Below are 57,671 nucleotides of genomic sequence, written 5' to 3' on the forward strand. Positions count from 1 at the left end.
ACAATCCATTTGCCAGTGAGGCGGATAAAGCCAAAGGCTATACCCGTCTGTATAGAACCGGTGACATCGTTCGATGGTTGCCTTGTGGAGAATTGGTTTATATCAGTCGTAATGATGACCAAGTTAAGATCCGCGGACACCGTATCGAGCTTGGGGAAGTGGAAAGCGCCGTGAGTGCGTTGGCCGGGGTACAACAAGCCGCGGTTATCGTACGAACTCAAGCACAGAGCCAGTACCTTGCAGCTTATGTGGTAGCGCAAGCAGGGCAGAGCCTGTGTGTCGCTGAACTACATGAGCAGTTACGCCAGCAACTCCCTGATTATATGCTGCCAAGCAGTATCATGGAGATTGAAGGGATCCCACTGACGGTGAACGGTAAGTTGGACAAAGCAGCCCTACCTGAACCCGAATTGGTGGATAAATCGCAGTATGTTGCCCCAAGAAATGACTTAGAAGCAGGTTTGTGTGAAGTATGGCAAACGGTCTTAGAGTTAGAGCAAGTGGGTATATACGACAACTTCTTCCGAATTGGTGGGAATTCCATCTCAGCGATACGCATAGTGAGTGCATGTAAGAAATCGTTGGGAATAGAATTTTCGGTTTCTGTACTATTTGAATATCAAACTATTGAGCAGTTACACAACTATGTAACTCTGCACAATGGGCAAGAAGTACCTCAGGAATCGCTCAGCGAACACTTTTTGTTAGTGGACCGTGGACTATTAGATCAAAGAGACCGCTATTTAATCGAAGCGCTAGGTATCAAAGAGCAGGAACAAATATTTCCTGTAACAGCTACGCAAAAGGATTGGTTGCTACACACATATACTCATCCTGGGGACGAAGCTTGGTGGGTAAATACCTTATTCAAGGTTAAGCCTGTAATAGCTCAAAAGTCTGTTAACGGTGGACTGTTAGATGCTTGGAAGAACACTGCAAAATCAACCCCAGCACTACGTTCTAAATTCCATATTGAAAATGATCGGATATATCAGATAGTTACAGATGAGCCGAATATAGAGCATCATGAAGTAAGCGCACGTGATCTTGATGATGTTAATGAGATAATCAAACAAAGGATGTCAGATGTGATAAACGTATCTACGTCTCCTTTGCTTCGTATATTTATTTTCAATACATCAAACAATGAGCAGTATCACGCGTTTGTTGTCCATCATGCTTTAGTAGATGGATGGAATTTATCTAACATCATTCTAGACACCTATAACACTTTACTTGGCTTCTCTAAACCAGAAGAACATGAGGTGAGTTCCGGTATCGATTATGTAAGGTGGCAATTAAGTCAGGACCAAGAAATGGCGCAGGACTTTTGGCAACAGGAATTGAAGTCACTTGAGGACTCCACGCCATTCTATAGCGGACAAGGCTATATCAACCGAAGAAGAAATAATGTTTGCCAGCCAGCTTACTCATTGGGAATAAAACACTCTCAAATGATTTATAGCGCTGCAAAGAGCTTATCAATTACACCGTATATTTTGATCGAGGCAGCATGGGCCAAAACATTATCTCTGCTTATTAATCAGCAGACGGTGTATTTTTCAACAATTGATTCAGGGAGAAGTATAAACCTTAGTGATTTAGATACATTAACTTTCAATACCATTGCTGTTCTTCCGGTGAAAGTTGACTTAGTTCAAGAAGAAAAAACTGAAGATCTTGTTCGGTCGCTTCATAAAAATATGATCAAACGACAGCAGCATGGATATGTAGATGTATCAAAAATAAACAAAAATTATAAAAGCTCAGGGTTCAGTTCACTTATTATTTATCAAAATAATGAACTAGTGACCGCACCAAATCAGGGGGATGCCTCTGAGCAAGAGGACTTAATTGAGTGCATAGATAAATACGATCCTTGTCCGTACAAAATTAGTTTGGTGGTTAACCCAAATGAAAACTTATCAGGCTTCTTTGAGTACTTTAATACAGACATTAAGGAAGACGATTTTAATAGAATAAAAACAACGTTTGAAAACGAATTGAAACAATTAGCTGAACGCTTATCAGAAGTTAAAAATAAGGATTAATGATGAAAAATTTAATAATGAAGTTTGGTTTGATCCAGGCTGGTGTTGCCGCAATAGGTGGTGTTATCGCACCTATTATGTATTTGATGTTCATGGATAAAGGCCTTGGCTTACTTGAAATGGGCTTACTATTAGCAGCGAGTACTCTATTTGTTGTTATATTTGAAATTCCATTTGGCTCGTTAGCTGATAGTTACGGAAGAAAAAAGACCTTCCTAATCGGTGAGTTTCTCTTATTGCTCGTTATTATAGGTTTTACTGTCGTAGATAGTTTTGAAGGGCTGTTGTTAATAATGGCTTTAAATGGTATTTCATCAGCCTTATTTTCTGGAACATTAGATGCGCTTTTTGTTGAAAGGTTTAATGCTGAAAAGGAATCTGGTTCGCCAAATATCATGGAAGCACAAGCCCAAGTAACATCATTTCAAATGCTAGGCTTGGCTTTAGGCGCTGTAGTTGCAGGTTTTCTACCTATATGGTTTGAGTTTATGAGTGCAGGGAATGACTTCATTGATTTCTATGAAGTTAACTTTGTCCTATTAATACCGATAGTTATCTTCCATATCTTTATGACAATTAAATTTATTGATGAATCTAATGTAAAAAGAACTAATAAATCTATCTTTGATGGAATAAGTGAAGTTCTTGGTGAAGCTGGTAAACAGGTGGCATCGAGCCCGATTTTGAAGATATTATTTATTCTAGATTTCATGGGAGGAGCAGCGTTTATATCTTTAGAACAGTTGTGGCAACCAATGCTAAGCGAGATTATTGATGACAAAGGTTCGTCATGGATATTTGGATTGATTTTCGCAGCAAACTTTATTTGTTTGGCAATTGGCCAGGTTCTTTCTATCCCACTATCTAAATTATTCAAAAATAACTACGTTCCCCTGTTAGTTATATGTGGTTTTATTATTGGCGGTTTATTTGTTGTGTTTTCTATCCAAGAAAGCTTAACCGGCTTTATCTGTATTTATTTATTACTCTTCATGTTCTCTGGGGTCACAGTTGCTCCTGTTTTAGCTATGTTCCACGAAAATGTTGAAGAAGAAAGCCGCTCTACCATGTTGTCTGTGAAATCTTTAGTGGCTCAAGCTGGAGCATTTTCAGGAGCGCTTACAGCCGGCTTTGTAGCCGATAAGTTCGGTATGCCTACAGCTTGGCTCATAGCAGGTGGGGTAGTTATAGCTTCAACATTCTTATACTTTGCGCCATCAATCATTAGCTTCTCTAAGCAGCATGCTAAAAAGCAATTAGATGAACAGAATGAATTAAACGATGAGGCACCGGTGAATCAGCAAGCTGGATAAAAACAAAACGTGTCCATTAGCTTTTACTCAATGGACATTTATTATCAGGTTTTACATGTAACTTGTAAAACCTGATTAGCTCAAAATTTATTATAAAAATAAATATAAGTGATTGGTGGGTTAAATGGACAATGCTACGCAATTAAAAAAGAAAGTTAATCAGCTAATTAATAACAATGAAATATCGACACCCTGCCTTGTAATGGGACTGGGGTTAATTGATAAGCAGTTTTCTTTGTTGAAAAAGGTTCTTCCCAATGTAGAAGTTTACTATTCGGTAAAATCGAATCCAGACCCGTTGGTGCTTTCACATTTGAGACACCTAGGCTCTAGCTTTGAGGCGGCAAGCTTAGGTGAAATACAACGATGTATTGAAATCGGTGGGTTATCTACACAAGTTCACTTTGGAAACTCTATCAAGAAGCGCGAGGAGATAGCACGTGCCTACGAATTGGGAATTCGCTCATTTAGCGTAGACTCTGAGCAAGAAGTGATAAAAGTGGCAGAAATGGCACCTGGCGCGCAAGTTATGGTGCGACTGTCAACAAATGGCAAAGGAGCCGTATGGGGGCTTTCTAAAAAGTTTGGAACTTCAGTAGCCCGAGCAACAGAATTATTGAGGTTAGCAAACAGCCTTGATCTTGTTCCTTATGGATTATCATTTCATGTAGGTTCACAACAGCAGAGCGCAGATGCTTGGGCTGTGGCACTTAAAAATTGCGAATTGGTCGTTTCAGAACTTAAAAAAGATGGTATTAAGTTGAATGCGATTAACTTAGGCGGTGGCCTTCCGGCCAATGGCTATATTAACCGCGATAAAGTTATGGATTTCGACCTAGTTAGTTATTTGAAGACATTAAAAGCTCATATAGATAAATTTGAAGAAAACTGCGCAAGTAAATTTAAGTTTATGCTAGAACCCGGTCGATTTGTCGTCGCAAATACTGGTGTTGTGGTAAGTAAGGTGCTATTAACGGCACAAAGGGAGTTTGAAGGTAGAGTCGAAAATTGGGTGTATATGGATGTTGGAAAGTTTAATGGCTTATATGAAGCTAGTGACATCCAATTGCCTATTCATTTACTAGATGATGTTAATCTTCACACTATGGAAGACACGGTCCCTACTGTATTATCAGGCCCAAGCTGCGATAGCGATGATATGTTGTTACCACCAAATACAACAATAGTACTTCCATCTTCACTCAAAGAGGGAGACCATTTATTATTTGCTTCTACTGGTGCTTATTCTAACAGTTACGCAACCCAAAGTTTCAACGGTTTTAATCCGATAAGTGTTGTATGTATAGATAGCAATGGCGAGCTTATCACAAAGGAAAATACTGTAACCTATGGTGTTCATAAAATAGCCATTTAACTTACGTGTTATTTTATTACTAATTTTTAATGGATTTATTGAAGAGATTTTTATGAGTTATACAAATAGCCCCGTTGCTCTTTTGGATATATTTCTTGCCCCAAGAAATGTTTTTGAGCATCTTTATAATGTTAAGAAATGGAGCTGGCTTGGGTTCTTAACGCTAATCGTTCTAACGATTTTTAGTGTGGCTTCATTTTATTCTGGCATGTCGCAAGATTGGCTAATCGAACAACAATTGTTGCACGCTGGCGAAATTTCACCATCAGAAATGGATGCTGTTGTTGATTTAATGAGACAAACCGCTGAACACATAGCGCTTATTAGTAGTGTAACTTCGGCGATTTTTATCTTCATTCTCTGCCTTATAATGGCAAGCTATATAAAACTAATAGCGAGTATTTCACAAGAAGGAAAAGATAGTACTTTTGGTGACTGTTTCAGCCTAGCTGTTTGGACCTATATGCCATTAGTAATCCATGCTATAGGTTTTATTTTCTTATTTTCTACAGCCAATGATGTTGATTTACCAATCGTACTTCAAAATTATTCTTCTTTAAATCAGATATTTTTCAACTTTTCACCTGGTGAACAATTTTACAATATTGCTGATAATTTCAACTTATTCTATTTATGGTCGATTGGTTTGATGACCATTGGTTTGAAGGTTTGCTTTAAAATATCAGTAATGAAAGCTCTGCTGATTTCTCTTTTACCATACGGTCTTGTATTTGGATCTTGGTTTCTCATTGTAATGTAGTAGGTGAGTTAGAATATGAAAAAAATAATTGTTTTTTTAGTGATATTAGCAGGATTTTTCATTCTGATTAATTTCACAGCTGGGGCGGGTAGTAACTCGAAGTTAACTGTTAACAGTGAAAAAGTGGAGCGCCAGGTTCTAGCCGATACTATTTTGGCGTCTGGTAATTTAATTTTTGATTCAAAGGTTAAAGTAAGTTCCGAAGTGACTGGTTTGGTAACAGAAATATTGGTCGATGAAGGGGATTTTGTAGAAAAGGACGATGTACTTTTACAGCTTGATAAAACGGCCTACGCAGCAGATGTATCCAATTATCAGTCAGCCGTTAATGCGCAAGAAATTGAAATTGACTATACCAAAGAAGTTACTAAGGACATTAAAAGACGCTTGGATTTGAAAAGCAGACTCTACGAGCAAAGTAGTGTTGGTTTAGAAAGCGTAGAAAGCCTTAAAAGTGAATATAGAATCGCAAAAATTAAGGAAGAAGCGGCTGTTGAAAGCCTTAACCAAAAGAGAGCCTTATTGCTCTATGCTAAGGATAAGTTAAGTAAAACGACATTTAAGGCTAGTATGTCAGGTTTAATTTCTTCGGTTGACGTCAAGATTGGAGAAACAGTTATCGCCAGCGCTATGAACTTTGCTGGAACATCCTTACTTACACTCGCAGACCCTCATACTCTGATAGCAGAACTAAGGGTGGATGAAGCTGATATCGCTAATGTACATATTGGGCAAGTTGCACATATTTACACTGCTGCAAACCCAAGACAATTCATTTTAGGAAAAGTAAGCAGTATTGGTACGTCAGCTAGAAGTTCAAAGGTAGGACATGGGCTGTACTATGCTGTCAAAGTAGCTCTGGATAACCCAACTGAGCTACATCCAGGAATGAGCTGTCGAGCAGAAATTATTACACAAGAGACAACCCCCTCTTTAAGTGTATCTATTTCAGCCGTACGAAAAGATAAAGATAATGATCAGTACTATGTATGGGTATTGAATAACGGGAAAGTTGAAAAGCGACTAGTCGAAGTCGGAATGGCTACAGATACTCATCAATCGATTCTTTCTGGGCTGAATATAGAGGATGAAGTTGTAACAGGCCCTAGTCGTTTATTTAATAAGTTTAAGGATGGTACTCGAGTTTTACTAAAAGAGAGTAAATCATGAGTTTGCCAATCATTCAGTTAAACAATGCATACAAGCGTTACATGATGGCTGATGAAGAGTTTTGTGCTTTGAACAATGTTAGTTTATCCATCAAAAAGAATGAGTATGTCGCTATTACTGGCCCTTCTGGTTCAGGTAAATCCACATTGATGAATATACTTGGGTGCTTAGATACACTCAGTTCTGGAGAATATATTTTAGACAACCAGAACACAGCAAATATGAAAGAAGATTCATTGGCTAAAGTTAGAAATCAATCTATTGGATTTATTTTTCAAAGCTTCAATCTTTTACCTAAGTCATCAGTACTCAACAATGTCATTCAGCCGTTAGTTTACAGAACGATGAGTGGGGCAGAAAGAAAAAGCCGCGCATTGAAAGCGTTGAATGAAGTAGGTTTAGCTGAAAAAATTAATCATTTGCCAAATCAACTTTCCGGGGGGCAACGACAACGCGTTGCAATAGCAAGAGCATTAGTGACGGAACCTGCGATATTACTGGGGGATGAACCAACAGGAAACCTTGATAGCAAAACGACCTCTGACATTATGTCCTTGTTCGATAGGCTCTATGAAAAAGGTCATACCATCGTAATCGTGACGCATGAGAATGAAATCGCAAATCACTGTAAGCGTGTTATCCGTCTTGTGGATGGTCAAATAGAGTTTGATAAATACAATCAACAACGTATTAGCGTAGTTGATAATGCTATGGAGGCTAATTGTGAGTGATTTTATCAATACAGCTTATCAAGGCTTGCGCGCTGCTCTTCAAGCTATTTACTCTAATGCTATGCGTAGCATTCTAACAACCTTGGGGATCATCATTGGCGTAACTGCGGTTATCTCGGTGGTCGCCGTGATGAATGGTTTAAGTTCTAACATTAGTAGGCAGTTTAATGATCTTGGTAGCGATATGGTAACGCTTAGAGCATTTACAAGTGCCAACCAAGAGATGTTGGGGTTTATAAATAAACTAACCTACGACGACTTCTTAGTGCTAAAAGGCAAAGTAAAAGGCGTTGAAGATATGACCGTTACAATGAGGGCATATAGTCTGGGAGCAAGCATTCAATATGGCAGAGATACGATTCAAACTCATATTTTAGGTACTGACAGTAGTTACCAAAAAGTTGTTAACGTATATCCCGTTGAAGGCCGCTTTTTATCTGAAAGTGATGATCTAAGGCGTCGCAGGGTAGCATTTGTTGGTAGTTCAGTTATCAAAAAGTTGAATATGCCAGAAAACCCGACTGGCGAGTTTATTAAACTCAGTGGGGATTACTTTAGAGTCATAGGTGTTGCAGAAACATTAGGTAGTATTCTTGGTTATGATCAGGATAACTATATTATCGCGCCTTTTAGTACAATTAGATCATTAAATGGCAGCCAGGTTACGGAAAATATCGAAATCATGTTTCGTCCCAAAGCCGGCATTGCGCTAGAAACAATCAAGTCTCAAATGCGCCAGATATTACGTAGCCGCTATAAAATTGAAGAGGGTGAAGAAGATTACTTTGAATTCGTCACCGCTGAAAAAACAAAAGAGCAGTTTGATAGTATTTTAAGGTCTGTAACACTCGTTGCATCGGGTGTTGTTGCAATCAGCTTGCTTGTTGGCGGTATTGGCATAATGAATATAATGCTTGTATCTGTGACAGAGAGAACCAAAGAGATAGGAATAGCGAAAGCCCTGGGAGCTTCTTCAAACATCATTCTCTACCAATTCCTAGTAGAAGCATTGGTTTTGTCTTTGATTGGGGGTGTAATAGGTATTGCTCTTGGATATGGAATAGCAGGTTTGATTATTTTATTTTTACCAGGATCACCTGATTTAGTTGTACCAATGTGGGCTGTTTTGCTTTCCTTTGGTTTTACTACATTTATAGGTGTAGTGTTTGGCTTAGCGCCAGCAATAAAAGCCTCAAAATTAGTGCCAGTTGAAGCGCTTCGCTACGAATAGCACATTCTAGCTTAGACTTAACCTGACAGTTATCCGCATTGTAATCGGAAACTGTCAGTCGCTTCATTCCTAAATGCTAAAATGCCGGAGCCGACCTTTATGGCAAGCTCCCATTTTTGAACTATTTTACCTTTTACAAGCATGGTCCAAACAGCAAAGATTAGTCATCGCTTTTGCTTTATAACCCATCTCATCAAGGGTGAACAATAAAATATCTTCTTTCAATTGCGATTCCACTGTCATTCGTTTTGTGTTCAAATCAATTTGCACAAGACACTGTTCACAAATGTTTTTTATAGCTACTTTGATCTTTTCTGCACATAAGCTACAAGACATATTGCTAATTTCAAACTCTAACATGAAAACTCCTATTAAATTGGAGTTTAAATGTTCAGGGTTATCCCTGTGACAAGGTCAATTATTTTTTTGAATAATATTGACCTTACCCTTTGGTAAAGGTTGAGAATGCGCTGAGTTTGCCAAATACTATCTATTATCGGAGGAAATATATGACAAGCTTCAACCTAATTATTGAAGGTATGACCTGTGCATCATGCGCTGATCGTGTTGAAAAAGCGCTTATGAGCTTAAGCTCAGTAAAATCCGCTCATGTAAATTTTGCTAGTGAGCAAGTATTCATAGAGGGTGACACCTCCCGTAAAGATGCAATAAAAGCAATTAAAGCAACAGGTTATAACGTACCAACCCATTCGCTTAGCTATGCAATTGAAGGTATGAGCTGTAGCTCTTGCGCCAATCACATCGAAAAAGTCGCGCTAGGCCAAAATGATATCTTGGCCGCGAATGTTAACTTTGCCACTGAGACATTAACGATTGAAATCGCGGGGGATTTTGACGATTCAGCGCTGATCTACGAGCTTAAAAATATTGGCTACGATGTCAAAAAGAGCAAAAGTAAAAAGCCCCAGAGCCTGCCTTGGTACAAAACTCAAATTTGGCCCGTCATCGGCTCGCTCACTTTAACGGTTCCTTTAGTTATACCCATGATTGGCATGTTATTTAGTCAAGATTGGATGTTACCGGCACTATGGCAATGGCTTTTAGCCACTCCCATTCAATTTTACTTTGGCGCTAGGTTTTACAAGTCAGGTTGGCAAGCGATTAAAGCGCGCTCAGGAAACATGGACCTACTGGTCGCAATCGGCACCTCGGCGGCGTATGGCCTATCTATCTACACTTGGCTATTTTCAGAGGTTCATCAAGGCGCTGCACACCTATATTTTGAAAGTAGTAGTGCCGTACTTTCCCTCGTTTTATTGGGTAAATATCTAGAACACAAAGCTAAAAAGAAAACCATGGACGCGCTGCAAGCACTTGAAAACCTGCGCCCATCGCAAGCGCGAGTTAACAAAGATGGTGAATGGGTTTTGCTACCCGCAGGGTCTGTGTCAGTAGATGATCTAGTGAGAATTAAACCCGGTGAACGAGTCGCAGTAGATGGCGTTATTGAAAAAGGGCAAAGCCAAGTAGACGAGGCGCTTATCACTGGTGAGCCCATGCCCATTGATAAAAATGTTGGTGATAAAGTAACAGGCGGCTCAATCAATATTGATGGCGTAATTGAAGTGCGTACAACACGTGTAGGCACCGAGTCCACATTGTCAAAAATTATTAAGTTGGTCGAACAAGCACAAGGGGCGAAGGCACCCGTTCAGGCACTGGTTGACAAAGTAAGCGCCTATTTCGTGCCAACTGTGCTAGTTATCTCATTCATTACGCTGTTAGTGTGGGGGATTGCATTAGGGAGCTGGACAAGCGGTATTCTCAATGCGGTTGCGGTACTAGTGATTGCCTGCCCATGTGCGTTAGGTTTGGCTACACCGACCTCTATTATGACGGGAACAGGCACCGCAGCAAGGCTCGGCGTTTTGGTTAAAGACGCCATAGCCTTAGAACAAGCGACAAAAATTGACCTAGTCGTGTTTGACAAAACGGGCACCCTAACCGAAGGTAAGCCCATTTTGTCACAGCTCACCGCCATCAAATCTGATGAAAACACGGTATTAACCACAGCAGCAAGTGTGATGCAATATAGCGAGCATCCATTGGCACAAGCCGTGCTCAATGCCGCGGAGAAAAAGTCACTAGAGTTACAAACGACAGAAGCGTTCAAAGTTGTGACAGGTAAAGGTGTTACAGCAAAAATAGGGCAAGACACCGTCTACGTTGGTAGCAGTCATTGGATGAAAGAGCTTGGCCTAGAACTAGAGCAAGAACAAGATAAGGTTGATGTTCAAGGTGCAACCGTTTCTTGGTTGGCTATAAAGCACAATGACGAAGTTGAACTGCATGGCTTGCTTTGTTTTTCAGACAAAGCTAAAAGTACGGCTCGTGAGGCGGTCGAAAACCTGAAAAAGCAAAACATAAAAGTAGCGATGCTAACAGGTGACAGTGAAAAAAGTGCACAATTCATTGGTGGACAGCTAAATATAGATATTATCAAAGCACAAGTGCTACCTCATGAAAAGTCAGAGTTTATTGAATCATTTCAAAAGCAAGGCTATCAAGTAGCTATGGTTGGTGACGGTATAAACGACGCCCCTGCATTAGCACAAGCCGATTTAGGTATTGCCATGGCCACCGGTACTGAAGTTGCAGTTAGCGCTTCATCAATAAGCTTGATGCAGGGCGACCCTAATTTAGTTGCTATCGCTTTGGATATATCACAAAAAACCTATAGTAAAATCAAACAGAATTTATTCTGGGCGTTTATATTCAATATTATTGGCATTCCCGCCGCGGCATTTGGTGCGTTAAGCCCCATCATAGCAGGTACGGCTATGGCGTGTAGTAGTATTCTGGTGGTATGTAATGCGTTGTTGTTACAACGATATAAACCTTCAAAGTGAGAAGCATTATGACGACTTTGATCACTATCAGCAAAGCCGCAAACATTACAGATATCTCTGCAAAAATGATCCGCCACTACGAAAGTATTGGCATCATCTCTAAGGCGCATAGAACCAACGCAGGTTATCGGTTATACAATCAAGATCAGCTAAAGCAACTGAGTTTTGTCAAACAATGTCGTAATTTGGGTTTTTCAATTTCACAAATAGAGTCTCTAATGAAACTTTGGAAAAACCCAAACAGAAGCAGTCTGGATGTAAAAACCTTAGCTGATCAGCATCTTCAAGAAATCCGAGAGAAAATTACTGAGCTAGCTAAAATGGAAAAAGTATTGTCTACATTGTCAGAAAACTGTAGCGGCGATCACGCCTCTGATTGCGCAATTCTAGAGGGCTTGGAGACAATGGCAAGTTACAAAACGCCACGAGAGTATATAAATAATGCACGTGATTAATTATCGGTCATTAAGCATTACATTGATAACAGGGGGAGGACGCCACCAGCAGTTCAAATCAAGAAACTCAAGCGCCCTATGTAACGCACAGCCTAAGTCGAGCTATTTTTATTGAGTTATAGAATGTGTATTCTGTACTTATCAATAAATGCTTGACGATCGGACTCGGTTGGGGGGTTGCTCTGACTAAACTTGGATATATCTCGGATAAAACCCTCTGATGGGCCTGATGGTGCATTAATTACAAGCACTTTGCTCTCTTGTAAAGCTTTAAATCTTCTGGGCACATTCGGACCTGCGATCACCAAGTCGCCAGATTTAGCAACAAACTCCTCAGTGTCCACAGCGAACTCAATCTCACCAGAGATGATATAAAAAATTTCATCATCTATCTCATGGTAATGCCATGGCGCTTCATTGCCTTTAGGAAGCAGGCTATCAAAGATGGACACACGATGATCGGTATCCTCTCCAGAGGCAAGAATGCGAGTCACTTCACCGCCATCTAATGTGTATTCTTGCGCGTTTGCGCTAACAACGTGTTTATATCTCATTTTGAACTCCCTCGCCCACAACAACGGTATTGGGCAGCTAAATTACTCAAATAGTAAACCTAAACGCATGAGTTTTCATCAAAATACGCCCCTTTTGCGATGTAAGAATATTTCAAAGTTCATTGGCATTGAATGAAATTGGCCACAGAGGAGGAGGCAGCAACCAACAAATTCGTTGTATTTATTATTGAAACTCTCTAAACAAAAGTACTGCGTTTCGATACTGCAAAGTGCTTTGTTAGCATCATAACATTGCGCGCTATTTGCAATAATTAAACGACAATATGAATAAAAATTATATTTATCAGTGTATTGGCGTGGATTTTGCTGGATTATATGACTTGCAAAGGAAAACGAGTCTTAATGACCATGCAAGTAATATTTTCAACTGGTATCACTACCGATTCATTTTTTACTAAGGAGTAGAGCAAAATGAAAAAGCTTTTAATTTCCACCGCCCTAATGATCTCTAGCACAACGAGCTTTGCAACACTGGCTGATGATATAGACCCTGAACTTCATGCAAAACTGGATGAAGCGTTTTTTTTGTATGATGTTGGGGATTATCAAAACGCATTGGAAAGCATTTACTGGTTAGATGAAAATGGCGTAGCAGTAGACTTTGATTTTTACACCCTACGGTTAGGCACACTTTTGCCGTTTTGGAAGAGCCTTGCAGACGTATATCAGCCTGCGCGCATAAGCTACAACGAAAAATTTAGAGCCGCTATAGATGAAGCCACCAATAATCCGGAAAACTGTAGTGCTTATGACGACATGCATCTCATGCTTAGGAATAATGATAGGCTAGACGAATTTGTCACTATTTTGGAAGAGAAGGAGGCTCAGTACCCTCAGGTGTGGCAGCGTTGTTGGGAGCCGAATTCGTCTACACTGGCGGCTGTTGAACATGCCTCAAAACCGCTCATAGATGCCTATTTGGTGGACTTATCTGATCACTTCTCAGCACATTTTGTACCGCAGATGGATGGTTTTTACATGCAGTGCAATGACTATGATGGTGACCACAAAACCGTTTGTCAGGACAGTGTTAAGGAATATCTTAATGGGGTATCGGAACCCTATAGACATGCAGCCATGACTCACTATGGTTTGCAAGAGGCAGAGCAAGTAGAGGCGTTAACGTTGCAATTGTTATTAAAATGGCAAAACCAAAACTAACCTGTTTTACTGCTTAATCGTGTGGAGGCAAACTTTTGCCTCTGCATTAAGGGACCTTGAGATAGATTACACTTGCGCGTATACCAACGATTGACGCTCTCGTAAAGCACGCTTGAAAGTGTTTTCAAATGACAGTGTTTTCAAATGACTGTCCTGTTAGGTCCCGAAAAATATAATTGCTTAACGGTTAAGCATTAGGTTTAATGGATACATAATAAACGCTGAGTAACGCAGGGACAGCTTAGATACGATAGACATGCCAATGAAATTGGCAAGATATCGTTTAGGCCATAAAAAGCAAATTTCCATAGCATAAATAGCACCAACTCTGACACATCGAGCAGGTAGCGCCTCAGTCCAACAAGCGATTATGCAACACAAACTGCGTGTCGCATAAATACTAAAACGTTAGATGATAAGGACAGACAGGCATGGCATCTAGACCTGGAACAGTATCGAAAATACTTTGGCATTTTACTGGCGGCCCTATGTGGGACGATGCTACCAACAAGCAGCTTAAAGAGCTTAAGCCCGCGATAAACGGATACGAAGCGCTAAAAGCTATCTTGAAGTCTCAGGAGCTAAGAGTAGGCCAGTACTGTGAAATAGTTAAGGTAATCGTGCCTGAAAAAAGGCAGTTTGATTTTGAAACAAAAGAAATCCATATTCTGAAAAATCATCCTGTTACTGTTAAATCAAAGCCTGTATGTTGTGTGGCGGACATACCTCTTCAGCATATTGATTACCATTCGAATAGATATGGGAAAATTGCGATTGGATTTCACAGAGATTCAATTGTCAAATTTGGCTTTAATCCCGTTATGTATACCCTTGAAGATACAGCTTTACTTAATAGCATCTATCAGGGGTATTCAGCAGTTGATGACGTCCATCCTTACAGTGCAACAAGCGAAACTGAGTCAGTCCAAGACGAGATTGACAAGATTATCAACGATAATGACCTCGATGATTCCGTAGATACATCTAGCGTCATTTCTGAGCTTGATTGGATTGAGAGTGCTCAAGAAAAAATAGATGAAAGCTTTCAGAATTTTTTAGCGTATATAAAAACATTCGATACAACGGAATTCGACTCGATATACTGTGAGCGCGAATGGAGGAGCACAAAAAACTATTCATTCGCTATTGAAGACATCGCAATTATAGTTCTTCCAAGAGAACAAGAAGGAGAACGCTTTTACGAACGCTTCCTAGAAGAAGTGATATTACCCAAAACAGTCACCATTGCATGTTGGGAAGATCTTATTGAACATTAAATCATCTAACAAACGGCCGCATTTCGTTCCGGCCTGCGGCCTCCACCGGACTTGCTATGCTCGCCGATGAGCCGAGCGTTATATTTTATATTTTTGGAGAGTTTGGTGAGAACTGATATATCTCAATACCTTTATCATTGGGTAAAAGCCGATACAGAAGAGTTGGCAATTGAGATTTTGTGCAAAATTATAGAAAGAAGGCAATTATTAGGCGGTGATGGATTCATAAAAGGTAAACACAAGTGTATTTGTTTCACCGAAACGCCGATGAATCTATTTCATAGAGAGGAACACCGGTATAAAAAGTTTGGAGTTCGGTTTGAGAAAAGCTATATCTTCTCTCGTGGAGGAAGGCCTGTTATCTATCAACCAAAATGCGATTACGAACTGCTGCCTAACTCTCTAAAATGGAGACATGTTACATTTGAACCACCGAAAATTGATTTCACATGGGAGAGAGAGTGGCGCATTGAGTCTGAGCGTCTAGAAATTGCACCAGAAGAAGTAACCTTTATTGTGCCTCATGAGGGTTATGGGCAATGTCTAAGCACAACCTATTACTCGAAGGAGTATCGAGAGGTTGTATATGCAGTACCAGAAGATGAACCACCATCTCATTTATTACCAAAAAACTATAAGTTTATGGTGATTTGAAAATATAACAAACGCTTCTGAAGGAAATCGAGGCTAAGGCAATAGGAGAGTAGGGATGCCAGTTAAGAAAATGGATGATCGACAACAAAAATTCTTTACCTTTCTACAGAAAAAGCAAAACGCTGGCCAACTGTTTAGTCGTGAAGATGTAATTGCTGCCACCGGTTGGGAGGCAAATACATTTAAGACATATTTAAACAAGCGTCAGATATCACAATTCTTGGTTGAGGTTTCGGCTAATAAGTTTGAGGCAATAAATACCGTTGGTATTACGCTAACTGAGTTTAAGAAGCGGTTATCTCAAAGCAAGCACTTTCAAGAACTTGGGCATAAGTGTAAAAGCAATCTAGCCAAGGCTCTACTTAAAAAGTCTAAAGATAATATGATGCTGGCATTAGAGTTGTATAACAGACCCTCATTGGAGAATAAACTCGATGGCTTTGTGATGTTGTTCTGTACAGCATGGGAACAATTATTAAAAGCTAAACTAATTGAGAGAGATGGTGAGCACAAGATATACGAAAAAGTTAATGGTAAGAAAGGATTGAAACGCACGATACCGTTACGTGTGTGCTTAGACAGGATCTATGAGCAGAAAAATAATATTCGCCGCAATATTGAAATTATAGCGGACTGGCGCGATGAAGCTGTTCATTTATTAATGCCAGAGATTCAATCGATTGCGTCCAGAATATTCCAGTCAGGCGTACTAAATTTTTCAGCTGAGTTTGAGTCATTCGCTGAAGTGCCATTTATTTCTTCCCAACATACAGGCATGTTATCTCTGGTTGGAGATTTCCAACTACCACCGGCGTCACTATTAAAGTCGCTTTATGGCTCCGCCGCAGATCAAATATTAGAATTAGCTAGCCAATTAGAACAAGATATCGAAGCAGCGGATGACATTACGTTTGCCATACCGATTAACGTGTCTTTGATGTATACGCAGGATCAGAATGGTACGCAGGTGATACTTGCCAAGGCCAATGGCAAGAAAGAAGACATTGAAAATCTCAAGAACGTACTGATGGTAGAAAAAGCGGTAAACCCTGAAAAGTCTCATCCATTTACACGAAGCAAATTGCTGTCTAGCGTTTTAGAGAAGCTGCAAAAGTATGATGACGTAAAGCTAGGGCGTTGCTTAGTGTACACTGCTGGTGCAAAACCATCTTTGAACACCAACTGTATCGACGCTTGTATTCACAAGTTGAAATGGAAATCCAACGACAACGAGTATCATCATTACATTAAAGTATCAGACAGACACCTTTATTCGATGAGTGCGGTCGATGAACTTGTAAAGAGAATTACAGAAAACGAAAACTTTGTAAGAGAAGCTAAAGAGAAATACAACCGGCGTAATAAAAAGTGAAAGATATGACGCGCTACGTAAATAAATAGTCAGTTGGTGCACGCATTTAAATTTAATTCACGTAGCGTCGCATTATTAGCATATACAAATAATGTCAGTTTTCAGCCATCAAATGGCAGAATTGTTCAAACCAAATCCCAAAAAAGGGATCCAGCGTTAAAATATCAAAATTTAAATTTCTGAAATCTAATGTATGTGTAACCTGTTGAATAGTGGTGTAAATTTTTGACATACAAAACTGGATCGATCCAGAGTTAAAGTGCTAATTACAGAAGTGAGCAACTAAAAAAGCTATTTGATACATGATTTAACATAACGTAAATTATGGGTTGTTGTATTAAAATATCCTTTTCCATTGTTTTCTTTCAAACACCCTCATTATGTCCAATACTAGACAATATCGGACTTAATATCTTTTCTACTAGGCTTGACCGAATTATTGCATATTCTATAATTAACTCACTGTGCAGTTGCTATCGGATTACCTTGTTGTTCAAATCACTTCTTTACCTTATCGTTTTAGCTGTTACCTTTTTTTGCCCACTCAGTTCGGCTAAGTCTAAAGATTACGAATATCAACTAACTCGCGCTCAGTATTTCCTCCGTTCAGACCCTGAACAGGCATTCAACATTTTGGGTAGTATCAAGGATGTTGAGAAACTTACCGATGAACAAAAAATAACTTTTTATATATTAAACATGCGTTTATCGATTGTTTTAAACAAACTAGATGAAGTTGAACCTTACATAGAGCAACTATTTGTATACGAAGGAAAACCCGAGTTTGTTGACCAGTTAGTCAGTATTTTGAGCGGCGCTGGGATCTGGTTGAGAAAGCAAGACTATCTCGATGCTGCACAGCACACCTTTTCCTGTGCATTAAAACACGCCAACAAATCATCACAACGTATTGCTCTTTTGATAAGCAGCGCCATAGTAGCCCGTTATCAGCAACAATTTGACGTGGCAAAAGCGCTGTATGCGGAAGCTGCGGATATCGCCAAACGCCGAAATGACCAAAGAGGTTTAGCAACTGTAGAAAATAACCTAGGTGCAATCGAGTTGGATCAAGAAAATTTTGCAAAAGCCAATGAGCATTTTCGCAAAGCCTTGGCGGGTTTTCAGATGGCTCAAAACCACTCAGGCCACATCAACTCTGGCATTAATCTGCTGCTGACCTTTGTTCTTCAAGAGCAGCTAATTAACTATCAGCGTTTGTACTCTCATATTGCACAGCTCTCAGATGAATACCCCGATAAATCAAAAAAAGCCTATTTGTTATGGGTAAATACCGCTTATTATCATCGTCAAGGGGTCAATCCTGACGCGGCAACAAGAGAGAAGCTTGCCGAAGCATTTAAGCAATTGGCAGGCCCACAATTACAACGACTTGTTAATAAACACTTAGCTGCGCTTATGGGTATTGATGTGGTGTTAACGTCACCTGCAGCGGAAAAAACAATCACCAATAGCGCGTGGTTTGAAAAAATAGCACGCTGTAATTGGTAACATTACATTTTAGCGCTCTAATAGCTCTGAAAGGACAATGTTATTATTGTTATCACGGCTGCTTCTGATGATTTCATCATGATTGAACTTTAAGCCAGACTTAAGAAGCCTATCATAAAGTATCACATTGACTGTCGCTGCCAAGTTCATGCAACCTTGCGTGGGCACATAGATCACATCTTGGCATAGCTTTAGCGTTTCTTTATCCAATGAACCATCTTCTGGCCCAAATAGGTAGAATGCACTTTTTGGATGCTTGTATTCGGTTAGTGGTTTTGCACCTTCAATCAGCTCAATCGCGACAGGTGTTGCGCCCAAAGGTAAGACCGAACCTAGCGAGTCAGTGCCAATCAAAGGAATATTCTGGTAAACCTTTTTTGTATCAGTAGTAAATTTTCTTGCATTTTCAAAACGTTTGCCAGTATAAAATACCGAATTAACGCCATAACACCCTGCTGCTCGCATCACTGCGCCAACATTGCTTGGACTCTTTGGGTTAGTCAGTCCTATACATGCAAATCCACTATCAAACATCTTCATTCTCACCACTAATTATTGCAACGCGAATCTACAGCAATACGCTCAAAAGGTCTAGAGGAATGCGCTTGCGAATAAAGCTGTGGTAATATGTCGACAATTTACGAAGTACATCCTAACACAATTATGAATAGCGACACTTTTTGGCAAATTATTGACTCGATACGACATGAGAATGATGTAAATCTGGCTCTTAGAACTGCCCTATCTACCCTTGAAAAAGAAAGCATAGCGCAATTTGATGAGCTATATACCCAACAGTTAAGAAGGCTGTGGCATTGGGACAACTGGGCTTTTGCCTACGTAATTTGTGGCTGCAACAGCGAATATGATTTTTTAGACTTTTGTAACTGGCTTATATTACAAGGTAAAAATAACCTTGAAGTGTTTACTAAAGACCCGGAAACCTTAGCTGACTACCCTCATATACCTTATAAAGAGAACCTCCCCGCTCCATACTGTGACGAGTTGGATCTAGTAGCTGGCCTACTTTATGAAGATATTACCAAAGATGAACTGCCCTATCACAATGTGGTAAATTTTCAGCCTCAGGGTAAAAAGTTTAAAAACAAGCCCAAGTTGCTAAAGGAGCAGTTTCCAAAGCTGTATGAAAAATTCTGGCAACAGAAATAAAAGCGGCGCATATTGCGCCGTTTTACTATTTATATTTCTGAGAGTGTGTTGTGATTGGCATCATATCAGGGCCAATCACCCATCTAAGAATATATAGTTGTTCTACTCAAAGTAGTCACAACTGAATTTACTAGTCGTTGAGAATGATACGTAACATACGACGTAACGGCTCTGCCGCCCCCCACAACAACTGGTCTCCAACCGTAAACGCACTGATGTACTCTGGGCCCATAGTTAACTTACGAATACGCCCTACAGGGATAGACAAGGTCCCAGTCACATTCACAGGAGTTAGTTCTTGTGCTGTTTGCTCTCTATCATTAGGAATAACTTTAACCCACTCGTTATGAGACTCTAAAATACGCTCAATTTCATCAACAGGTAAATCTGCTTTAAGCTTGATAGTCATCGCCTGAGAGTGACAACGCATGGCGCCAATTCTTACGCACAGACCGTCAATTGGTATAGGAGATTTTGATGAGCCTAAAATTTTGTTAGCTTCAACTTGAGCTTTCCACTCTTCTTTTGACTGACCAGACTCCATAGGTACATCAATCCATGGAATTAAGCTACCTGCCAGCGGCACACCAAATTGATCTTTTGGTAAGTCTTCAGACTTAATCTTATCGGCAACGATTCTGTCAATCTCCAGAATAGCTGAACCAGGGTCTGCTAAATGCTCGGCTACCGATGAGTGGATCTCACCCATTTGTGTGATTAACTCACGCATGTTTCGTGCACCCGCACCAGATGCGGCTTGGTAAGTCATAGGGCTGACCCACTCGACCAAATCTTTCTCGAACAAACCACCCAAGGCTAATAACATCAGTGACACAGTACAGTTACCACCAACAAAGGTTTTTACCCCCTGCTCTAACCCTTGTGTGATCACGTCATTATTGACTGGGTCCAAGATAATAATACTGTCTTGTTCCATACGTAATGCTGACGCAGCGTCGATCCAATAACCATCCCAGCCCGATTCACGCAATGCTGGATAAACAGACTTCGTGTAGTCTCCACCCTGACACGAAATGATAATTTCCATTTCTGACAAGGCGTTTACGTCATTGGCATCTAGCAACGGTTTTGCATCGCCAGCAAAGTCTGGGCCGAGTTGCCCAGTCTGTGATGTCGTAAAAAAATATGCGTCAATATTTGCAAAGTCATTCTCTTCTAACATCCTGTGCATCAACACAGAGCCAACCATGCCACGCCAACCAACGAGTCCCACTTTCTTCATATTTTGTTTACCTTACTTTATAAATTAATAGACATTGCGTGAGTCTAGACGTCCAAAATAACAAATAAGTAGTCTTGAGACTAGCCATAATTTACGAATATTTTGCCACTATTTTTCTTAGCCCATTGTCATGAACATTTAGGCATGAGCTATATTGCATATACCTTAAGTAATGTAGAGCCTCACAAAGGAAGTCAGAGGCGTGTATAGCAATTGAAATGGTTGATGACTTGGCATGTTTTGGGCGTTTTTTGGTAAATCTGGAATGATTGCAGTAAAACACTAAAGTTAAACTATAGTTTGTTGATATATATAAATATATTAATTGACACTAACAAATTTAGATAATAAAAAACCCCGCAAAGCGGGGTTTGGATACAACATGTAAAGGTTGTCCTAATCTGATGTTCACAACATCAATTCAGAACTCGGTTCCAGGTTGTTTTATAATTATTAGTTATAACCTTAAAGATTCGGTGCACTTTAAAGTATAAAGATGACAAATTTATTAAACTGCTGACATTTATACTTAAATTTTTCTGTTAAGCGTTAATTCACTTAACCTTATGTCGATATTCTACGTCACATGTCATATTTTGGCAATGTAATCTAATTATTTTTTATGAGGAGCAAAAAAGCCAAGGATGAACCTTGGCTTGAAATATATATCAACAAATCTACTTACTTAGAACTCGTAGCTATAGTTCACACTTACAGTCGTACCGACCTCTTTTTGCCGAACAATAATATCTGATTGTGTTACTTCTTGTTCCTCATTTAGTAAGTTCTTGATTTTAAACTTAACTTTAGAGTTAAAATCAGGGTACCAAGTATACACTAAGTCAAGTGAGTGGAATGGTTGTTCAAAGGCATCTTCACGACCTCCAATACCCGAAGCCAATATACGCTCACCAAATACATTATAAACTAACGAACCACTATGTTGGCCATCAGCTGAGTCATATCCAAGCTGTAAGTTCACTACATACTTAGAGTGACCCGTCATACGTTTGGTTGGGTTCGTTAAGTTTCCAGCAAATGCAGGGTCAATTGATACTTGTGAATCACTTAAGGTAATATTACCAGAGGTAAATGTACCGCTTACAACTGACGAAAGGTCGTATAACCACTCGGTTTCTATACCGTACACTTCACCTTCAATACCGTTAACAAATGATGCCGTATAATCCTCATCACCGACTCGAAGTACGGTTTCTATAGGATTAGTTATATCTTTATAGAACGCACCAACCGAGAAGTTATCACCGTTGTCCATATAATATTCAAAGCGCGCATCATAGTTTTTAAGATCGCTACTTTTTAGACCCGGTGTACCAAAAGTTTTAATATCAGTTAGTGGGTCAAAGTATGCAACAGCCACAAGTTCACGTAAGTCAGGGCGAACGACCGTTTCACCATAACTCAATCGTACTTGATAATTACTCTCCGCTAGGTAAGTAAGTGCTAGAGAACTAAACACCTCATCTTGGTTAACGCTTCCCTGTTGAATTTTCTCTTCGGAGTAATAAATTCCCTGAGTAACACGGTCAAAGATTAAACTTGAAGTGCCTATTGAAACCTGTTTGAAGTCTTCATATCGCAAACCACCACTTACACGCCATGTGTTGTCAAAAAATGCATCAAACTCAAAATATCCAGCATCAATTTTCTGCGCTGCAATATAATCATCCGCACTTGGTGCCGTTGGTTCATTAAACGATAAGAAGAAATCGTTATCAGAAATAAACTCATCTGTCAGGTAAGTAGACAATCCAAGAATATCGCTTTGGTCACCATTAACCGGGATCGGAATACCCGTTTCATTGTTCACCGCAAAGCTAGAAGTGTTATAAACACGCGCTCTATCGAGAAAATCGTAACCCGCCTTCAATGTCACCTCAACACCTTCAAACGTTAGAGGCAATGTTAGGTTTCCACTTGCGGACTTTACGTTATCAACCATATCTGTAAATGAATATACCGCTCGGTTGTCATCACCTGTTACGATTGAACTCTTATAGTTTCCATCTTCAAATGTGTCGATGAACTTATATTCGATATTGGTAGGAATACGCGTTTCTGCTTTTGACTCTGTGTACTGCCAATCCGCACCAATGCCCATATAATCTAAGAAGGTGTGTTGACCAATAAACTGGTCTACATCAAGGATCCTTTCTTCATAGTTGAAGCTATGGAAGCGTTGTGCTTGATCAGAACCGGCAATCGTTCTTACCGTACTACCATTAGGGCTTTGTAGAACCGCTAAGCTAACTTCGTCTTCATTGTCTTCAAGGTATATTTTTGAATAGCTGACACTTTGTTGATCTAACTTGTAACCTAAGCTGAATATTCCGCTGATCCGCTCATTCTCAGTGGTTACTTTAGAGTCTTTAGCTGTGATATAACAACTATTGTTAACGTCATCTTCTGTAGCCAGTGATGTGCTACAACCTTCGCTTATTTCATCGTCAACTACCGCGGTCTTACGCTCGGAGTACGACCAATCATTATCGTAAGAAGCGGCTAGCATAACGCCAATCGAACCGCCAAAATAGCTCTCTTCAAAGCTGTCGCCAATCGCCGCTTTGATGTCATAATTTGGGTCTAATGACTCTTTTGCTACCTGTAAATCGCGCGGTAACGACATAACCAAGGACTTATTAATCGCACCTGCTTGCTCCGCTCTATTCATCGTTTCGGTATCAACAATGCTGTCTTTGTCTACGATTGAACTTAGGCTAAAGTCCCCTCTATAACGCAGTACTGCACTATGAAGCGCCTCTGGTTGTCCGCTATTCGGTCGCGTATAGGTATACCCTTCATCAGAGTTTGAGTTCATGCCTACGCCAATTTCGATATTAGCTACAAATTCAGTAGGAACAGATTTTGTGCGAATATCGATATTACCACCACCAAACGCTGCAGGCATTGAAGGTGAATATGCCTTCTGAACCGCTAAACTTTCGATGATACTAGAAGGAAAAATATCTAATGGTACAACATTACGAGTTAAGTCTGGGCTGGGCACAGACGCACCATTAAGACGAGCACTTGAATAGCGCTCACCCAAACCTCGTACGTAAACAAACTTACCGTCAACTAAGGTCAAACCTGTCACACGTCTAAGTGCAGACGCAGCGTCGCTGTCCCCAGTGCGTGATAGCTGCTCCGCACCCATAATATCAGCCACAAACGCTTGATTTTTCCGTTCTTCAATTACCGCTGCTGCACTTCCTTGTAAACGTGTACCAACGGCAACAACTTCTTCGATTGCTTGTTCTTCTACCGCTATGCTCGGCGCAGATACACTAACAACAATTGCAGAACTAACTGCTAAAGCAATTTTTTTTAATTTCATTTGAGTATTCATTTGCAATCCTGCTAAAAATCATAAAAAAGGCGCAATAGCTGCGCCTACTTCGTGATAAACAATTTAAATCACAAAAGATTACTGGTTTTTAGTCGCAGCGAGTGCTTTTTGTACCCATTTGTACCAGTCGCTGCTTGTATCTTTATCAGATACTGCACCGATATAGTCAACTTGGTCGAAGAAGCTCAAATCTAGGCCACTAAGGTTGTTCGCCTGAATTGTGATCTCAGTCGATGCAGTGTTTGTCGCAAAACCATCCGCAGCTAATACACCCTCTGCACCGTCTAGGATTAGGCTTGAAGCATTGTTAGTGAACCATTCAGTTTTTGAACCGCCACTTTTGAACTGTTCGCCATTTTTAAAGTTGTTTACGCAAGCCATAACCGAGTTGTTGAAGTTAAGCGCGTCATTTTTAGCTGCATCTTCTGCGTCATCTTTAAACTCAATACACGAGGTGTTGTTATCTGCCACTGCTTTAACAATTAGTGTGTTGTAGTATTGACCTTGAATTGCATCGTCAAACTTAACACCTTGTGATGGGTCATTGTCACGGATAGACTTACCGTCTGTTGTTACAATCGTAACGTTTGCGATAGTCGGGTTAGATGCTGGCGCTTCACTGTATTCTTCGCCGCCATTTTTCTCACCGTCAGTTTCGAAGCCATTGTTACCCATGAACCCTTCTGAACCTGCTGGAATTGTTACTAGCTCATCATCGTCATTGGTATAAGTAACATCTTTTTTAGTTTCAATAGTGCCGTGTTGGACATAAATAAACTGAGCATTACCCTGCCAACCTGCATCGATGTCAATTGAGTCATCCTGCGTATCAGTTACAACAATGTGTTTGATATTTGCAGCGCCACCGAAGAATTCAATACCATCATCAAAACCTTGGTGAATGTGAAGATAGTCAAAGAGAGAGCCTGAGCCTACAGCATTAAGTGTTAGTGAGTTTAAGTCATCACCATCACCACCTTCACGAGGGCCAGAACCTGCGTACCAAATGTTAGCGAACTTGATAGTACCGCTGCTATCTGCGTTATTCTTACCACCAAAGTGACTGGTGATACCTTCGGAAGTAGCATTACAGGTGTTTGCTGCACGCTCTGCGTTAGTACATTGGTTTGTTAAACCAAAGCCATTAATAATAATACCACCCCAGTCAGCAAACTGAGGGCCAGTTTGTGCGATATCAAAATCTGAATAAATGTTCGCAGATGTGAATGTGATAGGCTTATCAGCTGTACCAACTGCGTTTATTTTCGCGCCGCGACCAATACGAATAATCGCTTCGCCTGATTTAAACGCAAGTGTTGCACCAGCTTCGACGTTTAGTGTCGGGCCATTCGTATCAATTGTACAGTTTTGGGTAGTATTACAATCTTTACCCATTTGAATTGCACCATCAAATACGTGTGCGCCACCATTTTCTAGTGCTGTAAACGTGATGTCTTCTTCGATCTCTAACGTCTTACCGGCAAAATCTGTACCGTAAACACAGTGTGGTGTAACGAACTCACCTTGCACTTCATTACCTGCAACAGTACGTTTTGTACATGGGTTTACTTTACCACCTGGATCTGGCGTTGGGTCAGTTGGGTTACCTGAATTGTTCGTTGTATTATTTGAATTATTTACGCTGCTATCATTAACAGTTGGCGTTACTTTAATATCTCCACCACAACCTGCTAATACTAACGCAGAAGCAACAAGGCTCACCTTGAATAACCCAGAAAATTTCATCTTTATCTCCATAAAATATAATAATTATAAGTGCATAAAAAGCTTGGGTATAAAGTAACTACTTTACATTACAGATGGGTTACACTTTATGGAAACAAAGATGACAATTTAATAAATTGAAATAAAAAAACCGCCCGAAGGCGGCTTTGGTGTTGCGATTATAAAATTATAACAAGGCTTGTTTTAGCGTTTCAGAATGAAGCTTTTCTTTTTTTACATACTTAATCCACTGCTTGGCCAAACTTTCAGATTTTTTATGTTTTTCTGCCTGTTCAAATGCCAATATAGATGCATCAAAATTTTGTAAATTATATTGTGCCATTCCCAGTGCTACATACGCATTTGATTCAAAAGTTAACCCACCCTTATCCAGCGCCATACGTGCCGCGTCCGCAGCTTCGTCATACATTTCAAGATTTATATAGAGCTCTGCAAGCCTTTGCTCATAGTTACCATGCTCAACTTGCTCACTTGCCTTTTCAAAGTAACTTATTGCCCTTTGATTTTCCTTCGCTTGGACTAATGATTCAGCTATAAACACATGATTCTTTGCACTATCTTCTACTATTCCTGAACGCAATCCTCGTTCCATCAGTTTTGCTGCTTTAAAAGATAAACCGTTATACATGTAAACTTGAGCCAACTGCATAATTTGTGAGCGCGATTTTACAAACCCCTGCTGGTCAGCCGCTTCAAAAATTGCTAATTGTTTTTTCTCTTCGCCAATTTCACCATACATACCTGCGAGCTGAACCCAATAATCTGGTTTATTAAATAGCTTAACCATTTTCTCTAAAGTTTCCGTTACTTCTTTAGGCTGATTAAGAGAGTAATATAATGCTCGCTGCAAAACCAACCAGTTTTCTTTCGGATCTTCGTTTTTAGATTCGGAAAGATTAACAGCGGTATTAATATATTTTAATGCTTCCTTATAATCTTTTAACTGGTAATTTGCTTGAGCCCTTAAAACATAATAACCATCAGGAATAGTTTTAGTGTTTATCGAATCCCAATCTTCTAAATACTTTATGACTTTATCATATTCAGAATTAGCCATTGCAAGTTGAGCCAAACTAAATGTGGTAGATAACCTTAAGGATTCTGGGATCTCTTCCTCTGCAACAACCTTTTCAAAAGCTGCTATCGCTTTATCAAGCTGATTTTCGTTGTAGTATATAAAGCCATAGAAATTATACATCATCGCTACTTCATAAGAATTCATGCTTGATGAACGGTCTTTAATACTATCTAACGCTTCTAGACCCGCTTTTACATCTCCATCATCAGCCAGTTTTTGTGCTCTGGCCAACTGACTGTATACCTTCTCTCTAAGAGCTGGTACGCGCTTTGTTTTAGTCTCGGCGTATGCTGTACTCACATTGACATACGGTGTGAGTGAAGCAATTGACGGCGCAATCATTGCAACTGCAAACATCGCGCTGTGTATCGTAATCCGTTTAATATTATTCATAATCGCACCTCTATCATTCCTTTAACCGTTTATCTGGAAGGAAATTTTGTTCTGAACACCGGCTACTTCAACAGCTTCACCGTTCACCACTCTGGGCTTGTATTTGAACTTAAGCGCAGCATCCAACGCAGCGCGGTCAAAAATGGCTTCAGGTTCAGCTGTAATAACTTTAGGATCCCTAACCGTACCTTGCTTGGTCACTATAAACTCTACAATGACGTACCCTTCGATACCTCGAGATAATGCCCGACGGGGGTAAACTGGCGCTACTTTTACGATGGGTAGGTATTCACCATCACTTGACTCAAGCGCTAAGCCACCTGCCAGATCCACATCAGCTTCAACATTTGCACTGAAGTCAAAATCACCACCAGCTGCATCTAAATCGTTGCTTTGCATTTGCGGTGAGTCCATCGGTGGCGGTGGCTCTTTAGGTGTTGGTGGTTTTTGTGGCTTACGTTCTTTCTTTTGAACCGCTTCTTCTTTTTTCAAACGGACAAAGTCCAGCACGTTACCTTTAACAGGCTCTGTCATCGCTCCTTCTCCGCCTTGAATAAGTGCCTGCATACCCAAGAACAAGAAGAAAGTAACAACACCTGCAATTATCAGTGCTATCAAATAACGCATATTACTACCTATGATTCTTGTGCTGCGATTGAAACATCAAACGCACCTGCTGCTCGTGAAGCATCCATCACCTTAATAAGCATTTCCGTGGTTGCTTTCTTATCGGCCTGGATCACCACGCTTCCTTGTGGGTTTTCAGCCTTTAGACGCTCAATGTTTGCTTGTACGGCACGCACATCAACTTGGCGCTTGTTGATCCAAATTTCGCCTTTATCCGAAATCGCGACTAAGATATTCGCGCGCTGCTTTTTTACAGCCGTAGCTGCTTCTGGACGGTTAACATCAATACCAGCTTCTTTTACGAAGGATGCGGTAACGATAAAGAAAATTAGCATGATAAAAACTACGTCCAACATCGGGGTCATGTTGATTTCTTCTGCTTCTTCTTCTTGAAATACTTTAGCTAATGGGGCTCTCATAATTCTTTCCTCTGCACATTCGACTAATGGTCGAGTAACATTTTGTCTTCTAACAGTTCAACTTCACGCTTTGCTTTACGCTGTAAATACGTCGATGCAAATACACCTGACAGTGCGCCAACCATGCCAGCCATCGTTGGGATTGTTGCTTTTGAAACCCCTGATGCCATTGAACGAGCGCTACCAGTTCCGGTAATTGCCATTACATCAAATACTTCAATCATGCCTGTCACAGTGCCAAGCAAGCCTAATAAAGGGCACAGCGCAACCATCACGTTTATGTAAGGCAAATTAGCATTGAGACAAATACCTGCTCTGGAGATCTGCGCCTGACGAATTTGTTCAGCGTTCCAGCTATTTCTTTCGTTTCTTGCTTTCCAGTCAGACAGTAATTCCTTTTTGTAGGTTTTATAGCGTCCGAAAACGAACATAAACCTTTCTAGAATAAGCAACCACATCGCAAAGATGATTAGGCCGATGACCAGTAGAACCTGGCCACCCGTATCTAAAAATTCTCGTAGCGCATTGATTGCTTCAATCAATAGGACCACGATTACGCTCCTTTTTCGCTTCGCTCAGCGATAATGCCTGCACTTTGCTCTTGTAGAATTAACAGTAGATTACGAGAGCGCGTGTTCAAAAGTGTGTATAGGAAAACCGTTGGTATAGCGACCACCAAGCCCAGCACCGTGGTTACAAGCGCTTGAGAGATACCACCTGCCATCAGTTTAGGGTCTCCAGTACCAAATAACGTAATCGCTTGGAAGGTGTTGATCATACCTGTCACCGTCCCAAGTAAGCCAAGTAGCGGCGCCACTACTGAGATGATTTTAATCAAAGTCAAATTGCGGGTAATTTTTGGCATTTCGCGTAAGATTGCTTCACTCAGTTTAAGCTCCAATGTGTCATACGCGACATTGGGATACTGATCTTTTACCTTCATAACACGCCCCAATGGGTTGTCTTCACGCGCGGTTGTGTCTTTAAGCTGACGGTTGATCTTAGCACCCATAATGAACAATGAAATAAACCGCTCAAGAGCAATGAGTAGTGCTAACATGCCTACACCCAAAATTACATAGCCAACAGCGCCACCTTGGTGGACTTGCTCTTCAGTATTAGGCGCTTGAACAAGCAGGCCCAAAATTGAACCGCCAGTTGGGTCAAGAGCGAAGTCAACCACGCCGCTTTGCGTACTTTGTAGTTCAGCTGCCGTTTCTGTGAAGCGAGATACTGGCTGACGAGTTAATTCTGACAACGTATTGGTAGCAGGGTTAAAAGATAAATACTTACCATCAGAGATTAGGTTAAATGCCCCAACTCTTACTACTTCCTTATTCGCTTTCTCACCACCGGATACGATAACTTCAGTATTGAATCGCGATACCTTACCTTGCTCGGTCATTTCACGTTGTAGCTCGTACCAGACTTTTTCGATATCTTCGATTGAAGCTAAGCGAGAAGTTGAGCCCATTTTTTTGGCCATTTCATCCATAAAGTCACTACGACCTGGAATTTGCGCCGACACAACCGAGGTCTGGAACTTAGTGCTCGAGTCGCCAGCTACTTGTTGTAGTACCCCAAATAGCTCTTTTAACGATCCCATACGTTTAGACAAGGTATCAGTTAAGTTTTGTAGCTTTATTTCATTTTCTTCGAATTGCGTTTCTAAGCGCTCAGAACGCGCAAGCTCACCATTACGCTTTTGCGTAAGAGAATTCAGCATCGCAATTTGCTGATCCTGTTTAGCCATAAATTCAGCTTCGCGCGCGCTATTTTGTTGGCTTTGAGAAACTTGACCTTGCTCAAGCGTTTTCAGTAATGAATCTAAATCCAATGCCTGTTCTGCCATGACAGATGTAGACAAAGCGAATGTTGCAGCCAAGATGGCCTTTTGACTAAATTGCTTAAAAAATTTCATCTTGAACCTCTTACTCTGAAACGTGAACTGGAAGCGTTAACATATCTGGTGCTAGCTGCTTACGAGCAATGCGCAGCCCTTTGTTGATTTGGCTGATACTGGTGTCATCTAGTGCAACAAATCGTTTGCTGTCTTGGTTCCAGCTACCCGCTAATGACCCATCTTTAGTTACGTACAGTAATTCCATGCGGCCAATGCGCAGAAAGTCTACTTCTCGCTCCTTACCATCTATATCTAACAAAGCGGTATAGGCTTCTATGGTACGACCGTAATCCACTTCAACTTGATATGCTTCAAGTACACGACGAAACTTTTCACTCGATGTTACATCCGCACGTTCCATCATTTCTTTAAGTGACACGATTCGCGTCTGACGTTCTTTAGGTAAAAATGGGATATCCAGTGCCACAAATTGCTCTAAACCTGTGATCATACGTAGCATCAAAGGTGTGATTTGGCGTTCGATCACTGAAACCTGATCCATAGAAGCGTTAATTGCATTCATTTCATCAAGTTGATTCTGAATTTGTTTGTCTAATTGGGCGTTATATACCGCAAGGCCATCAATTTCTTTATTGAGTGTTTTAAACTTTTGCAAACGTGACTGCATAGAGTCGGCGATTGAATCGATCTTTGTTTGAGTTTTCTGTGCAGATTCATTAATTGCACTACTTTTGTCGATGACCTTGTTTAAGTCATTGGCTTGAACGCTGGTCGCAGTTGCAAGCAAGCCTGCTAATAACAGGGGGTTAACGCACTTCATCGCATACACCTTAAGTTTTGCTAGTAATTAAATTGGGTGCAGTTTAAGGGTGTTTAATTACAAACGTGTTGCGCAAAAAATACAGAAAAATGACAACTGTAATAATTAGTACGTTCTATTTAGTGAAAAATCTTTATTGGTTAACCCACAACAATGTAGAAGATTCAGATACAAAAAAGCCGGAGCCTAGTTGGCTCCGGCCTAGTTTAAAGTAACCCAGTAATGTTCTAAAAAGTTAAACTTTGAATTTCATTACCATCTTTTCTAACTCATCAAATTGCTCTTGTAATTGTCTGCACTCACCTAACGTCGCCTGAAGGTTTTGTGAGCCCTGTACAGATAAATCACTAATATGATGAATATCACTATCTAGGGATTGGATAACCGTATTTTGTTCTTGCGTGGCGCTTGCAACCGCATGGTTAACGCCATCGATCGAATCAATGGCATTACTTACTTCATGCATCTTTTCACCAGCCTGAGTGGCTTGAGTTGCGCTCTTAGCTGAATCCTCCAGTGACGATTTCATGACGGCAACCGCAGATGCTGAGCCTTGTTGCAACTCAATAATCGTGTTTTCGATTTCTTGTGTAGATTCCTGCGTACGCTGCGCAAGTTGTCTTACTTCATCAGCAACAACAGCAAAACCTCGTCCGGCTTCACCAGCTCGAGCAGCCTCTATGGCAGCATTAAGTGCCAATAAGTTAGTTTGTTCACTGACTCCTTTGATCACCTCGAGTACTTGTCCAATGCTCGCCGAATGCTTATCAAGGCTATCAACGGTAGATTGTGCCTGTGCCATTTTGTCACTCAACGATGCAATCTCTGAAATGTTAGCATTGAGTGCTGTTTGGCTATCAACACTTAACTTATTTGCTTCAGTTGCCAGTTCTGAGGCGTGACTAGCATTGTTAGAGATTTCGACCGCGCTGGAAGACAATTCATTTATTGCTGTTGCTACATTGTCAGTGCGCTTGGTTTGATCGCTATACATACTCAAAGTTGATTGGGTTTGCGCGATTAAGCTCTCTACTGAATGTTCTAAAGAAATGGTGGTGTCTTTTACCTGTGCAATGGAGTCGTGAATTTTCTCGATAAACAGGTTAAAGTAATTTGAAAGCGCACCAAATTCATCGTCATTTTCGACATGTAATCTACGAGTTAGATCCCCCTCACCCTGCGCAATGTCTTTAATGGCATCATTAAGTTGTACAACTGGTTTCATCAAATACTTCAACAACAATTGCAGCATCACAATAATTACCGCAACGCCGAGTAACATGTATATCGCCGCCATATTTCTAAATGAAGACACCGATGAATAGGCTATTTCTTTGTTGATCACCACACCTAAGTACCAATCAACATTTTTGATCCCCTTCATTTTTACAAAAGAGATTAGTCGCTGTGAGCCGTCGATCTCTTCTTCAATAAATTTCTCTTGTAATGGTAATGATTTACCAAATAAGTCTGACATAGGCTTATCATTAAGCTTGGTATTAGGGTGCGATAAAATGCGCCCTTCTGAATCCAGCAAAAAGCCATAGCCGAAGCCTAGAAAGTCGATCTCATTGATAATATCTGTGATTGTTGCCATATCAATGTCACCACCAGCAACGCCTAGAAATTCACTGCCACTGCTAATCGGTACAACCGCTGAGATAGTCAGTTCGTTAGTAGTAACGTCAATATATGGATTAGTAAACGCAGTGCCATTTTTCTCTTTGGCAAGTTGGTACCAAGGACGTGTAGTTGCATCGTAGTCAGGTGGTAATACAATACTTGGGTCATCCAGTATAAACTGGCCTTCTCGCATACCAATGTACACATTCTTAAAGTCCCCAGCTGCATCTGCAGTGGCCAAACGCCGCAAGATCTGGTCTCGCGAATCTGAAGAGCGGTGGCCGCTGGCAACAGACCCAACGATATCCAGCCTATCATTTAGCCAATTGGCGATATTCTGAGATACTGACTGAGAAATTTCTTGTAATACCAGTGCGAGTTGCTGCTGAGTTTGATTACGCATCACAATAAAATTGTTGACGGTAAACAGCCCTAATACCAACACCAAAACCAGCGAAGCCGCTATGGTGACTTTGGTGGTAAACTTAAACGATTTAAACATTCTGAGCCTATTATTATAAATTGTACGCCTAAACCCGTTGCTATATTTATGAACAACGTCTGAGAATCACTTCTGATCAAATCAGCTTGTGTTCATATTTAACAAAATTAAACTGGTTTGTCTTATCGTATCGGTCAGTATCTGAGATTATTTAGTAAATTTAGCTAAACTGTGTACAACTGACGAAAAATAAAACAATTTGTACCGCGCTTTAGGATGAAACTGTAAAAGTATAGACATAAAAGAAAGTGTCGGCTGAAAGCTCGCTAGATCAGCCCTAATATTTATAAAGCCATGTTATTTTGATATTGCCGTAGCCCCGCCAGACACACCCTGGATGTACAGCCTAATTGTAGACGCTCTTATCACGTTGTATGCCCTTAAAAGCAGCCACAAAGAATCACATGATATTGGCTTTATCATCTATCTCATTTTTAACGCCCTCGATTTTGATAGTATCAAGTATGTATAGGCAAGCTTAGCTGTTACATCTACATCAACGACATTTAGAACGTTCCAATAAATATGAAGACTACGTGAATATGAATACGTATTCAATAGTCTTCATTAGACATGTTTTTTGACTATAAAAAAGGCAAGCGAATGCTTGCCTTACTTGCGGGAGATACTTTGTAATTAATTAACTTTACTGCGCCACTTCTGCGCCCAACTCACAACATTCAAGCCATACCAAGCGATATATAGATAACACACCAGAGGTACTACAAAACTCATTTGTATATTGATTGAGTCAGCAAACATCCCCTGAATAAGCGGTACAATAGCACCGCCCACAATCGCTAAACATAACCAACCAGAGCCTTTACTGGTCAGTGAGCCCAGGCCTTCAATTGCCACAGAAAAAATAGTCGGAAACATAATTGAGTTAAATAAACCAATGGCCAGTACTGCCCACATAGCCAAATGACCCTCGCTCAACATGGTGGTACTCAGTAGTGCAACGATACAGAAGGCGTTAAACATAAGCGCTCTTGATGGTGCGATTTTTTGTAATACAGCCGAACCAATAAATCGACCTATCATTGCACCACCCCAGTAATAGCTGATTAATTTAGCTGCGGCATGTTCTTCAAGGCCCGCAATATGCGGCTGCGCGAAATAGTTAACCAAGAAACTGCCTATCGCAACCTCGGCGCCTACGTAACAAAAAATGGCACCGACTCCCATAACTAAATGAGGCGCTTCAAACAAGCTATGTGCTTTTGCTTTACAGGTTTGTTCTTGCGTGTGCGCTTCAATCGTTGGTAGTTTGAGAAAAGCAAATACGATTGCAATAGTTAATAGTGCACCGGCAAGCATCAAATAAGGTACTTTTACCGACTCTGCCCCCGCTTCTGCCGCCATGGCGCCTGCGGTTCCGAAAAATAACAATCCACCCACATACGGGCCCACCGTCGTGCCTAATGAATTTAATGCTTGTGCGAGATTTAAACGACTAGAAGCTGTTCTAACAGGTCCTAGCGCGGCTACATAAGGGTTTGCTGACACTTGTAGTACAGTTATACCCGAAGCTAATACGAACAAGGCACCCAAAAATAACCAATATTCGTGAACCACAACCGCAGGATAGAACAACATACACCCGATAGAAGCTACGACTAAACCTGTCAAAACACCGTTTTTATAGCCTAGTTTTTTAACCAATGCACCGGCGGGTAAAGAGACAATAAAGTAGGCACTAAAGAAGCAAAACTGGATCATCATGGCTTCAGTGTAGTTAAGATCGAATACGCTTTTTAACCTAGGGATAAGTACATCATTGAGTACGGTTATAAAGCCCCATAGAAAAAATAATGTTGTCATTGCACTTAACGGTAACAAATAGTTTTTGTTTTCGTCATTACCTTGTGCAACAAAGCTTTGATTTGTGTTTATGTCACTCACAAGAAAAACTCCAATAGTAGGGATAAATCGATTTTACACACTGTAACAACAAAATCACAAATGATTTTATGGAACGTTCCAAATGATATGTGATGACATTCTGTCCTGCAATAAAGTTGGAAACTTTCATTGGGCTGTACAATGTTGGTCACCATTTCTTACGATATTAGTATAAACACAATTGCACATCCATGACGTTTGCCATCCCGATAAGACTTATTCATTAAGTGATGGAAGGTACAAGCCAGTGCAGCTGCCCCCTTCAGGGAGTCACCAAAATCAATTCACACCCAAGCACTGTTAGCTAAAGCCCCCATACTAGCCATGCTGTGATAAGATCTAGTTATACAGTTGGGCGTGGATGTTTTCCCATCCAGAGTTTGATTTCGTACACAATGTAGAGGCAAAGCTCATTACTACGAAGAAAAGCCCAGTTTGAAAAAATCATTACTATATCATGGGCATAAGCTGTAGATTTCTGCGCGCCTATCAATTACAAGAGCAATAAAATATGAGTGTTATCTGTTTTGGTGAAGCCCTAGTAGACTTTTTGTCAGATGGAAAAAAACCAGAATCATTTACGAAATATGCAGGTGGCGCACCTGCAAATGTCGCGGTTGCCGTTGCAAAGCAAGGGATAAAGGCTAGCTTTTGCGGCATGTTCGGCGAAGATATGTTTGCAGATTTCTTACTCCGCGAACTGAGTGATCATGGTGTTAACACTCAGTACTGTCGCCGCACCAACAAAGCTAAAACTGCACTGGCATTCATATCTTTGGATAAAAAAGGTGAAAGAAACTTTAGCTTTTATCGCCCACCAGCCGCTGATTTGCTCTTCAGAACAGAAGACTTTGATCCAGAAGTTTTTATAAACCATACTATCTTGCATGTTTGTAGCAATAGCTTGACCGAAACGAATATTTATAAAACAACCATTTACGCTCTTAACCAAGCTAAAAAATATGACATTCTATGTAGTTTCGATATGAACCTGAGGCTCCACTTATGGCCATCACAAAGATACATTATTGAGCGCTTGTGGCATGTCATCGCTTTGTCAGACATAGTGAAGCTATCACAAGAAGAATTGGACTTTTTGCATCAACATAGTCATGGGGAACATGGGCAAGATAAAACCATATCGGCAATACTTGCAGCCAATACACAGTGTGTCATTGTCACAGATGGCGAAAAACCCATTCAATATTATACCAGTTCCAACCAAGGTCAGGTGCTCCCATCACACGTGACGGCTATAGATACCACCGCCGCTGGAGATGCCTTCGTTGGTGGCTTTTTAAGTCAACTTGCAAAACACACCTCTCCTTTACAGGTCATGGCTGATGAACTAACACTGGTTAAGGCCATCAGCTACGCCAGTAAGTGCGGCGCACACGCTGTAACTATTAAAGGGGCATTTGGCTCAATGCCAAGCGCACAACAAATTGATCAGGATTTGTAATGTTTGGATGTTAGTTCGTGGGTGATGAGTAAAACAAGATGTGTATTTAGGTTAGTACTTAGGTCTAATCGTACAGCTTAATACTGAACGTTCTGTAATTTCTGAGAGTTTTCTGTCGCACCTTCTACCACATAAATAGTGTCTTGGGTTACTAACATAAATAAGCTAATTGTCTGCGCTTGAAGCTTGGGTAACTATCGGTCCGAGTCTAACAACGTGTAACTAAATCCATCAGTCACAATCAAATGCCGGCCAATCAGCAACATAACCTTCAAACTCATGTTCCATATCGACGGTGTTGTCTTTCGTAACTCGCCCTTTGACACTAATGCCAAGTTGGTGCATTTTTTCTTTACTGCCGTCGTTGAGCAGTGGGTGCCAACTTGCAAGGCCCCTGCCCTCATAAAGACGGCGATAACTACAGCTTTGAGGCATGAAGAATATATCTTTGAGGTTTTCTTTGGTAAGCTTTACGCAAGAAGGTACAAGCTGCTGGCGTTCATTGTAACGTGTACAGCCACAGGTGTTTTCATCGATATATTGACATACCAAACTGGTATAGATCAGGCTCTCACCCTCGCGTAAAAAGTCTGTACTGGCAAACGCTTCATCTTCCTCATGGTCACTGTCAATGAAAGTATTTAGACAACATTTACCACAACCATCGCAAATAGCTTCCCACTCTTGTTGGTTCATTTGCGCTAGCGATTTCGTTTGCCAAAATGGTTCGTTGTTCATATTTAGTACTTCATCATTACAAGATCAATGCAAAGTCTACTTAAATCGACGTTAATTAGCAAAGATCACGCAAATTCATAAGCAAATGACTTCGGCAATTTAAACTCAATAGCAACCCCACCTAGAGAGCTATTGTAAGATGTGATTTCTCCTTGATGCGCGTCAATTAGCTTTTTGCATACCGCAAGCCCCATTCCTTTACCTCCAGAGGCACTATTACGAGAAGGCTCTTGTCTAAATAAAGGCTCAAACAATAACTGATGTGCATCAAAGGTTAACGGATCGCCTGAATTTTCGATACGCACTGTTAGGTTGTTATCTGTCTCAATAAAACTCAAAAGAATTTGCACTGTACTGCCACCAAACTTCAATGCATTAGAAATAGCTTCATCAATCACTTGTTTAATCGCCTTCGCATCTATACTGATAGTACTCATTCCATTGAGCTCACAGCGCACACTAAAGCAGTGCTGATTGCTGTCTATAGACTGCCCACAACTGTGCGTGACTTGCTTGATAAAGTGACCTACCTTAACAGGCTCAATATTCAAACCATAATGTAAATCTTTAGAATCACTTACGAGCATCAAAGTATTAATAAATTCATTTAGCTCATCAATTTTATCTTGAAGCTTTTTGTAAGAGTCATGTACGTTATCAACGATGTTATGCTGTAGTGACTCTACCTGAATTTTCATTACGGTTAATGGTGTCCTTAACTCATGAGATAAATCTGTAAAAAGCCGCTGTTCATTTTTCTTAATTTGCTCGGTGTTCTGTAATGATATTTTCTGTTCTTGCATCATGGATTCATTGAGCGAATTAACTTGCTTTTGGAGACGATAAACCAATTGATACTGAACCGATTTATGTTGCACTGCCATAGCTACTGTGAACAAGCACACTTCAATCAAATAGCCGACTTTTATATAAGTAGATATATCTACTTGCGCAAAAACATTGCCAAAGCTTGCTCCTAAAATTGCTAATACATTAACAAACAGCACGTGATTGAATAAACTAACAGCAAATATTCTAATCCCCGGCGCTTGTTGTTTCATACACCAGTAGCAGGTGTATAGAAATATGGGAATTATCAGCGAACTAGCGAGAAGATTGTAGAAAACAGATTGCAACCACAAAGCTACAGGAACTAATGCGGTATAAACCAACAGAGATCCAATATAAATTTTATCCAGCGCTACATGATGATACTTAAGCTGCAAAAAACTTCGCACAAATAGAATATGTAATATTGGCACCAATACCATCAATACGATGGAAAACGTGTTAGAAAACTGACCGACTTCAGGCCAAAAGTATTGATAAGTAAATCCTGCCATATCAACCACAATGAACAGGAACATACTTGTCCAAAGCGCGTAGAACACATTCGTTAGATTACGATTGAAAAACAGGTTTACAGTAACTATTAAAAGGATCGCCAAAACAATGCCCACTATTATGGCGTTGTTTAGTACGCTCATTTGCATCGTCTGTGTGAAGTGATCTGGGCTGTGAATTCGGATATTAGCAGGGGCGTTCGCGAACGTTTGGTATTTAATATAGAGTGTTTTGCTCTGCTTGGGAGAGATCTCAATAGGAATATACAACTGTGGGTGCTTAAACGGCCTATCCGTAAATTTACTTGACTCATTAAGACTAATTATCTCGCCGCTTTGTGATTGCCAGTACATTTCCAGTACAGGCAATCGGGCAAAACCAAATGACACATACCAAGTAGACTCATTTGTATGATTTGTGATGTCTATCTGAGCCCACTTCCAGTAACCTTCTGGATTTGGTTTTTGAATTGTGTAGGGTTCGAGCAAGTTAGGCATTGACTGTAGTTGCTTCACACTACTTATTTGCTTGTTATAGTCATGAAAAAACAAGGCATACTTTTTTAACTCATACTCATGTTGACTCGGGGTAAGCTCTAACGCATCAGCGGTCACCAAAAAACTGGCAAAGCAATTGAGTAAAAGCAAAAAAATATGACGTGACTTCATACACTAACGCAGGTTAATTAGACTAGACACAGCCTAACGAAAGAAAATGTAGTAAATATGGAGAAAAGCATACTATTTATTATATTGTCAAACAAAAAGTAGTACTAAAGAAGTATACATGATTTCCAGCTTGCTCTTGTTATATAAAAAGGCGCGTATATCACGCGCCTTGAGATAAACTTTGAGCATGCAGTTATTCGAACGTTATACTCGCAGAGTCCGTTGGCTGAATAGCTTGAGAGCCGTCATCATCAATTACCGTTGCAGTCACATTGTTCACATGAGGTGAACTGGTCACTATCGCACTAAACTGACAGTTATAGCTATCACCCGCTTGCGTAGCTGGTTGCATAACTTGTGGCACTGAACATGTTGTTGACTGAATGTTTCCTGCAACAACGGTAATATCACCAAACATATCATCCATTAGCTGGGTGATAGTCAAGGCCTCAGAGTCAGAATCATTCGACACGCTAACCTGATAAGTCACCACCGCTTGAGTGGCCGTTTTAACTAGGCTTGCTGCTGGCGGTGTATTAAGAATGTTTACTGTTGCATCATCAACAGCAGACACTACTTCCCCATCATCATCTAAGCCCGAAACAGATACAACGTTAGTGACAGATGTGTTGCCATTTCCCGCGACATAGGTGGTCAGACTACATGAATATGAGCCACTTGGCGCAATAACTTGAGGCAGACTACATGTGCCTTGACCGGCTATAGAGCCTAGTTTATCGTCATCAGCGACCTCTATTGTTACCGAATCCACCGAAGATGTATTGTTAATGGTGTAAGTGTACGTAACATTCGCACCAGGTTCATCAAACGAAGAAGGTGAGGCTGTTTTGAGCACTTCAATACTTGATGGTGTATTTAGAATTACCACAGTTGCCGAATCACTCGCACTTACTGTATTTCCTTCATCATCTGTGCCGGTCGCTGTGATGGTATCAGTTTCTGAATCACCAGCGTTACCACTCACTTGAGCAGAGAATGTACAGCTATATTGCGCTCCCACATTGATTACCTGTGGTACAGAACAATCGCCTTGAGCGTTTAAATCGCCATGGATGTTATCTATCAAAGCAGTGATAGTAATAGGGTCGGAACTAGCGGCACTGGTATTATCAATCACCATAGTGAAACTCACTAATCCGCCAGGTTCTGGCAATTGCGTTGGCGAAGCCGTTTTAACTAGAGTGATGCTTGGTGCTGAATCAGTAATTGCTACCTGTGCCGTATCGTCACCTGTAAGTACATTACCGTTGTCGTCTACCCCTGTTGCTGTGACAACATCAACTTCAACATCGCCTGCGTTGCCTACAATACTGGTGGTGAATTGACAGGTGTAAGTGTCTACACCGCCTGGGTTGCGGTCATCAGCTGGGATCACCTGAGGTACGCTACAAGTCGTGCTGATAATACCATCATGACCTGCCGTTGTGATGTCGCCATAAATGCTGTCAGACAATGTATTGACTGTGACATTATTTGACGGGTCTATCCCAACGTTGGTCACTGTAACCGTAAAGGTCGCATTTCCGCCCGGCTCAACCAAAGTGTCTGGATTAACAGATTTAGACACTAACAGTTCAGCTGGTGGAACGGCGATAGGAATATTAAAGGTATTATCACACTTACATTTTGAAGGTGAACCAGGGTAAGCATCACTTGGATTAACACATAGTTCGTTTGCACCAGACTGACGCCAACTTGTACAATAAGGTAGGTTTAGCTGTCCGTCATTATCGGGGTCAACACAGGTTGCTGTTAATGTGAAGGTTGGTGAAAGTGGATTGAAGTCAGGCTTACTTATGTCACCACACTCATCTTGAACGCCTGATGGGCCGCTGGTCCCTGGGAATGGGTCATTTGTACCATCTAAATCTAGCCAAGGAGGCGAAGGTGCAAATGGCAAGGTTGAAATACTACACTGTCCACTTTGAGCACCATCGTTATTTGGGTCACCATCTGTAACAAAATAAATACCGATATCATGACGCTCTTTAGAAGTTGTCTCAATATCAAATGTCGCTGTGAATTGCACTGTATCCCCTTGATACGCACACCCATCATCTAATATTTCCAGCTTAGGAGTGCCATCGGGATTTGATGATACTCCGGCAATTCTGACGTCGTTGGCCGTACATTGAACTGCAAACCCTGCCGTCTCTTCCATACACCCAGCAAACTCAGTACCTGTAGCTTGTACGGTGTTAAAAGACAAAGCACTTATTAATGCGAACGCACCTAACGCAACACGCTTTAGACCTAAGCCTAAAGTGAAGCCTTTCGGTTTGTGCTGAAAAGAACTTGAACCTTGAAACATTTTACATACTCCTTCATTTAACCATTCGTATACCAGAGACAAATCTGGTAACCAGCGCTAATAGCAATCAAGCAGTATTGCCCGACCCTATTAAAGTAATCAGCTCGCCTGCATTGAATGACAGACACGAATACTGATACAAAAACAATACTTTTGTACTAACAAACATAGCGACTGCATCTTTCCTTTTCTATATTACTAAAGCCATTAGATAACTTTGCTTACACAATCAGGGAAGATCACAACATTCAGTTAGTGTTCATCTTTATAAAGCATAGATTAATACATTCCAAACACACTTTCTTTACATTTTAAAAACAAAAATGAACGGGAACGCTGATAAACATACAAAAAAATAAGATTAAAATGATGTAAACTGAATATAACTGCTATTTTAGCAATTATATTGAATTACCTTAATTTGCTGTTTTATAACAACAACGATCTTAGTATTAACATAAATTTTATTTCGAAAAACGATACTTTTGAACAAGCGCCGATTGGAAACCCTCGGTTTGGGGACAATGAAAATATTTATATTTTTTTTGATTTAAAACAAAAAATAAGACTAAAGTACCAAGCAAGAAATTACAGAAGGAAGTTCTTTATAGCTCTGAGCGCTGTTAATTTCACTACAATTAACATAGAACAATACAACCATATGATTCTAAATGATTATATATGATTTAGTCCCGAGTTTAGTGATAAAATCGCATCAGTGAAATATTTCTGTAACAATCGCATGTTTAAATCCGCGTTCTTGACATAAAAACACCATCAAATTGTCATATTTGATGCAGGACAATGAGAAAATCTATGCGAAATTCCGCACACTCTGGCTTATATAAATTCTTAAACTGGGCTGCTATCGTTTTATTGGTTTACGCCGTTTTGGTAGCCGTTGGTACAGTCAGCGGTGGCTTCAAGTTAGCCTCTGGTGGCAGCGATGGCGCTAAAGAAATATTTGCTTTTGCAACAAACCCGTTCGTCGCATTGCTGTTAGGTGCGCTTGCGACTGCGTTAGTACAATCTTCCTCTACTGTAACTTCAGTTATTGTTGGATTAGTTGCTGGTGGTCTGCCTATTTCAATTGCAATTCCTATGGTTATGGGTGCGAATATAGGCACAACCATTACTAACACTTTAGTTTCAATTGGTCACATCAGATCTAAAGAAGAGTTTCAACGAGCTTTCGCAGCATCCACAGTTCATGACTTTTTTAACTTGATAGCAGTTGCTATCTTTTTACCCCTAGAAATCATGTTTGGGATATTACAAAAACTCGCCGCTAGCTTGTCGCACATGTTTGTAGGTGATACCGATCTCTCATTAAAAAGTTACAACTTTATTAAACCATTAGTTAAGCCAACGGTTGGTTTGATCAAAGATGCACTAAGCTTTTTGGATGGTAAACTACTTGGTGTTGCTATGGTGGTAGCTGGTATCGGACTTATCTTATTTGCCGTTACAGCGCTTGGTAAATTACTTAAAAAAGCTTTGGTTGGTCGAGCCAAAGATATACTTCACAGTGCGTTAGGACGCGGACCTTTAGCTGGAATTGGCTCAGGTGCAGCTGTTACTATAATGGTGCAATCGTCTTCAACCACCACGAGCTTAATGATCCCATTAGCTGGCAGCGGTGTATTCACTACTCGTCAAATCTACCCATTCACCTTGGGTGCAAACATAGGCACAACCATAACAGCGCTACTTGCAGCAACTTCTATCACAGGTCCTGCTGCCGAGGTTGCCCTAACAATCGCTTTAGTCCACGTTATGTTTAATGTACTAGCCGTCGCACTCATATATGGCATCCCTGTGCTTAGAGAGTTACCTTTGACATGCGCTGAAAAACTTGCGCAAATAGGGGCAAACAATAAACCTGCCGCTCTAGGTTATGTACTAGGCTCATTCTTCATTTTACCAGGCATCATCATGATGGCTGTAAGATAACCAAACTATTATTGAAAACGCCGCTATGTTAGCGGCGTTTTCATTTTTACTCGCCCATCTTTATCCCTTTTTATTTGTTCAAAAACAAAACCGTGATACCTTATTCAGCCCGAATTAAGGGACAATTGAATCATCAAAAAGGAAAACAAGAATGAACAAACATAAAGCCTTTGGACTTGGGCTAGTATCTATCATCACATCACTATGCAATACAAGCTTTGCGGCAAGCCTCACAGAACAGTACCCTGTCAGCGAAAATATTGTGCTTAGCGACGGTACTTCAGTGTCGATGCCTTTTCACGTTTCAGGCAATCTTACCACTGCATTTTTATCAATTATCAATACTAAGCAATCGGCAAAGTTTATTGCTAACGATAATTTTGAACCAATTGAAATTAAGTGTGATGGCGAAGGTACCAACCAAAGCATTGGTGTTCTGTATTTTCAAGATATAACGAGCAGCCCAGTCGGACCATACGCAGAAACGGTTAACACTATCGCTGTTAAACGTAAATCAGCGCCAGCACTTGAGTTACCCTGCTTATCTGTTTATGCCAGCAATCAAGAAAAGATGGCATATTTATTGGCTTCACAACAGATCATGGCACAGGCGAATGCTGCTAATACACAGCAAGGTTTGCCTTCTGACTACGCCATGTACAACCAGGATTTGGAGCTTAATAGTCCTTCGGCTATTCGTGCAGGTATTGAAATTTGGGGCTACCCTAAGTCACTAGCTGATTTGAACTATCGAGTGGGCGAATATTATGTCGACCTGCATGTAAGCAACCTACCAGGCTATACACCTATTATTGAGCTAAGTTACTTACGAAAAATAGGAATGCAAACACCACTATATAGTATTGGCAACAACGTTTTACCCCAGCGTTTACAGCCTAGTACTGATAAGCACACTCAGTTGCCAGGTATTTTGAGTTCTGAATCAGGTTGGGTACAGCCTTTTATAGGGTATTTCTGGGTTGGTCCCTCTAGTAGCAAAACTGCCAAAGCACTTCGTAAAACTGAGTTCTACCCAGTAGCCGTTGTGGAGTACACTAATGTAACGGGCGCAGCTTTACCACTTTACACTAAATAGTGTTATCAGGGGCTCGATGTGTGGGCCCCATTTACATGTCTTTTTTAGCCTTAATCTATTCCTTTTTTACCCCCAGCTATTATATTCAAAAATACATTAAACAGCTTGAAAAATAGTTCTTGATCTATATCAAACCTCTCTATATATTAAAGTTTCAATAATTACTGAAACTTTAGAACAATGATTTTATCTCCAAAAATTGAAAATTTTGTACTGCATTGCGGCGAGATGGGAAGCCGCTGGGGCTTTAACCGAACCATAGGACAAATGGTAGGTCTTCTGGTCATTCACGAACAACCATTGACCGCCAATGAAATAGCTGAGTCACTAAAAATCAGTCGCGGAAATGTCAGTATGGGGATCAAAGAACTACAGTCTTGGCAATTGGTAAAAGTTACTCACATTCCCGGCGATAGAAAAGAATATTATGCACCCAGTGGCAGTATATGGGACTTAGCAAATCGTGTTTTTGAAGAACGCAGAAAGCGCGAGATTGACCCAACACTATCCCTACTACGCGATCAGATCCTTGATGGCCCCAATTCTCCCGAGGAGGAATACGCACAAAAACAAATCCAAGCTATTCATGACCTATTAGAGACCGTTACAAAATGGTCAGCAGAGTTACAACGTCTATCCCCAGAACAATTACAGACACTTATGAAGCTTGGTTCTTCTGTTGGAAAAGTGATTGATTTAAAGGATAAATTACTTAAGAAGTCTTAATCGCCGAGGTGCGTCATGCTTGATACCTTGCTGTTGTCGCGAATACAGTTTGCAGCCAACATTAGCTTTCACATTCTATTTCCTACCATTACCATCGCGTTAGCGTGGTTTTTGGTTTTCTTCAAAGTTAGGTACGATCAGACTCAACATCCTATTTGGCTTAGAGCGTATCGCTTCTGGGTCAAAATATTCGCCCTGACTTTCGCCCTTGGTGTGGTCAGCGGTATCACCATGTCATTCCAATTCGGTACCAACTGGCCCGGCTTTATGGAGAAAGTTGGCAACATAGCAGGTCCCTTACTCGGTTATGAAGTACTAACAGCATTCTTTATGGAAGCCACCTTTTTGGGAGTCATGCTATTTGGTATGAAACGCGTTTCTGCAAAGGTACATACTCTATCGACGGTAATTGTGGCAATCGGTACCAGCCTATCCGCATTTTGGATCTTATCCCTTAATTCTTGGATGCAAACCCCCGCAGGGTTTGAAATTAGAGATGGGATCGTGTTTCCAACCGATTGGTTTTTGGTAATTTTCAATCCTTCATTTGGGTATCGATTAGCACATATGTTGTTGGCAAGTGGCCTAACAGCGTCGTTCTTAATCGCAGGAGTTAGCAGCTATCGACTGCTCAAAGGGGATGACAAAAAAGCCCCTCAACTCACGTTGAAAGTATCCCTCACCGTTGCGATGTTACTAGCGCCGCTACAGATGTTTGTAGGCGACCTGCACGGCTTGAACACCTTCGAGCATCAACCACAAAAAGTCGCTGCAATGGAAGGAATATGGGAAACAGAACAAGGAGCAGACATGTTATTGTTTGCTATTCCCAATGAGAAAACCCGTTCTAACGACTACGAAATTGCTATTCCCAATTTAGCAAGCTGGATTTTAACGCACGAGAAAAACGGTACCATTAGAGGACTTAACGAATTCAAAGACGCAACTCCCCCAGTTAAACCTGTTTTCTTTGGCTTTAGAATTATGGTTGGGATGGGCATGCTGATGATAGCCGTCGCTGTGTATTTTCGGATATCGCTTTGGCGCAATGATGCTCTCGCACCATGGCAACTTAAGACTCTTGTCGCAATGAGCTTTTCTGGCTGGATAGCGACGTTAGCCGGATGGTATGTCACGGAAATAGGTCGTCAACCGTACTTAGTCTCTGGCGTGTTACGCATAGAAGACGCTGTGACACAGGTAGCTGGCGATAATGTTCTGATTTCCCTCATAGCCTATTTGACTGTATATATGTTACTTCTCATCGCCTATGTCAGGACCCTTTTCTATACAGCTGACAAGTCTGTTGAGGTAGAAGAGTACCAAAAGACCTCAGTTGAGGAGAATGTTTATGCTTGATGCGCAAACTCTATCTTTTATCTATGCCTCGTTGATGGCACTGGCGATTTTGCTCTACGCTGTACTGGATGGTTACGACTTAGGCGTAGGCATACTACTACCAACCGATAACGAAGAACATGCCGATACGATGATAGCCTCTATAGGTCCTTTTTGGGATGCTAATGAAACTTGGTTAGTACTAGCAGTAGGTCTTGCCCTCATTGCCTTCCCCCTGGCTCACAGCATGATCTTGCAAGCACTCTACCTACCGGTAACAGTAATGCTCATTGGCCTGATAATTCGCGGTGTCGCTTTCGATTTCAGAGCAAAAGCCAAAATAAAGCGCAAGTCTATGTGGAATAAACTGTTTAAACTAGGTTCAATCATTAGTGCATTCACACAAGGCTATATGCTTGGCCTATACGTAATGTCGTTTGATCAAAGTGCTCTTGCTGTCGTGTTTGCATGTCTCAGTGGTGTTGGCGTGGTTGCAGCCTATGCTTTGATAGGTGCAGCATGGCTAATCCTAAAAACACAAGGCAAACTACAACAGCAGGCTATTTGTTGGTGTCAAATGGCGACGCGTATGGCCTTTTTAGGCGTAGTCGCAGTCTCAGCTATAAACCCGATAATCAATCATAGTGTATACGAGCGCTGGTTCGAGTCAGAGATTCTACTATTACTTTTACCTATGCCTATCATCTGTCTATTTATGTTTGTAATACTTGATAGAGTGCTTATCAAACTAAAGCTACATCCTGATATTGGCAGTTGGCTGCCGTTTCTGATCTCATGCGTGATCTTTATATTGTGTTTCTTTGGCTTGCTTTACAGCTTTTACCCTTATGTGGTGCCGGGAAAACTCACTATTTTCGAAGCGTTAGCTGCGCCTGAATCACTGAGGTTTTTATTCTATGGCGTCGTAGTAGTTGTGCCTACTATCCTTGCGTACACAGCGTTTTCCTATCGAGTATTTTGGGGGAAAGTTCAGCCGCTTTCATATTACTGACATTAAAAGTTAGTAAAACAAAGAATTAAGAATTCATTACACACTTGTAGGCATTAATGCCGTATCAAAAAGGCAGCATGTTGGAATGCTGCCTTTTTTTTCGATAATGATTACCAAGTAAGTATTTAATTACCCAAACTAGGGCGCAATCTTTACACAATCATAGAGCATCTGCCAAGCAGCAGTGTTTTGCTTGGGAGATTCATTTACCCACCAACGCGCTTCATACACACTGTTTTCGTACGTAACTGTGTGACCTTTTTGATAAACAGTGTGTTCACTCCACTCCTTTGCATCACATTTAGGTGTTAGGTCTCCAAAAAAGCCCGTAATGCTGGCTAATTTACCATCTTTGCTAGTGCCATAGTCTACACCTTCAGCCAATACAACAGCGCCATCAAAGCCACTAATTCTCCAATTAAATCTAAGAACTTCGTTTCCTTGGGGTCCATGTATATCTATTTCTGAAACAAGCTCACCCTTAACTTGCAAGATGCCAACCTGCTTCATATCTTTATGAAAATTAGAAATCCATTGATTGATTTTTTCATCTGAATCGATTGTAAATTCAGATGAACTCGGGTCTTTATAGGTGAAATTGTGTGTCACAGACCGCTTTAAGATATCGAACCTGTTAGCATCTGACTGTTCAGACCAAGCACTTATATATTGCTTAACATTACTCTTGAGTTGCTCCTTGGCAGATTCACTCGCCAGTACTGTAGATGGTGCAGCCAACGCCACAGACAAAAAAAGCATGTTTATTTTATTCATCAGTTTCCCTCGTTTATGTGTTTATAAAGAGTATTCTGACTTGCTTACAGTTTGCCGTCTGTATGGATAAGAAATGACTAAAAATCTATTTATGCAAATTTTTCAATATATTAGTAACGGTTAGTTTAGCTAAACTGATCAAGCTAATGGTTTTAAATGATGCAAACAACTTACTTAAGGAAGGTAATTGTGATGATAGAAGATTTGTATTTGGCTAGCTGTTGTATTGCCCTATTCTGTTCTGGATTAATATTTAAGCAACACAAAACGAGCGATAATAACTCAAGCTTTCTACATAGCGGATTTTTTGCGTTATTAATTATACCGTTAACTGGCTATATAGGGGTGCGCTATGGAGAGCTTCCTGACTTTATTATCAAGCTATCTCAGTGTGTTATCTTGTTATTCTGTGCACTCATATTTCTTCACTACCAACGCAAGAAAGCGTCATTTTATCATATAACCCTACACATGCTGCCATTTACAGTGTTCTTCCTTTTAAGGATCAGTGATATAGCAACCCACTCTCTTGGCTTGGTAATAGTCTATTTTGTTGTAATTTTTAGCTATCTAGCGACAAGTATATTTGCTTTTAGCACAGTAATTAATATGCGTTCAAAATACGAACTGGCAAATATCGTCACCGTCATTGCTATAGTGTGTTTGGCTGGCTTAGTTACTTTTTGTTATTTAAATAACTCCCCTTGGATACTACCGCTGTGGCATATGCTCAATCTACTTATTTGTTGCTATATTACCATTAGCGCATTCAATGCGGCGTACACTCCTAAAAAGGCAGAGGAGCTTGGAATTAATAAGGCACTTACAATAAAAAAAGAACGACTACTAGACAAAGAGACTGCAAATAGCCTTTCACAGCAAGTGATTCGACTATTCACAGCTAACAAAGTGTATCTCGATAACGCTCTTTGTCTGAAAAAACTTTCTGCGCAGTTGAATCTAACTACTCATCAAACTTCAGAGCTACTGAACGTGCACATGAAAAGCAGCTTTTATCGACTATTGAATAGCTATAGGGTTCAACACGCATGCAACCTCTTAAAAGACCAGAAAAACGCTTTCACAATAACTGATATTATGTACAACAGCGGATTTAACAACAAAAATACCTTTTATAAAGAATTTAAACGTCATACGGGCACTTCGCCGAGTCAGTGGGTAAAGCACAATGCACGTGAAGCAAAGGACCTAATACAACAACTTTCTTAAGGTATGGCATGAACAGAGCACGCAAATGTGACTGTGTATAAAAAAGGCCGGATATCATTCCGGCCTCAAATATGTCTTATAACTTTGGGTAAGCTATTCTGTCTGACAAATACCCTACGCTTGTTGCGAAATAGTATGAGCGGTTCCAATGCATTAAGGCCTTATAATTGTCGTACGCCAGATACATGCGACCATTAATATCGTCTGGCATTACCAAAGCAGCTGTAACGTCTACTTTTGGCAAATCAGAACCGTCTGCACGGCGTAAGCCTAAAGCTTGCCAATCAGCCAAGTTACGCTCAGATTCTTTCCAGTAATTAAGCCACTCTTTGCGTGTTTTTGTGCCGCGTTTGAGAATATACTTATTGTCAAAGTTTACAGGCAGCTTAACCTGTCTACCCCAAGTCAAATTGTCGTTCCAACCTGCCTGTTTGAGGTAATTGGCAATTGAAGCAAATGCATCAACCTCGGTCGTCCAAATATCTTTTCGGCCATCTTTGTTGTAATCAACAGCATATGAATTGAAAGAGGTAGGCATAAATTGAGTTTGACCCATCGCCCCTGCCCAAGAGCCTTTAAAGTCTTCAAGTGTAATATGGCCTGACTTTAAAATATCTAACGCAGCCCATAGCTGGCGTTTGTATAGCGCTTCTCTGCGTCCGTCGAACGCCAGTGTTACCAAAGCGCTGATCACAGGATAACCACCTTGAATACGCCCAAAGTTACTTTCGAGCCCCCACAGAGCAACGATAAACCTAGCTTGCACGCCGTATTCTTGGGCTATTTTCTCTAAGATTTCTTTATGTTCTTTGTAAAGCTTGCGAGCTTGATTGATTTTCCACTGCGGTACACGCTTAGGTAAGTAGGTTTCTAGCGTCTCTACTACCTCTGGCTGATTTTTATCTGCTGTTATAACCTTTTTCTTAAACTTTACTGTAGCAAATGCACTATCTATTAATGCTTGATCGTACCCCTTTGCTTGAGCTTCAACTTTTAAGTCAGCAACATACTGATCGAATTTTTCTTGTGTATTAGCCCAAACAGAACTTGTCAGACAAAGTGCGCCTACAAGCACTGATAACTTTTTAATCACTGGACACTCCATTTTCTGTTTTAAATTGTTCTAAAAGATTTTCTTCTGGTGGAGGAAGCTGTAAGTAAAATCCTTCACTGCTTAACTTCTCCTTAACCAAAGCGATATCTGCTGCTCCTAGCTTGTCTCGTTTAGATAAATTAAACATCATAACGAACTGTGGTCGGCCAAACATGTTCATTAATGGCTCTGGCACTTTTGTAAAATCGTCGCGCTTTTCTACATAAAGGTAGGTATCAGCTTTTTTTGAGCTTTTATATACAGCAGTGAGCATTATAACCCTATAAATTCTTGCTTATGTCTAAACGGCACTATACCATGACACTCATTGTATTTGGAAAGTTTTGCGACTTACAAACGTTTAAAATACGGGGCCAAAATAACAATTACGCCCTGACAGACTCATTTTTTATTCCACATAAAAATAATTAATAAGAGACTGTTGAAGTATTAAGTATGCATTTTATAGAGCGCTTATGTCAGAACAAACATTTGAGTTAAAAGGGAACCTTTTTACCCTGTCTGTGTTGCACTTGTTCTCGGTTGACATCAAACAACTTAGCAAGGCACTGGACGAAAAAATATCTCAGGCACCCAAATTTTTTATCGGTGCCCCGATTGTTATTAACCTCGCCAAATTACAGGATGCCGACGTTGATTTTGAAACGTTAAAGCAAACCCTCGTTGATTTACAATTAAATCCTGTTGGTATTTGCAACGGTTCTGAACAACAAAATGAAGCAGCTAAATCTGCGGCACTATCCGTTTTAAACTACAGTAAAGACAATGCAAAACCTGTCGCCACTAAAACCAGCGATACCGAAGTGGTTGAAGTTGAGAAAGAAGTTTATTTACCACCACAGATTGTTCACGCCACCGTTCGTTCAGGTCAGCAAATATATGCTAAAAACAGAGATTTGATTGTCATGGGTGCGGTCAGTCATGGTGCGGAAGTGATAGCTGACGGAAATATTCATATTTATGGTACTTTAAGAGGCCGAGCAATTGCTGGGGCTCAAGGATACGATGACGCCGCAATTTATTGTCAGCGTCTTGAAGCCGAATTGGTTTCTGTTAATGGCAGTTATTGGATCAGTGATTCTTTGCAAGGAGAACATTGGGGACAGGCTGCACAAGTAAAACAAAAAAATGATTCATTAGAAATAACAGCTTTGGTCAAAGGATAAATCACATGGCAAAAATTATTGTCGTAACTTCGGGTAAAGGCGGTGTAGGCAAAACTACGTCTAGCGCAGCTATTGGTACTGGCCTTGCACTTAAAGGCTACAAAACAGCCATCATCGATTTTGATATTGGCCTTCGTAACTTAGATCTAATCATGGGTTGTGAGCGCCGAGTCGTTTACGATTTTGTAAACGTTATCAATGGTGAAGCAAATCTAAATCAAGCGATGATCAAGGATAAACGTGTAGAGAAGTTATACATACTTCCGGCATCACAAACGCGCGACAAAGACGCACTAACTAAAGAGGGTGTTGAACGCGTTTTAAATGAAATGAAAGATAACTTTGATTTCATCATCTGTGACTCACCAGCGGGTATTGAAGCAGGTGCTATGATGGCACTATATTTCGCTGATGAAGCGATCGTTACAACTAACCCAGAGGTGTCATCGGTTAGAGACTCAGACCGAATTCTTGGTATTTTGCAAAGTAAATCAAAACGCGCAGAGATGGGTTTAGAGCCTGTAAAAGAGCATTTACTGCTAACTCGTTACAACCCAGAGCGTGTTGCAAACGGTGAAATGCTATCAGTAGAAGACGTACAAGAAATACTTGCTATCGATTTACTTGGTGTTATTCCAGAATCAAAAGCCGTACTTAACGCATCGAACTCTGGTCAGCCAGTTGTACTTGATAGCGAGTCTGATGCCGGACAGGCATATAGCGATGCAATTAATCGTTTGTTAGGTGAAATTATCGACTTCCGTTTTCTTGATGTAGAGAAAAAGGGTTTATTAAAACGGATTTTTGGAGGTTAACGTGTCATTACTTGACTATTTTCGTTCAGAGAAAAAGAGTAGCGCATCGCTCGCCAAGGAGCGTTTGCAGATCATCGTTGCCCATGAGCGCTCAAAAAGAGGCACTCCAGATTATCTGCCACAACTCAAGCAAGATATTCTTGATGTGATCCGTAAATATGTAAAAGTTGATTCTGATGCAGTAAACGTTCAGTTTGAACAAAATGAAGATGATTTAGCTGTTTTGGAGCTTAACGTCACTTTACCAGATGACGATAAAGAATCGAAATAGCTGAATGAAAACTACGAAATCTACCTGCTAGCTATACTAAATCAAAGCCAGCAGGTAGATATTTATCTATAAACTCTTTGTATCAACAAACCTACCCACAAGCCTTTTAGCAATAGTAGCCAACGTTGTCGACCACTTTTTATTTTTGCGCGCAATACAACCGAGCGCTAGATTGGCAGTATCTTGAATCAGTACTTCTCCACCAAGCGTCTGATTTGCTTGCATTACCTACTTGTGCTACGCCAGGATCATTATAGGTTTTTAGGCATGATTCAGTATGTCCACTGTCGCCAGTGGAAAATGAGTTTGTCCAGACGTATAAATTAGTTGTAACTTGATTTAAGTTTTCATCTATATTGATAGGTGACAATAAACGGTTAGAATAAAAATCTTGTTTGTTATTGGCAACCTTCGTGCCATTTAATAAGTAGTATTCATGAGAATGGGAGATTGGACTAGTCGCTGAACGATAGTCACTACTTAGGGCTATAATCGCTCCATATGTGCCCTGTGGAGCATATTCAGATGCATCTGCTGCAGATTGACATATGGCATCGACTTCATCTCGATAGTTATCAAATAACTCATAGCCTCTGAACTGTTGACTCGTTACAAAAATCGCTTTAGCGTCTTGTGGAATTTTCTTAACGAGATCATCGGCAATTGCTTCGCCTTTAACTAATAACACCCACCGTTGGCTATCTTCTACAGGCGTAGGGTTTTGAGCATTTACATTAATATTAGTCGTGGCAACAAATAGGCTACCACTTTCTCCCTCTCTTACTACTTGCCCCGCCGAGTAGCTTGTGGTTGCTGACCAAATAAGATTATTTGTATCAATATTTAGCGCACCAACATAGTCGTTGCCATAGGCTGATGATGCAGCGAAAAGAAAAGTACAGGTCGATAATAGCTTTTTGATTGTCATATCCACTCCTTGTGTATGTTAGCTATCGTACTTGCAATTATACCGCACCTTTATTAGGTACACAAAGGAACTTTAACATTTCCCGCAACATACACTTGCCCTGTCTTTCAGCTCATCTCGTATTCGCAATGCTTTTCAGCTTAATTACACATCCCAATCTTTAAGCACATCTTTAACAAGTTCATAACGCCATGACTGCAACAAATCTGGCTTTAGTAGAGAGGCTCGCTCTTCTGCGGTTTTTTTCCAATTCCAACTAATCAGTTGATTTACTTGCTTTTTAGACGCCAATACATCTGCTGGTATGTCATTACTCTCAGCAATATGTTTGATCTTCGCACTAAGCTCTTTTGCCGCTTTTTTGTAATTTGGGTAATCTATCAAGCGTAATAGTTTTTGCGGGCATTGCGGTTCTGATATCGATTTGCCCTGCTCTACGCAGGCCAAAATTTCTTTACCTGAGCGGTTAACTTCCATCGCTTCAATTCCTGGTATATTACGCAATCCGCTCAGTGAGGTTGGGCGACGTTTAGCAATCTCCACCATATTGTGCTCTTTTAACACAAAACTTAGTGCGAGATTTTTCTTCTCAGCTTTGTTGCGTCTCCAAGCTGCTAGCTCCTTTAATACGGCTAAATCTCGAGGCTTTAGCTGCCAAGCATTTTTTACATCCAGATAGACTTGGTCATCAGGTACCATAAAAGCACGCTTTTTAGCGATCAATTCACTTTCAGCAACCACAATATCCATCAAGCCACGCTCGCTTATCTGCTCGTAGATAGATTCAAAACAAGGCATTAAATAAAATACATCGGATGCCGCATAGTCCAATTGCTTTTGAGTTAGAGGCCTTTGTAGCCAATTTGTTCGAGATTCGCTTTTGTCTATTTCAACTTCCAAGATAGTGTTAACCATATTAGCAAACCCGACACAGTTACCCTTCCCTAATACTTGAAGGGCAAATTGCGTATCAAAAATTGGCGCCGGTACAAAACCTGCAAATTTTTGGAATACTTCAATGTCTTCAGAAGGTGAATGAAGTATTTTTAATACTTCTGGGTTTTGAAAAATATCCCACAAAGGTGATAGATCTAGCTCTAGAAGAGGGTCTATCAAGGCAAGTTGGTTCTGGGCATATACTTGAATTAGCGCGACTTCTGGATACAAAGTACGACGACGCATAAATTCCGTATCTAAAGCAACTACCTGTGCCTCAGCGATATTTTTGGCAAAACCATTTAGCTCGATTTGTGATTGAATTACTCGATACTGCACTGCGTCTCCTGGACATTTTATTGCAAAAAAAAGCCGGCTTATGCCGGCTATTTTTTATTCCTTTAAGGCCCGACGAAGGATCTTTCCAACGTTTGTCTTTGGTAGTTCATCTCTAAACTCTACCAATTTCGGTACCTTATAGTTGGTCAAATTATCACGACAATGCTTGATTATATCTTTTTCTGTCAAAGATGGGTCTTTTTTCACAACAAATACTTTAACTTGTTCGCCACTAACTTCATGAGGCACGCCAACAGCAGCTACTTCCAATACACCTTCGTGCATTGCAACGACTTCTTCCACTTCATTTGGGAAGACATTAAAGCCAGAAACGATAATCATGTCCTTTTTACGGTCAACAATATAAAAGAAACCTTCATCGTCATAGGTTGCAATATCACCAGTTGCAAACCAACCATCTTTCAAGCACTCTGCGGTAGCGTCTGGTCGATTATAATATCCAGCCATGACTTGTGGGCCTTTGACGCAAAGTTCTCCTGCCTCACCTTGTGCCGCTTCGTCGCCATTCTCTAGAACTATTTTCAACTCAGTGCTCGGCGCAGGTAATCCGATCGAACCATTGTAACCATCTAGGTCATAAGGACAAATCGTCACCAAAGGTGCACATTCTGTCAGCCCGTAGCCTTCCATTAGCTTGCTACGAGTAACTTTTTGCCAACGTTCAGCAACTGGACGCTGTACGGCCATACCACCACCTAGAGACATTTTTAGGTGTGAAAAGTCTAATTGCTCAAACCCAGGAGTGTTAAGCAATCCGTTAAATAACGTATTTACGCCTGTAATAGCTGTGAATGGGTACTTAGACAACTCTTTAACAAACGCTGGCATATCACGTGGGTTAGTGATCAAAATATTGTGACCACCATACTTCATGAATGTTAAACAATTCGCTGTAAGTGCAAAAATATGATAGAGCGGTAGTGCTGTGATCACAATTTCTTTGCCGTTATCCAGAACTTTATCTAGACAGCCTGATACTTGTTCTAAATTGCCAACCATATTGCCATGAGTCAACATTGCACCTTTTGATACGCCAGTGGTTCCACCTGTATACTGCAAGAATGCTAAGTCACTTAAATTAACGTCTGGCACTTGATACGCGCTTGGGTCTGCGTTTACAACATCCTTAAAAGCAATAGTCTGAGGTAAAGAAAACTCAGGTACCATTTTTTTGATATGTTTAACGACAAAATTAACCAGATGTTTTTTAACCCCCCCCATCATATCGCCAATCTCTGTTAAAACTATGTGTTTAACCTGAGTCTGAGGTAGTGCTTTTTGCAGTGTCTGTGCAAAATTCGCAAGGATGAAAATTGCCTTGGTTTCTGAGTCATTAAGTTGGTGTTCTAGCTCTCGGACTGTGTACAATGGATTAACATTAACAACCGTGCAACCAGCACGTAAGATCCCTAAAATTGCTAGCGGTGTTTGCAGCAAATTTGGCATCATCACCGCAACTTTATCACCCTTACCTAGTTTTAGGGTGTTTTGAAGATAGCTTGCTACAGCCTTTGTTTTTTCATCAACTTGCTTATAAGTCAATGTCTTTCCCATGTTGCTGTATGCGGGTAAAGACGCGAACTCGGTAAAACTTTTGTCAAACAATTCAAGCAATGAGTTGTAATGCTCTGGGTCAATAGTTTCAGGCATACCCTCTGGGTAGCGCTTTAGCCAGATTTTTTCCACTCTTAGCTCCTGCGTTTTAGTTATTTTTTTGATACGTTACCTTAATCTATATAAGGCGCTTTAACAATTGAGCAAATACTCTAATTCGGTGATATTCCCACATTTAATGGAAATATACAATTATGTTACTGTATTTCTATTCAGATGCTGTTCAATCAAACTGATACATTGTTGGGGGTTACCCATATGACAATGATGTCCTCCTGAAACTTCTTCAACGGTTATCTGTTTAAACCCTTCGATAAACAAATCACGGTTATTTTTAACAAAATCATAGCCTTTGTCGCTTACGACCAACAAGCTAGGTGTAGTTACTTCCTCTAAAACAGCTTTGGCTTGTGTAACAGAAAAACGAATCGCGGAAGCTGTTTTAAGCCTTGGATCGAAAGTTAAGTAAAAGCCACCTTCCACTTGTTGTGAATTCCTTTGCATCAGTAGTGCAGCATCTTCTTGGGTGA

49 protein-coding genes (1 of these 49 running past the window's edge) are annotated in these 57,671 nt (G+C 40.5%); 25 read left to right on the forward strand and 24 right to left on the reverse strand.

From position 1 onward, the window contains the following. From BIW53_RS14355 to BIW53_RS14385, 7 genes are all read left to right on the forward strand, one after another. The coding region (locus BIW53_RS14355; RefSeq protein WP_139158860.1) for a condensation domain-containing protein at window positions 1-2,051 on the forward strand (2,051 nt) is incomplete at its 5' end. A gap of 2 nt (window positions 2,052-2,053) precedes the next feature. After that, a complete protein-coding gene (locus BIW53_RS14360; RefSeq protein ID WP_070992703.1) occupies window positions 2,054-3,364 on the forward strand; it encodes an MFS transporter in 1,311 nt (436 codons plus the stop codon). 124 nt (window positions 3,365-3,488) lie between these two features. Next, the gene (locus BIW53_RS14365; RefSeq protein WP_070992704.1) at window positions 3,489-4,739 is read left to right on the forward strand and encodes a type III PLP-dependent enzyme; all 1,251 of its coding nucleotides are present in this window, start codon (window positions 3,489-3,491) and stop codon (window positions 4,737-4,739) included. A gap of 52 nt (window positions 4,740-4,791) precedes the next feature. Next, on the forward strand, window positions 4,792-5,499 hold the full coding sequence (locus tag BIW53_RS14370) for a YIP1 family protein (protein ID WP_070992705.1): 708 nt from the start codon (window positions 4,792-4,794) through the stop codon (window positions 5,497-5,499). A gap of 15 nt (window positions 5,500-5,514) precedes the next feature. Beyond that, window positions 5,515-6,669 (forward strand): efflux RND transporter periplasmic adaptor subunit, encoded by a 1,155-nt coding sequence (locus tag BIW53_RS14375; RefSeq protein WP_070992706.1) that lies wholly within the window; start codon window positions 5,515-5,517, stop codon window positions 6,667-6,669. Then, on the forward strand, window positions 6,666-7,400 hold the full coding sequence (locus BIW53_RS14380; protein ID WP_070992707.1) for an ABC transporter ATP-binding protein: 735 nt from the start codon (window positions 6,666-6,668) through the stop codon (window positions 7,398-7,400). Before BIW53_RS14375 ends, BIW53_RS14380 begins: the two co-directional genes overlap by 4 nt. After that, on the forward strand, window positions 7,393-8,631 hold the full coding sequence (locus tag BIW53_RS14385; RefSeq protein ID WP_245699435.1) for an ABC transporter permease: 1,239 nt from the start codon (window positions 7,393-7,395) through the stop codon (window positions 8,629-8,631). Before BIW53_RS14380 ends, BIW53_RS14385 begins: the two co-directional genes overlap by 8 nt. A gap of 126 nt (window positions 8,632-8,757) precedes the next feature. Here the strand turns inward: BIW53_RS14385 and BIW53_RS14390 are convergent, their stop codons facing one another. Beyond that, a complete protein-coding gene (locus BIW53_RS14390) occupies window positions 8,758-8,991 on the reverse strand; it encodes a heavy-metal-associated domain-containing protein (protein WP_070992709.1) in 234 nt (77 codons plus the stop codon). A 149-nt stretch (window positions 8,992-9,140) separates the two neighbouring features. Between BIW53_RS14390 and BIW53_RS14395 the strand changes: the two genes are divergently transcribed. Then, entirely contained in the window at window positions 9,141-11,501 is a 2,361-nt protein-coding gene (locus BIW53_RS14395) for a heavy metal translocating P-type ATPase (protein ID WP_070992710.1), read from the forward strand. Between the two features lie 8 nt (window positions 11,502-11,509). Beyond that, window positions 11,510-11,956 carry a Cu(I)-responsive transcriptional regulator gene (gene cueR, locus BIW53_RS14400; RefSeq protein ID WP_070992711.1) on the forward strand — a complete coding sequence of 149 codons (447 nt, stop codon included), beginning with the start codon at window positions 11,510-11,512 and terminating at the stop codon, window positions 11,954-11,956. 116 nt (window positions 11,957-12,072) lie between these two features. On the opposite strand, the gene BIW53_RS14405 is transcribed toward cueR, so the two are convergent. Next, on the reverse strand, window positions 12,073-12,510 hold the full coding sequence (locus BIW53_RS14405; RefSeq protein WP_070992712.1) for a cupin domain-containing protein: 438 nt from the start codon (window positions 12,508-12,510) through the stop codon (window positions 12,073-12,075). A 432-nt stretch (window positions 12,511-12,942) separates the two neighbouring features. Between BIW53_RS14405 and BIW53_RS14410 the strand changes: the two genes are divergently transcribed. The 5 genes from BIW53_RS14410 (at window position 12,943) to BIW53_RS14430 (ending at window position 18,504) form a co-directional block, all read left to right on the forward strand. Next, window positions 12,943-13,692: a hypothetical protein gene (locus BIW53_RS14410; RefSeq protein WP_070992713.1), complete on the forward strand. Its 750-nt coding sequence runs from the start codon at window positions 12,943-12,945 to the stop codon at window positions 13,690-13,692. Window positions 13,693-14,123: 431 nt separating this feature from the next. Then, window positions 14,124-14,969 carry an abortive infection system antitoxin AbiGi family protein gene (locus BIW53_RS14415; protein WP_070992714.1) on the forward strand — a complete coding sequence of 282 codons (846 nt, stop codon included), beginning with the start codon at window positions 14,124-14,126 and terminating at the stop codon, window positions 14,967-14,969. Between the two features lie 105 nt (window positions 14,970-15,074). Further along, window positions 15,075-15,623, forward strand: coding sequence for a hypothetical protein (locus tag BIW53_RS14420; RefSeq protein WP_070992715.1), 549 nt, complete (start codon window positions 15,075-15,077; stop codon window positions 15,621-15,623). 55 nt (window positions 15,624-15,678) lie between these two features. Continuing rightward, a complete protein-coding gene (locus tag BIW53_RS14425; protein ID WP_070992716.1) occupies window positions 15,679-16,995 on the forward strand; it encodes a DUF3644 domain-containing protein in 1,317 nt (438 codons plus the stop codon). A 489-nt stretch (window positions 16,996-17,484) separates the two neighbouring features. Beyond that, window positions 17,485-18,504, forward strand: a complete 1,020-nt coding sequence (locus BIW53_RS14430; protein WP_070992717.1) for a tetratricopeptide repeat protein — start codon at window positions 17,485-17,487, stop codon at window positions 18,502-18,504. Window positions 18,505-18,513: 9 nt separating this feature from the next. Here the strand turns inward: BIW53_RS14430 and BIW53_RS14435 are convergent, their stop codons facing one another. After that, on the reverse strand, window positions 18,514-19,044 hold the full coding sequence (locus BIW53_RS14435; RefSeq protein ID WP_245699436.1) for an RNA methyltransferase: 531 nt from the start codon (window positions 19,042-19,044) through the stop codon (window positions 18,514-18,516). Window positions 19,045-19,131: 87 nt separating this feature from the next. Here BIW53_RS14435 and BIW53_RS14440 point away from each other — a divergent pair, with 87 nt between their 5' ends. Further along, window positions 19,132-19,674: a DUF4240 domain-containing protein gene (locus BIW53_RS14440; protein WP_245699437.1), complete on the forward strand. Its 543-nt coding sequence runs from the start codon at window positions 19,132-19,134 to the stop codon at window positions 19,672-19,674. A gap of 130 nt (window positions 19,675-19,804) precedes the next feature. Here the strand turns inward: BIW53_RS14440 and asd are convergent, their stop codons facing one another. The 11 genes from asd to BIW53_RS14495 all read right to left on the reverse strand — a co-directional run bounded on the left by asd (window position 19,805) and on the right by BIW53_RS14495 (window position 35,264). Beyond that, window positions 19,805-20,917 carry an aspartate-semialdehyde dehydrogenase gene (gene asd, locus BIW53_RS14445; protein WP_070992718.1) on the reverse strand — a complete coding sequence of 371 codons (1,113 nt, stop codon included), beginning with the start codon at window positions 20,915-20,917 and terminating at the stop codon, window positions 19,805-19,807. A 685-nt stretch (window positions 20,918-21,602) separates the two neighbouring features. Further along, entirely contained in the window at window positions 21,603-24,287 is a 2,685-nt protein-coding gene (locus BIW53_RS14450) for a TonB-dependent receptor domain-containing protein (RefSeq protein WP_070992719.1), read from the reverse strand. Between the two features lie 78 nt (window positions 24,288-24,365). Beyond that, window positions 24,366-26,033, reverse strand: a complete 1,668-nt coding sequence (locus BIW53_RS14455; RefSeq protein WP_070992720.1) for a hypothetical protein — start codon at window positions 26,031-26,033, stop codon at window positions 24,366-24,368. A gap of 166 nt (window positions 26,034-26,199) precedes the next feature. Then, window positions 26,200-27,504: a tetratricopeptide repeat protein gene (locus tag BIW53_RS14460; RefSeq protein ID WP_070992721.1), complete on the reverse strand. Its 1,305-nt coding sequence runs from the start codon at window positions 27,502-27,504 to the stop codon at window positions 26,200-26,202. Window positions 27,505-27,525: 21 nt separating this feature from the next. Beyond that, entirely contained in the window at window positions 27,526-28,131 is a 606-nt protein-coding gene (locus BIW53_RS14465; RefSeq protein WP_070992722.1) for an energy transducer TonB, read from the reverse strand. Between the two features lie 8 nt (window positions 28,132-28,139). After that, window positions 28,140-28,550 (reverse strand): ExbD/TolR family protein, encoded by a 411-nt coding sequence (locus tag BIW53_RS14470; protein WP_070982912.1) that lies wholly within the window; start codon window positions 28,548-28,550, stop codon window positions 28,140-28,142. Between the two features lie 23 nt (window positions 28,551-28,573). Beyond that, a complete protein-coding gene (locus BIW53_RS14475; protein WP_070992723.1) occupies window positions 28,574-29,101 on the reverse strand; it encodes a MotA/TolQ/ExbB proton channel family protein in 528 nt (175 codons plus the stop codon). Window positions 29,102-29,103: 2 nt separating this feature from the next. Beyond that, window positions 29,104-30,471: a MotA/TolQ/ExbB proton channel family protein gene (locus tag BIW53_RS14480; RefSeq protein WP_070992724.1), complete on the reverse strand. Its 1,368-nt coding sequence runs from the start codon at window positions 30,469-30,471 to the stop codon at window positions 29,104-29,106. A 10-nt stretch (window positions 30,472-30,481) separates the two neighbouring features. Continuing rightward, complete coding sequence (locus BIW53_RS14485) at window positions 30,482-31,234, reverse strand: DUF3450 domain-containing protein (RefSeq protein ID WP_070992725.1); 753 nt, start codon at window positions 31,232-31,234, stop codon at window positions 30,482-30,484. Between the two features lie 235 nt (window positions 31,235-31,469). Beyond that, window positions 31,470-33,359, reverse strand: a complete 1,890-nt coding sequence (locus BIW53_RS14490) for a methyl-accepting chemotaxis protein (RefSeq protein WP_070992726.1) — start codon at window positions 33,357-33,359, stop codon at window positions 31,470-31,472. Window positions 33,360-33,995: 636 nt separating this feature from the next. Then, entirely contained in the window at window positions 33,996-35,264 is a 1,269-nt protein-coding gene (locus BIW53_RS14495; protein WP_070992727.1) for a sugar MFS transporter, read from the reverse strand. A gap of 511 nt (window positions 35,265-35,775) precedes the next feature. Here BIW53_RS14495 and BIW53_RS14500 point away from each other — a divergent pair. Next, complete coding sequence (locus BIW53_RS14500) at window positions 35,776-36,726, forward strand: carbohydrate kinase family protein (protein WP_070992728.1); 951 nt, start codon at window positions 35,776-35,778, stop codon at window positions 36,724-36,726. Between the two features lie 231 nt (window positions 36,727-36,957). Here BIW53_RS14500 and BIW53_RS14505 read toward each other — a convergent pair whose 3' ends face one another. From BIW53_RS14505 to BIW53_RS14515, 3 genes are all read right to left on the reverse strand, one after another. Beyond that, window positions 36,958-37,464, reverse strand: a complete 507-nt coding sequence (locus tag BIW53_RS14505) for a YcgN family cysteine cluster protein (protein WP_070992729.1) — start codon at window positions 37,462-37,464, stop codon at window positions 36,958-36,960. Between the two features lie 65 nt (window positions 37,465-37,529). Then, window positions 37,530-39,476: a sensor histidine kinase gene (locus BIW53_RS14510; protein WP_070992730.1), complete on the reverse strand. Its 1,947-nt coding sequence runs from the start codon at window positions 39,474-39,476 to the stop codon at window positions 37,530-37,532. A gap of 193 nt (window positions 39,477-39,669) precedes the next feature. Continuing rightward, the gene (locus BIW53_RS14515; protein WP_070992731.1) at window positions 39,670-41,808 is read right to left on the reverse strand and encodes a DUF7507 domain-containing protein; all 2,139 of its coding nucleotides are present in this window, start codon (window positions 41,806-41,808) and stop codon (window positions 39,670-39,672) included. A gap of 804 nt (window positions 41,809-42,612) precedes the next feature. On the opposite strand from BIW53_RS14515, the gene BIW53_RS14525 reads away from it, so the two are divergent. The 5 genes from BIW53_RS14525 to BIW53_RS14545 all read left to right on the forward strand — a co-directional run bounded on the left by BIW53_RS14525 (window position 42,613) and on the right by BIW53_RS14545 (window position 47,933). Then, complete coding sequence (locus BIW53_RS14525) at window positions 42,613-43,761, forward strand: Na/Pi symporter (RefSeq protein WP_070992733.1); 1,149 nt, start codon at window positions 42,613-42,615, stop codon at window positions 43,759-43,761. A gap of 151 nt (window positions 43,762-43,912) precedes the next feature. Continuing rightward, window positions 43,913-44,857: a hypothetical protein gene (locus BIW53_RS14530; RefSeq protein ID WP_070992734.1), complete on the forward strand. Its 945-nt coding sequence runs from the start codon at window positions 43,913-43,915 to the stop codon at window positions 44,855-44,857. Between the two features lie 180 nt (window positions 44,858-45,037). Further along, window positions 45,038-45,583 carry a GbsR/MarR family transcriptional regulator gene (locus BIW53_RS14535; RefSeq protein ID WP_070992735.1) on the forward strand — a complete coding sequence of 182 codons (546 nt, stop codon included), beginning with the start codon at window positions 45,038-45,040 and terminating at the stop codon, window positions 45,581-45,583. Window positions 45,584-45,598: 15 nt separating this feature from the next. Beyond that, window positions 45,599-46,942: a cytochrome ubiquinol oxidase subunit I gene (locus tag BIW53_RS14540; protein ID WP_070992736.1), complete on the forward strand. Its 1,344-nt coding sequence runs from the start codon at window positions 45,599-45,601 to the stop codon at window positions 46,940-46,942. Then, window positions 46,935-47,933, forward strand: a complete 999-nt coding sequence (locus BIW53_RS14545; protein WP_070992737.1) for a cytochrome d ubiquinol oxidase subunit II — start codon at window positions 46,935-46,937, stop codon at window positions 47,931-47,933. The genes BIW53_RS14540 and BIW53_RS14545 overlap by 8 nt, the downstream gene beginning before the upstream one ends. Before the next feature lie 138 nt (window positions 47,934-48,071). On the opposite strand, the gene BIW53_RS14550 is transcribed toward BIW53_RS14545, so the two are convergent. Further along, a complete protein-coding gene (locus BIW53_RS14550) occupies window positions 48,072-48,707 on the reverse strand; it encodes a carbohydrate-binding protein (protein ID WP_070992738.1) in 636 nt (211 codons plus the stop codon). Window positions 48,708-49,316: 609 nt separating this feature from the next. On the opposite strand from BIW53_RS14550, the gene BIW53_RS20955 reads away from it, so the two are divergent. Then, entirely contained in the window at window positions 49,317-49,937 is a 621-nt protein-coding gene (locus BIW53_RS20955; protein WP_175442150.1) for a helix-turn-helix domain-containing protein, read from the forward strand. Window positions 49,938-50,013: 76 nt separating this feature from the next. On the opposite strand, the gene BIW53_RS14560 is transcribed toward BIW53_RS20955, so the two are convergent. Together BIW53_RS14560 and BIW53_RS14565 are read right to left on the reverse strand one after the other, a co-directional pair. After that, window positions 50,014-51,030 (reverse strand): lytic murein transglycosylase, encoded by a 1,017-nt coding sequence (locus BIW53_RS14560; RefSeq protein WP_070992740.1) that lies wholly within the window; start codon window positions 51,028-51,030, stop codon window positions 50,014-50,016. Next, window positions 51,023-51,304 carry a YcgL domain-containing protein gene (locus BIW53_RS14565; protein ID WP_070992741.1) on the reverse strand — a complete coding sequence of 94 codons (282 nt, stop codon included), beginning with the start codon at window positions 51,302-51,304 and terminating at the stop codon, window positions 51,023-51,025. The genes BIW53_RS14560 and BIW53_RS14565 overlap by 8 nt, the downstream gene beginning before the upstream one ends. Before the next feature lie 202 nt (window positions 51,305-51,506). On the opposite strand from BIW53_RS14565, the gene minC reads away from it, so the two are divergent. From minC to minE, 3 genes are read left to right on the forward strand one after another with little or no spacing between them, the layout of a single operon-like run. After that, window positions 51,507-52,217 carry a septum site-determining protein MinC gene (minC, locus tag BIW53_RS14570; RefSeq protein WP_070992742.1) on the forward strand — a complete coding sequence of 237 codons (711 nt, stop codon included), beginning with the start codon at window positions 51,507-51,509 and terminating at the stop codon, window positions 52,215-52,217. 5 nt (window positions 52,218-52,222) lie between these two features. Beyond that, window positions 52,223-53,032: a septum site-determining protein MinD gene (gene minD, locus BIW53_RS14575; protein ID WP_070992743.1), complete on the forward strand. Its 810-nt coding sequence runs from the start codon at window positions 52,223-52,225 to the stop codon at window positions 53,030-53,032. A 1-nt stretch (window position 53,033) separates the two neighbouring features. Next, window positions 53,034-53,303, forward strand: a complete 270-nt coding sequence (gene minE, locus BIW53_RS14580) for a cell division topological specificity factor MinE (RefSeq protein WP_070982931.1) — start codon at window positions 53,034-53,036, stop codon at window positions 53,301-53,303. Between the two features lie 139 nt (window positions 53,304-53,442). Here minE and BIW53_RS14585 read toward each other — a convergent pair whose 3' ends face one another. The 4 genes from BIW53_RS14585 to BIW53_RS14600 all read right to left on the reverse strand — a co-directional run. After that, window positions 53,443-54,231, reverse strand: coding sequence for a hypothetical protein (locus BIW53_RS14585; protein ID WP_070992744.1), 789 nt, complete (start codon window positions 54,229-54,231; stop codon window positions 53,443-53,445). A 144-nt stretch (window positions 54,232-54,375) separates the two neighbouring features. Then, a complete protein-coding gene (gene rnd / locus BIW53_RS14590; RefSeq protein WP_070992745.1) occupies window positions 54,376-55,506 on the reverse strand; it encodes a ribonuclease D in 1,131 nt (376 codons plus the stop codon). 54 nt (window positions 55,507-55,560) lie between these two features. Continuing rightward, on the reverse strand, window positions 55,561-57,213 hold the full coding sequence (gene fadD / locus BIW53_RS14595) for a long-chain-fatty-acid--CoA ligase FadD (protein ID WP_070992746.1): 1,653 nt from the start codon (window positions 57,211-57,213) through the stop codon (window positions 55,561-55,563). Between the two features lie 120 nt (window positions 57,214-57,333). Further along, window positions 57,334-57,671 carry the 3' end of an alpha/beta fold hydrolase gene (locus BIW53_RS14600; protein WP_070992747.1) on the reverse strand. 514 nt of this gene lie beyond the right edge of the window, so 338 of the gene's 852 nt are visible here — the last part of the coding sequence; its start codon lies beyond the right edge, outside the window; it ends in the stop codon at window positions 57,334-57,336.

This window comes from Pseudoalteromonas byunsanensis (genome assembly GCF_001854475.1).
GTDB classification, from domain to species: domain Bacteria; phylum Pseudomonadota; class Gammaproteobacteria; order Enterobacterales; family Alteromonadaceae; genus Pseudoalteromonas; species Pseudoalteromonas byunsanensis.

What these genes read in the sequence shown, in the direction of transcription:
- BIW53_RS14360 (WP_070992703.1), top strand. Translation starts at nt 2,054, where the DNA reads ATGAAAAATTTAATAATGAAGTTTGGTTTGATCCAGGCTGGTGTTGCC.
- BIW53_RS14365 (WP_070992704.1), top strand. Translation starts at nt 3,489, where the DNA reads ATGGACAATGCTACGCAATTAAAAAAGAAAGTTAATCAGCTAATTAAT.
- BIW53_RS14370 (WP_070992705.1), top strand. Translation starts at nt 4,792, where the DNA reads ATGAGTTATACAAATAGCCCCGTTGCTCTTTTGGATATATTTCTTGCC.
- BIW53_RS14375 (WP_070992706.1), top strand. Translation starts at nt 5,515, where the DNA reads ATGAAAAAAATAATTGTTTTTTTAGTGATATTAGCAGGATTTTTCATT.
- BIW53_RS14380 (WP_070992707.1), top strand. Translation starts at nt 6,666, where the DNA reads ATGAGTTTGCCAATCATTCAGTTAAACAATGCATACAAGCGTTACATG.
- BIW53_RS14390 (WP_070992709.1), bottom strand. Translation starts at nt 8,991, where the DNA reads ATGTTAGAGTTTGAAATTAGCAATATGTCTTGTAGCTTATGTGCAGAA.
- BIW53_RS14395 (WP_070992710.1), top strand. Translation starts at nt 9,141, where the DNA reads ATGACAAGCTTCAACCTAATTATTGAAGGTATGACCTGTGCATCATGC.
- cueR (WP_070992711.1), top strand. Translation starts at nt 11,510, where the DNA reads ATGACGACTTTGATCACTATCAGCAAAGCCGCAAACATTACAGATATC.
- BIW53_RS14405 (WP_070992712.1), bottom strand. Translation starts at nt 12,510, where the DNA reads ATGAGATATAAACACGTTGTTAGCGCAAACGCGCAAGAATACACATTA.
- BIW53_RS14410 (WP_070992713.1), top strand. Translation starts at nt 12,943, where the DNA reads ATGAAAAAGCTTTTAATTTCCACCGCCCTAATGATCTCTAGCACAACG.
- BIW53_RS14415 (WP_070992714.1), top strand. Translation starts at nt 14,124, where the DNA reads ATGGCATCTAGACCTGGAACAGTATCGAAAATACTTTGGCATTTTACT.
- BIW53_RS14425 (WP_070992716.1), top strand. Translation starts at nt 15,679, where the DNA reads ATGCCAGTTAAGAAAATGGATGATCGACAACAAAAATTCTTTACCTTT.
- BIW53_RS14435 (WP_245699436.1), bottom strand. Translation starts at nt 19,044, where the DNA reads ATGAAGATGTTTGATAGTGGATTTGCATGTATAGGACTGACTAACCCA.
- BIW53_RS14440 (WP_245699437.1), top strand. Translation starts at nt 19,132, where the DNA reads ATGTCGACAATTTACGAAGTACATCCTAACACAATTATGAATAGCGAC.
- asd (WP_070992718.1), bottom strand. Translation starts at nt 20,917, where the DNA reads ATGAAGAAAGTGGGACTCGTTGGTTGGCGTGGCATGGTTGGCTCTGTG.
- BIW53_RS14450 (WP_070992719.1), bottom strand. Translation starts at nt 24,287, where the DNA reads ATGAATACTCAAATGAAATTAAAAAAAATTGCTTTAGCAGTTAGTTCT.
- BIW53_RS14455 (WP_070992720.1), bottom strand. Translation starts at nt 26,033, where the DNA reads ATGAAATTTTCTGGGTTATTCAAGGTGAGCCTTGTTGCTTCTGCGTTA.
- BIW53_RS14460 (WP_070992721.1), bottom strand. Translation starts at nt 27,504, where the DNA reads ATGAATAATATTAAACGGATTACGATACACAGCGCGATGTTTGCAGTT.
- BIW53_RS14465 (WP_070992722.1), bottom strand. Translation starts at nt 28,131, where the DNA reads ATGCGTTATTTGATAGCACTGATAATTGCAGGTGTTGTTACTTTCTTC.
- BIW53_RS14470 (WP_070982912.1), bottom strand. Translation starts at nt 28,550, where the DNA reads ATGAGAGCCCCATTAGCTAAAGTATTTCAAGAAGAAGAAGCAGAAGAA.
- BIW53_RS14480 (WP_070992724.1), bottom strand. Translation starts at nt 30,471, where the DNA reads ATGAAATTTTTTAAGCAATTTAGTCAAAAGGCCATCTTGGCTGCAACA.
- BIW53_RS14485 (WP_070992725.1), bottom strand. Translation starts at nt 31,234, where the DNA reads ATGAAGTGCGTTAACCCCCTGTTATTAGCAGGCTTGCTTGCAACTGCG.
- BIW53_RS14490 (WP_070992726.1), bottom strand. Translation starts at nt 33,359, where the DNA reads ATGTTTAAATCGTTTAAGTTTACCACCAAAGTCACCATAGCGGCTTCG.
- BIW53_RS14500 (WP_070992728.1), top strand. Translation starts at nt 35,776, where the DNA reads ATGAGTGTTATCTGTTTTGGTGAAGCCCTAGTAGACTTTTTGTCAGAT.
- BIW53_RS14505 (WP_070992729.1), bottom strand. Translation starts at nt 37,464, where the DNA reads ATGAACAACGAACCATTTTGGCAAACGAAATCGCTAGCGCAAATGAAC.
- BIW53_RS14510 (WP_070992730.1), bottom strand. Translation starts at nt 39,476, where the DNA reads ATGAAGTCACGTCATATTTTTTTGCTTTTACTCAATTGCTTTGCCAGT.
- BIW53_RS14515 (WP_070992731.1), bottom strand. Translation starts at nt 41,808, where the DNA reads ATGTTTCAAGGTTCAAGTTCTTTTCAGCACAAACCGAAAGGCTTCACT.
- BIW53_RS14525 (WP_070992733.1), top strand. Translation starts at nt 42,613, where the DNA reads ATGAGAAAATCTATGCGAAATTCCGCACACTCTGGCTTATATAAATTC.
- BIW53_RS14530 (WP_070992734.1), top strand. Translation starts at nt 43,913, where the DNA reads ATGAACAAACATAAAGCCTTTGGACTTGGGCTAGTATCTATCATCACA.
- BIW53_RS14535 (WP_070992735.1), top strand. Translation starts at nt 45,038, where the DNA reads ATGATTTTATCTCCAAAAATTGAAAATTTTGTACTGCATTGCGGCGAG.
- BIW53_RS14540 (WP_070992736.1), top strand. Translation starts at nt 45,599, where the DNA reads ATGCTTGATACCTTGCTGTTGTCGCGAATACAGTTTGCAGCCAACATT.
- BIW53_RS14545 (WP_070992737.1), top strand. Translation starts at nt 46,935, where the DNA reads ATGCTTGATGCGCAAACTCTATCTTTTATCTATGCCTCGTTGATGGCA.
- BIW53_RS14550 (WP_070992738.1), bottom strand. Translation starts at nt 48,707, where the DNA reads ATGAATAAAATAAACATGCTTTTTTTGTCTGTGGCGTTGGCTGCACCA.
- BIW53_RS20955 (WP_175442150.1), top strand. Translation starts at nt 49,317, where the DNA reads ATGCGTTCAAAATACGAACTGGCAAATATCGTCACCGTCATTGCTATA.
- BIW53_RS14565 (WP_070992741.1), bottom strand. Translation starts at nt 51,304, where the DNA reads ATGCTCACTGCTGTATATAAAAGCTCAAAAAAAGCTGATACCTACCTT.
- minC (WP_070992742.1), top strand. Translation starts at nt 51,507, where the DNA reads ATGTCAGAACAAACATTTGAGTTAAAAGGGAACCTTTTTACCCTGTCT.
- minD (WP_070992743.1), top strand. Translation starts at nt 52,223, where the DNA reads ATGGCAAAAATTATTGTCGTAACTTCGGGTAAAGGCGGTGTAGGCAAA.
- BIW53_RS14585 (WP_070992744.1), bottom strand. Translation starts at nt 54,231, where the DNA reads ATGACAATCAAAAAGCTATTATCGACCTGTACTTTTCTTTTCGCTGCA.